At 70.5% G+C, this 57671-nt stretch carries 32 protein-coding genes and 11 pseudogenes (2 of these 43 cut by a window edge); 38 read left to right on the top strand and 5 right to left on the bottom strand.

From position 1 onward, the window contains the following. The 4 genes from ACFJGX_RS18640 to ACFJGX_RS18625 form a co-directional block, all read left to right on the top strand. A protein-coding gene (locus tag ACFJGX_RS18640; protein ID WP_382324541.1) for a class I SAM-dependent methyltransferase crosses the window boundary here: on the top strand, positions 1-261 show its final stretch. 276 nt of this gene lie to the left of the window's left edge; the window shows 261 of its 537 coding nt (coding positions 277-537); its start codon lies off the left edge, out of view; the stop codon is at positions 259-261. 3 nt (positions 262-264) lie between these two features. After that, positions 265-756, top strand: a complete 492-nt coding sequence (locus tag ACFJGX_RS18635; protein ID WP_382324543.1) for a VOC family protein — start codon at positions 265-267, stop codon at positions 754-756. Between the two features lie 149 nt (positions 757-905). Further along, a complete protein-coding gene (locus tag ACFJGX_RS18630; RefSeq protein WP_382324545.1) occupies positions 906-1193 on the top strand; it encodes a hypothetical protein in 288 nt (95 codons plus the stop codon). A gap of 78 nt (positions 1194-1271) precedes the next feature. Continuing rightward, on the top strand, positions 1272-2792 hold the full coding sequence (locus ACFJGX_RS18625) for a methyl-accepting chemotaxis protein (protein ID WP_382324547.1): 1521 nt from the start codon (positions 1272-1274) through the stop codon (positions 2790-2792). A 9-nt stretch (positions 2793-2801) separates the two neighbouring features. Here ACFJGX_RS18625 and rsxB read toward each other — a convergent pair whose 3' ends face one another. Next, a complete protein-coding gene (rsxB, locus tag ACFJGX_RS18620) occupies positions 2802-3464 on the bottom strand; it encodes an electron transport complex subunit RsxB (RefSeq protein ID WP_382324549.1) in 663 nt (220 codons plus the stop codon). A gap of 46 nt (positions 3465-3510) precedes the next feature. Then, positions 3511-4906 (bottom strand): annotated as a pseudogene (locus ACFJGX_RS18615) (polyhydroxyalkanoate depolymerase). A gap of 232 nt (positions 4907-5138) precedes the next feature. Between ACFJGX_RS18615 and ygiD the strand changes: the two are divergent. After that, positions 5139-6020 (top strand): 4,5-DOPA dioxygenase extradiol, encoded by an 882-nt coding sequence (gene ygiD / locus ACFJGX_RS18610; protein ID WP_382324553.1) that lies wholly within the window; start codon positions 5139-5141, stop codon positions 6018-6020. Between the two features lie 60 nt (positions 6021-6080). Here ygiD and ACFJGX_RS18605 read toward each other — a convergent pair whose 3' ends face one another. Beyond that, positions 6081-7277 carry an amino acid aminotransferase gene (locus tag ACFJGX_RS18605; protein WP_382326769.1) on the bottom strand — a complete coding sequence of 399 codons (1197 nt, stop codon included), beginning with the start codon at positions 7275-7277 and terminating at the stop codon, positions 6081-6083. A gap of 255 nt (positions 7278-7532) precedes the next feature. Between ACFJGX_RS18605 and ACFJGX_RS18600 the strand changes: the two are divergent. The 17 genes and pseudogenes from ACFJGX_RS18600 to ACFJGX_RS18520 all read left to right on the top strand — a co-directional run bounded on the left by ACFJGX_RS18600 (position 7533) and on the right by ACFJGX_RS18520 (position 27278). After that, positions 7533-8169: pseudogene (locus tag ACFJGX_RS18600) on the top strand (XrtA/PEP-CTERM system exopolysaccharide export protein). 81 nt (positions 8170-8250) lie between these two features. After that, a complete protein-coding gene (locus ACFJGX_RS18595) occupies positions 8251-9807 on the top strand; it encodes an XrtA system polysaccharide chain length determinant (protein ID WP_382326767.1) in 1557 nt (518 codons plus the stop codon). A gap of 15 nt (positions 9808-9822) precedes the next feature. Further along, positions 9823-10770 carry an XrtA-associated tyrosine autokinase gene (locus ACFJGX_RS18590; RefSeq protein WP_382326765.1) on the top strand — a complete coding sequence of 316 codons (948 nt, stop codon included), beginning with the start codon at positions 9823-9825 and terminating at the stop codon, positions 10768-10770. A 74-nt stretch (positions 10771-10844) separates the two neighbouring features. Continuing rightward, the gene (locus ACFJGX_RS18585; protein WP_382324563.1) at positions 10845-12374 is read left to right on the top strand and encodes a TIGR03016 family PEP-CTERM system-associated outer membrane protein; all 1530 of its coding nucleotides are present in this window, start codon (positions 10845-10847) and stop codon (positions 12372-12374) included. Between the two features lie 3 nt (positions 12375-12377). Further along, positions 12378-13496: an XrtA/PEP-CTERM system-associated ATPase gene (locus ACFJGX_RS18580; RefSeq protein ID WP_382158260.1), complete on the top strand. Its 1119-nt coding sequence runs from the start codon at positions 12378-12380 to the stop codon at positions 13494-13496. 16 nt (positions 13497-13512) lie between these two features. After that, positions 13513-14382: an XrtA system polysaccharide deacetylase gene (locus ACFJGX_RS18575; protein ID WP_382158258.1), complete on the top strand. Its 870-nt coding sequence runs from the start codon at positions 13513-13515 to the stop codon at positions 14380-14382. Next, entirely contained in the window at positions 14375-15427 is a 1053-nt protein-coding gene (locus ACFJGX_RS18570) for a FemAB family XrtA/PEP-CTERM system-associated protein (RefSeq protein WP_382326763.1), read from the top strand. Before ACFJGX_RS18575 ends, ACFJGX_RS18570 begins: the two co-directional genes overlap by 8 nt. Before the next feature lie 21 nt (positions 15428-15448). Then, complete coding sequence (locus ACFJGX_RS18565) at positions 15449-16684, top strand: TIGR03087 family PEP-CTERM/XrtA system glycosyltransferase (RefSeq protein WP_382326761.1); 1236 nt, start codon at positions 15449-15451, stop codon at positions 16682-16684. Position 16685: 1 nt separating this feature from the next. Continuing rightward, on the top strand, positions 16686-18593 hold the full coding sequence (locus ACFJGX_RS18560; protein WP_382326759.1) for an XrtA/PEP-CTERM system amidotransferase: 1908 nt from the start codon (positions 16686-16688) through the stop codon (positions 18591-18593). Between the two features lie 32 nt (positions 18594-18625). Continuing rightward, a complete protein-coding gene (locus tag ACFJGX_RS18555) occupies positions 18626-20737 on the top strand; it encodes an NAD-dependent epimerase/dehydratase family protein (RefSeq protein WP_382326757.1) in 2112 nt (703 codons plus the stop codon). 478 nt (positions 20738-21215) lie between these two features. Then, a complete protein-coding gene (locus tag ACFJGX_RS18550; protein ID WP_382326756.1) occupies positions 21216-21875 on the top strand; it encodes a glycosyltransferase in 660 nt (219 codons plus the stop codon). Next, a complete protein-coding gene (locus tag ACFJGX_RS18545; RefSeq protein ID WP_382324573.1) occupies positions 21872-23071 on the top strand; it encodes a glycosyltransferase family 4 protein in 1200 nt (399 codons plus the stop codon). Before ACFJGX_RS18550 ends, ACFJGX_RS18545 begins: the two co-directional genes overlap by 4 nt. 3 nt (positions 23072-23074) lie before the next feature. After that, the gene (locus ACFJGX_RS18540) at positions 23075-24622 is read left to right on the top strand and encodes a hypothetical protein (RefSeq protein WP_382324575.1); all 1548 of its coding nucleotides are present in this window, start codon (positions 23075-23077) and stop codon (positions 24620-24622) included. Then, positions 24607-25797 carry a glycosyltransferase family 4 protein gene (locus ACFJGX_RS18535; protein WP_382324576.1) on the top strand — a complete coding sequence of 397 codons (1191 nt, stop codon included), beginning with the start codon at positions 24607-24609 and terminating at the stop codon, positions 25795-25797. Before ACFJGX_RS18540 ends, ACFJGX_RS18535 begins: the two co-directional genes overlap by 16 nt. Then, the gene (locus ACFJGX_RS18530; RefSeq protein ID WP_382158240.1) at positions 25794-25955 is read left to right on the top strand and encodes a hypothetical protein; all 162 of its coding nucleotides are present in this window, start codon (positions 25794-25796) and stop codon (positions 25953-25955) included. Before ACFJGX_RS18535 ends, ACFJGX_RS18530 begins: the two co-directional genes overlap by 4 nt. An 8-nt stretch (positions 25956-25963) precedes the next feature. Beyond that, positions 25964-26467, top strand: a pseudogene (locus ACFJGX_RS18525) (DUF5935 domain-containing protein); the annotation flags it as partial. 187 nt (positions 26468-26654) lie between these two features. After that, the gene (locus ACFJGX_RS18520) at positions 26655-27278 is read left to right on the top strand and encodes an O-antigen ligase family protein (protein ID WP_382326755.1); all 624 of its coding nucleotides are present in this window, start codon (positions 26655-26657) and stop codon (positions 27276-27278) included. Positions 27279-27301: 23 nt separating this feature from the next. Here the strand turns inward: ACFJGX_RS18520 and ACFJGX_RS18515 are convergent, their stop codons facing one another. Beyond that, a complete protein-coding gene (locus ACFJGX_RS18515; protein WP_382326754.1) occupies positions 27302-28723 on the bottom strand; it encodes an oligosaccharide flippase family protein in 1422 nt (473 codons plus the stop codon). 341 nt (positions 28724-29064) lie between these two features. On the opposite strand from ACFJGX_RS18515, the gene ACFJGX_RS18510 reads away from it, so the two are divergent. Continuing rightward, complete coding sequence (locus ACFJGX_RS18510) at positions 29065-30222, top strand: acyltransferase family protein (RefSeq protein ID WP_382324579.1); 1158 nt, start codon at positions 29065-29067, stop codon at positions 30220-30222. An 8-nt stretch (positions 30223-30230) separates the two neighbouring features. Here ACFJGX_RS18510 and ACFJGX_RS18505 read toward each other — a convergent pair whose 3' ends face one another. Next, positions 30231-30932, bottom strand: coding sequence for a 4'-phosphopantetheinyl transferase family protein (locus tag ACFJGX_RS18505; protein ID WP_382324581.1), 702 nt, complete (start codon positions 30930-30932; stop codon positions 30231-30233). A 353-nt stretch (positions 30933-31285) separates the two neighbouring features. Between ACFJGX_RS18505 and ACFJGX_RS18500 the strand changes: the two are divergent. The 15 genes and pseudogenes from ACFJGX_RS18500 to ACFJGX_RS18430 form a co-directional block, all read left to right on the top strand. After that, positions 31286-31486 (top strand): annotated as a pseudogene (locus ACFJGX_RS18500) (thioesterase II family protein); the annotation flags it as partial. A 71-nt stretch (positions 31487-31557) separates the two neighbouring features. Next, positions 31558-32067: a thioesterase II family protein gene (locus ACFJGX_RS18495; protein WP_382326752.1), complete on the top strand. Its 510-nt coding sequence runs from the start codon at positions 31558-31560 to the stop codon at positions 32065-32067. After that, positions 32064-36581: an SDR family NAD(P)-dependent oxidoreductase gene (locus tag ACFJGX_RS18490; RefSeq protein WP_382324585.1), complete on the top strand. Its 4518-nt coding sequence runs from the start codon at positions 32064-32066 to the stop codon at positions 36579-36581. Before ACFJGX_RS18495 ends, ACFJGX_RS18490 begins: the two co-directional genes overlap by 4 nt. Further along, positions 36581-37996, top strand: a pseudogene (locus ACFJGX_RS18485) (type I polyketide synthase); the annotation flags it as partial. The gene ACFJGX_RS18490 and the pseudogene ACFJGX_RS18485, both read left to right, overlap by 1 nt. A 304-nt stretch (positions 37997-38300) precedes the next feature. Next, positions 38301-39602: pseudogene (locus tag ACFJGX_RS18480) on the top strand (acyltransferase domain-containing protein); the annotation flags it as partial. A gap of 272 nt (positions 39603-39874) precedes the next feature. Beyond that, positions 39875-43015 (top strand): SDR family NAD(P)-dependent oxidoreductase, encoded by a 3141-nt coding sequence (locus ACFJGX_RS18475; RefSeq protein WP_382324591.1) that lies wholly within the window; start codon positions 39875-39877, stop codon positions 43013-43015. Continuing rightward, on the top strand, positions 43012-43488 hold the full coding sequence (locus tag ACFJGX_RS18470; RefSeq protein WP_382326750.1) for a polyketide synthase: 477 nt from the start codon (positions 43012-43014) through the stop codon (positions 43486-43488). The genes ACFJGX_RS18475 and ACFJGX_RS18470 overlap by 4 nt, the downstream gene beginning before the upstream one ends. Next, a pseudogene (locus tag ACFJGX_RS18465) lies at positions 43485-45572 on the top strand (type I polyketide synthase); the annotation flags it as partial. The gene ACFJGX_RS18470 and the pseudogene ACFJGX_RS18465, both read left to right, overlap by 4 nt. Positions 45573-45903: 331 nt before the next feature. After that, positions 45904-46746, top strand: a pseudogene (locus ACFJGX_RS18460) (class I SAM-dependent methyltransferase); the annotation flags it as partial. Between the two features lie 291 nt (positions 46747-47037). Continuing rightward, positions 47038-47397 (top strand): acyl carrier protein, encoded by a 360-nt coding sequence (locus ACFJGX_RS18455; RefSeq protein WP_382328739.1) that lies wholly within the window; start codon positions 47038-47040, stop codon positions 47395-47397. Next, positions 47394-50435 (top strand): annotated as a pseudogene (locus ACFJGX_RS18450) (type I polyketide synthase); the annotation flags it as partial. The gene ACFJGX_RS18455 and the pseudogene ACFJGX_RS18450, both read left to right, overlap by 4 nt. Positions 50436-50541: 106 nt before the next feature. Then, positions 50542-50988, top strand: a pseudogene (locus tag ACFJGX_RS18445) (polyketide synthase dehydratase domain-containing protein); the annotation flags it as partial. Between the two features lie 406 nt (positions 50989-51394). Further along, positions 51395-55123, top strand: a complete 3729-nt coding sequence (locus tag ACFJGX_RS18440) for an SDR family NAD(P)-dependent oxidoreductase (RefSeq protein ID WP_382326748.1) — start codon at positions 51395-51397, stop codon at positions 55121-55123. 7 nt (positions 55124-55130) lie between these two features. Further along, a pseudogene (locus ACFJGX_RS18435) lies at positions 55131-57176 on the top strand (type I polyketide synthase); the annotation flags it as partial. A 133-nt stretch (positions 57177-57309) separates the two neighbouring features. Beyond that, positions 57310-57671: the beginning of a polyketide synthase dehydratase domain-containing protein gene (locus ACFJGX_RS18430; protein ID WP_382326746.1), read on the top strand. 2719 nt of this gene lie beyond the right edge of the window; only the first 362 of its 3081 coding nucleotides appear in the window; the start codon lies at positions 57310-57312; its stop codon lies beyond the right edge, outside the window.

Below are 57671 nucleotides of genomic sequence, written 5' to 3'. Positions count from 1 at the left end.
ACGCTGGTGTCGTCCCTGCCGCTGCTGTCCATGCCGCGTGACGAAGCCCGCGAGTGCGTGAACGCCATGCTGAGCTTGATCGGCCGCCAGCCGGGCTCGCGCCTGATCCAGTACACCTACGCGGCGCCGCACCTGCGGCCCTTCAACGGCATTCCCCCGGGCTGGCACTGGCGGCGCTCGGCCTCGGTCTGGGCCAACCTGCCACCGGCCACGGTCTGGGCGCTGGAGCGCGCGCCCGTTTCCCTCAACGGAGTTCATTGAGACATGCCTTCCTCCTCACGTCCTTTCAAGGTGCTGGGCATCCAGCAGATCGCCATCGGCGGGCCCGACAAGCAGCGCCTGCAGAAGCTCTGGGTCGACATGCTGGGCCTGGAGGTCACGGGCACCTTCCGCAGCGAACGCGAGAACGTGGACGAGGACATCTGCGCCATCGGCGCCGGCCCGTTCAAGGTCGAGGTCGACCTGATGCAGCCGCTGGACCCCGAGAAGAAGCCGGCGGTGCACACCACGCCGCTCAACCACATCGGCCTGTGGATCGACGACCTGCCCACCGCCGTGCAGTGGCTCGGCGCCCAGGGCGTGCGCTTTGCGCCGGGCGGCATCCGCCAGGGCGCGGCGGGCTTCGACATCACCTTCCTGCACCCCAAGGCGAATGAGGAATTCCCCATCGCGGGCGAGGGCGTGCTGATCGAACTGGTGCAGGCGCCCCCCGAAGTGGTGGACGCGTTCGCGCGCCTGGCCGCCCAGCCGGCCTGATTCCCGGGACGAGCGGCCGAGCGCCCGGAGCAGGGCGGCTTTTCGGGCGCTGTTCGGCGCACCGCGGCCCGGGCCGCGAACTTAATCTTGTGACCTGTGAAGGCTGTGCCAAGGGTGGCGCGGCCCACCCCTTGTCGCAGGAGTTCCGCATGAACCCGTCACCCGGCCAAGATTCGAACGACCTTGCCAGCGCGTCCAGCTGGCTGGGGCGGGGCATGGCGCCCGCCTGGCCCGCCGAACTGCTGGAGCACTTCTGCCTGCGCATGTCGTCCCAGGGCATGTGCGTGAGCCGGGCGCTGATGATCTGCGACCGCCGCTACGCGCTGGAACAACTTGCGCATGCCCACAACATGGCCGACGACACGCTGCGGATGATGGCCGTGCAGCTGTTCCGGCATTTCGAAGCCCGCCAGTCCGCCATCGCCGGTCTGCACTGAGCCCACGGGGTTTCCCCGGCTCAAGGCGGATGGCGCGGCACCGATAAGAACCCATTCACACCGAGGAGCGGTACACCCATGTCCGGATTCCATCCGCTGTTGCCCGGCATCGCCCTGATGCGCCGGTTCCGCCTGCGCGGCAAGCTTCTGCTGCTCGCGGCCTCGTCGGTCCTGCCCCTGCTGCTCGCCTGGGGCCTGCAAGGCCCTGACGGGCTGCACGGCGGCGCCCTGATGGTCGCGATCGCAGGCCTGGCCCTGCTGGCCTACCTCATGGTCTCGTTCTACGTCAGCTTCACCGCGGACTTCCAGCAGGTGCTCGGCGCCATGGGGCAGACGGTGTCGGGCAACCTGCGGTCCACCATTCGCGTGCAGGGCAGCGACGAACTGGCCGAGCTGGCGCGCCTGCTGGACCGCACGATCGGCAACCTCTCGGCCATGGTGGCCGAGGTGCGCAGCAATTCCGCGCTCGTCGCCCACGCCGGCAAGAGCCTGGCGATGGGCAACCGCGACCTCGCCGACCGCACGGAGCAGCAGGCCGCGAACCTGGAGCAGACGGCGGCCAGCGTGCACGAGCTCTCGGGCACGGTGCAGCAGAACGCCCGCACCGCGGGCGAGTCCGACCAGCAGGCCGCGCAGGTGCGCGACGTGGCCGAGTCGGGTGCGAAGTACATGGGCCATGCGGTCGAGTCGGTCGAAGGCATCCAGAAGAGCGCGCAGCAGATGAACGAGATCATCGGCGTGATCGACAGCATCGCGTTCCAGACCAACATCCTCGCGCTGAACGCGGCGGTGGAAGCCGCTCGGGCCGGTGAACAGGGCCGGGGTTTCGCGGTGGTGGCCGCCGAGGTGCGCACGCTGGCCCAGCGCTCGTCCGCCTCGGCCAAGGAAATCCGCGAGCTGATCGAAGCCTCGCGCAGCCAGGTGGAGGCGGGCGTGGCCCAGATCCGCACGGCCGGCAACAGCATCGGTCAGATCGTCACCGGCGTGCGCGGCGTGGCGGCCAACATGTCGCTGATCTCCGCGTCGAGCGCCGAGCAGAGCACCGGCCTGAGCGAGATCTCGGCGGCCGTGACCCAGCTCGATCAGATCACCCAGCACAACGCCCAGATGGTGGAACGCGCGGTGCAGCAGGCCAACCAGCTGGAGCAGCGCGCGGCCCACCTGTCGAAAGCGGTGTCCTCCTTCATGCTGCAGCAAGGCACGGCCGATGAGGCCATGCAACTGGTGAGCCGTGCCTTGGCGCAGCGCAAACAAGGTGGGCGCGAGGCGTTTTCGCGCTCGATCACCGAGCCCTCCAGTGGCTTTCACGACCGCGACATGTACGTGTTCGCGCTCGACAGCACGGGCGTCTACCGCGCCTTCGGCGGCAAGCCGGAGAAGGTGGGCAGCCGGGTGCAGGACATCGCGGGTGTCGACGGGCAGGCCTTGCTCAACGCCATCGTCGCGCAGGGTGAGGCGGGTGAGGGCTGGGTGGAGTACGACATCGCCAACCCGGTCACCGGCGCCATCCAGGCCAAGATGTCCTACGTGATGAAGATCGACGATCTCTACGTGGGCTGCGGCGTCTACAAGACCGTGGCCGCGCGCCAGGGCGCCTGAAGGGGCGGGTCAGCCGCCGGTCTGCCCGCGCCTGGCTCGGGAACGGGCCAGCGCGGCTTCGATCACGGCGCGCTTCTTGTCCAGCACGGCCTCGTCGCTGATCTTCGAGTGCGCGGCCAGATCGGCCAGTTTCTCGCGCGCCTTCGTTTCCAGCCGCACTTCGTGTTCCCGCTTCTCGCGCGCCAGGCGCTGTTGCCGCAGGCTGTAGCGCTCGCGCCCCTGCGCGGCCTGTTCGGACGACCAGGCCTGCCAGCCGGTGCGTTCACCGCTCACGATTTCCAGCGAGATGCAGTCCACGGGGCAGACCGGCAGGCACAGCTCGCAGCCGGTGCAATAGGGCTCCACCACGGTGTGCATGCGCTTGTGGATGCCGAGGATGGCGTCGGTGGGGCAGGCCTGGATGCACAGCGTGCAGCCGATGCACCAGGCCTCGTCGATCACCGCCACGGTGACCGGGCCTTCGATGCCGAAGCGGTGGTCCAGCGCCTGCACGGGCTGGCCGGTGAGGGCGGAGAGCCGCTCGATGCCTTCGGCCCCGCCGGGGGGACACTGGTTGATGCCCGCTTCGCCGTCCGCGATGGCCTGCGCATAGCTCGCGCAGTCGGGGTAACCGCAACGCGTGCACTGGGTCTGCGGCAGGGCGGCGTCGATGCGCCGGGCGAGGTCGTTCATGCCCGCGAATATACCGGCGCCGCCAGGGCGCCGTGGGCTTCGCCGCTCAGGCCTTGGTGGTCTTGCGGCTGGCCGTCTTGCGGGCCGCTGCCGGTGCCTTGGCGGCCGGTTTGCGCGCCACGGCCTTGGGGGCCGCTTTCACGGCCGGCTTCGCTGCGGCAGGCGCGGCATCCGCGGCGGGCTGGTGCGCGCGGATGAAGGTCTTGACCACCGGGTGCACCATGTCGCGCCAGCGCCGGCCGCTGAAAATGCCGTAGTGCGCCAGCGCCCTGCGCCTCGTAGTGCATCTGGTGCGTCTTCGGGATGCCGGTGCACAGGTCGTGCGCGGCGGCCGTCTGCCCGGAGCCGGAAATGTCGTCGAGCTCGCCTTCCACCGTGAGCAGGGCGGTGCGCTTGATGTCCTGCGGACGCACGCGCTCCAGCTCACCCTGTTCGTTCTTCACGTCCCAGGTGCCGTTGACCAGCTTGAATTCCTGGAACACCGTCTCGATCGTTTCGAGGTAGTAGTCGGCGTCCATGTCGAGCACGGCGTTGTACTCGTCGTAGAACTTGCGGTGGCTCTCGGCGCTGGAGTTGTCGCCCTTGATCAGGTCCTTGAAGTAGTCGTAGTGGCTCGACGCGTGGCGGTCGGGGTTCATGGCCACGAAACCGGTGTGCTGCAGGAAGCCCGGGTACACGCGGCGGCCGGCGCCAGGGAAGTTGTCGGGCACGCGGTAGATCACGTTGTTCTCGAACCACTCGTAGCTGCGCTGGGTGGCCAGGTTGTTCACCGCCGTGGGCGACTTGCGCGCGTCGATGGGGCCGCCCATCATGGTCATGGACAGCGGCGTGGTCTCGCCCCGGCTGGCCATCAGCGAGACCGCCGCGAGCACCGGCACGGTGGGCTGGCAGACGCTCATCACGTGGCAGTTGCCGTAGCCCTGCTGCAGGTAACGGATGAACTCCTGGATGTAGTTCACGTAGTCGTCCAGATGGAACTCGCCATCGGCCATCGGCACGAGGCGGGCGTTCTTCCAGTCGGTGATGTAGACCTTGTGGTCCTTGAGCATGGTGCGCACGGTGTCGCGCAGCAGCGTGGCGTAGTGGCCCGAGAGCGGGGCGACGATGAGCACCACCGGCTGCCCCTTGAGCTTGGCCAGCGTCTCGGTGTCGTCGGAGAAACGCTTGAAGCGGCGCAGCTCGCAGAATGGCTTGTCGATCTCGATGCGCTCGTGGATCGCGATGTCCACACCGTCCACATCCACCGTGTGGATGCCGAACACCGGCTTCTCGTAGTCCTTGCCCAGCCGGTGCATCAGGTCGTAACCGGCGGAGATGCGCTGGGCACCCGGCAGTTGGGCCAGCGGCAGCATGGGGTTGGTGAAGAGCTTGGACGCGACCTCGGCCAGGTCAGCGAACGGCTCCATGATCGAGCGCTGGGTTTCGTAAATCTGGTACAGCATGGGCGTCGAATCTGGTTATGTTGCAGTGCAATATAGCAGCATGTGCAAGTCCCTATAAGGGTGAAAACACTATACCCCCGGGTGTTGTTGTCACCTTCGTGAAAGAATCCTGCCGGAACTTCGTGCGCGGCGGCGGGCTCCATGGCTTTTCCGCCGATCGCCACCCCCCATGCAACGTCGCCCCCTATTGATCGCCGGCGGGGCCCTCGCGGCCACCGCCCTCGGAACCTACATGAGCACTTCGGCCTCCGTCCCTTCACCCACGTCCGCCGCCGCCGGTCTGGCCGACCTGGCCGCCGCGCTGCCTGCCACCGAGCGCCTGCCGGTGCTGTTCCTGGGGCATGGCAGCCCCATGAATGCGATCGAGGACAACGCCTGGCGCCGCAGCTGGCAGGCCCTGGGCCAGGAACTGCGCGCGCGGGGCACGCAGCCCAGCCTGATCCTGTGCGTTTCGGCGCATTGGCTGACCCCGGGCTGGCAGCTCACGGCCATGAGCCAGCCCCCCACCATCCACGACTTCGGCGGCTTTCCGCAGGCCCTGTTCGACCAGCAGTACCCCGCGCCGGGCTCGCCAGCCATGGCCCGTGCCATCAGTGGGGTGGTCAGGCAGCCCGGCTCTGGCCGCGCGCTGGACCTGGACGAGCGCGAGTGGGGCCTGGACCACGGCACCTGGTCGGTGCTCAAGCCCATGTTCCCGGCCGCGGAGATCCCGGTCATCCAGCTCAGCATGGACTACCGCCGGCCCGCGGCCGAGCATTTCGCTGTCGGCCGCCAGCTCGCCCAGTTGCGCGAGCGCGGTGTGCTGATCGTGGGCAGCGGCAACATCGTGCACAACCTGCGCACCATGCGCCGGGACGCGGCCGACAACCAGGCCTACGAATGGGCGATCGAGTTCGACCGCATCACGGCCGAGCACCTCGCTCAGGGGCGGCTGGAGGCGCTCAACGACTTCCAGCAGCTGGGCACCGTGGCGCAGATGGCGCACCCCAGCTGGGAGCACTACCTGCCGCTGCTGTACACGGCGGGTGCGGTCACCGACAAGGAGGAGCCGCGCTTTTTCAACGACGGTTTCCAGGGCGCCTCCATCTCCATGCGCTCGGTCATCTGGAGCTGAACCCGGGACGGCCCATGAAAAAAGCCGCTCATCGAGCGGCTTTTTTGCGTCAGACCCGACTCAGACCACCTTGGCGATGGCCTGGCAGACGTAGTCGATGTTCTTGCTGTTGAGCGCGGCCACGCACATGCGGCCGGTGTCGGTGCCATAGACGCCGAACTCGCTGCGCAGGCGCACCATCTGGTCCTTGTTCAGGCCGGAGTAGCTGAACATGCCGATCTGGCTGGTGATGAAGCCCATGTCCTGCTTCACGCCGGCGGCCTTGAGGCCGTCCACCAGCTTCTGGCGCATGGCCTTGATGCGCACGCGCATCTCGCCGAGTTCCTTTTCCCACAGGGCGCGCAGCTCCGGGTTGTTCAGGACGGCGGCCACCACCGCGCCGCCGTGGATGGGCGGGTTGGAGTAGTTGGTGCGGATCACGATCTTGAGCTGCGACAGCACGCGCGAGGCTTCCTCGGCGTTTTCGCACAGCACCGACAGGGCCCCCACGCGCTCGCCGTACAGGCTGAAGCTCTTGGAGAACGAGGTCGAGACGAAGAAGGTCAGGCCGGCGGCGACAAACTTGCCGATGACCGCGCCGTCTTCGGCAATGCCGTCGCCAAAGCCCTGGTAGGCCATGTCCAGGAAAGGCGTGAGGCCGCGGGCCTTGACGGCGGCGATCACCTGGTCCCATTGGGCCGGGGTGATGTCGTAGCCGGTCGGGTTGTGGCAGCAGGCGTGCAGCACGGCGATGGTGCCGGGCTGCGCGGCGTTCAGGCTGGCCAGCATGCCGTCGAAGTTGACGCCGCGCTTGTCGGCGTCGTAGTAGGCGTAGCTGTCGACCGTGAAGCCCGCGTTGGTGAAGAGGGCGCGGTGGTTTTCCCAGCTCGGGTCGCTGATCAGGACCTTGGCGTTCGGATTGAGGCGCTTGAGGAAGTCAGCGCCGATCTTGAGGCCGCCGGTGCCGCCGATGGCTTGCACCGTGCGCACGCGGCCGGACTTCACCGGCTCCGAATCGCTGCCGAACACCAGGCTCTTGACGGCGGCGTCGTAGGCCGCGATGCCGTCGATGGGCAGGTAGCCGCGCGCGGCAGGCTTGTCCATCATGGTCTTCTCGGCCGCCTGCACGCATTGCAGCAGGGGCAGCTTGCCGTTGTCGTCGAAGTAGACACCGACGCCGAGGTTGACTTTGTTGGGGTTGGTGTCGGCGGCAAACTGTTCGTTCAGACCCAGAATCGGGTCGCGCGGCGCCATTTCGACGGCGGAGAAGAGGGACATGCTGGGTTTCCTGGGTTGAGGTCGGGAGCAACCGGCATTTTAGCGGCCGGGCGTGTTGCGTTCCTGATGCCAAATGGTGTGCCCGTTGTGGCCTTCGCATGCATGTTTTCGCCACAAGCGTGCGCTTCCTCATGACAGAGGAGGGTTTGGGTATTCGTTACCGTTTACAAGCGTTCCATTGCCGCATGTCTGCGGTATATTCAAAAGGGCGTTAACTTTTATTAACATTTCACCGTTCCATGGAGGAAATGGGTCATGCGAAAACATACTTCCGGTCTCGTTCGTGTTCTCGCCATTGGCGCCGCTGCAACCGCGTTGTTGGTGGGTGTCAGTGGCTGCGCGAGCAACAGCAACCTGCCGGCCGCGCCGGTGGTTGCGCAGCACCGCCAACTACAACTACCTGGTGGGACCGGGCGACACGCTGAACATCACCGTGTGGCGCAACCCCGAGCTTTCGCTGACGGTGCCCGTGCGCCCCGATGGCAAGGTGTCCGCGCCGCTGGTCGACGAACTCGTCGCGCAGGGCAAGACGTCCTCCGAAATCGCCCGCGACGTCGAGAAGGCGCTGGGCAAGTTCGTGCGCGATCCCGTCGTGACGGTGATCGTCACCAACTTCGTCGGCCCCTACAGCGAGCAGATCCGTGTGGTGGGTGAAGCCACCAAGCCGCAGTTCCTGCCCTACAAGCAGAAGATGACGGTCATGGACGTGATGATCGCGGTGGGCGGGCTGACCGACTTCGCCGACGGCAACAAGGCCACCATCGTGCGCGCCGCTGAGAGCAACAAGCGCTACAGCGTGCGGCTGCAGGACCTGGTCAAGCGCGGCGACATTTCCGCCAACGTGGAAATGCTGCCCGGCGACATTCTCATCATCCCGCAGGGCTGGTTCTAAGGCCGCCGTCCGGTCGGCCTCGGGGTTGGTCGGGCGACCAGCCAGTCCCTCGCTGTTCTGCTGTCACACACAGATTTCTGCATGCACGATCTCCTGAACCAAATCTCCACCACCCTGCGGGGCATGTGGAAATACCGCCGACTCGGGGTGCTGATCGCCTGGATCGTGGCCGCCGTGGGCGCCGCCGGCGTGTTGATGATCCCCGATCGCTACGAGGCGACGTCGCGGGTGTACGTCGACACCCAGTCGATCCTGCGCCCGCTCATGACCGGTCTGGCAATCCAGCCCGATGTGGAGCAGCAGGTTGGCATGCTCAGCCGCACGCTGATCAACCGGCCGACGGTGGAAAAGCTCATGCAGATGGCCCAGCTGGAAACCGCGGGCCAAACCAAGGCGCAGCGCGATGCCCTGGTGGACAACCTGTTCAAGTCGCTCGCCATCCGCTCGACGGGGCGCGACAACCTCTACACCCTGTCGTACCGCGACGAGAACCCGGAGCGTTCGCTGCAGGTGGTCAAGTCGCTGCTGACGATCTTTGTCGAGTCGGGCAAGGGCGCCGCCGGCACCGATTCCGACAACGCCCGCAAGTTCATCGAAGAGCAGATCAAGAACTACGAGAACAAGCTGTCCGAAGCCGAGTCCCGCCTGAAGGATTTCCGCCTGCGCAACCTGGACATGCAAGGGCAGGGGGGTCTCGATGTGGCCGGCCGCATGGCCGAGATGCTGAGCACGCTCAGCCAGGCCCGCCTGGAGCTGCGCGAAGCCGAGAGCGCCCGCGAGGCCGCGCGCAAGCAGCTGGAGCAGGCGCGCAGCATGGCGCGGACCGCGCCCGACACCTCGTCGCTGAACTTGCGCACGCCCGACCTGGATTCCCGCATCGATGCGCTCAAGCGCAGCCTGGACGCCCTGCTGCAACGCTTCACGGACCAGCACCCGGACGTGCTCAACACGCGCCGCCTGATCAAGGAACTGGAAGACCAGAAGCGCCGCGAGATCGCTGAAATGCGCCGCGCCGCCGCGGCCTCGCCCGCCTCGCCGGTGGTGGAGAACAACCCGGCCATCGTGGAAATCACGCGCACGCTGGCCTCGGCCGAAGTGCAGGTGGCGTCCTTGCGCGCCCGCGTCGGCGAATACGAAGGCCGCTCGGCCCGCCTGCGCGAGCAGCTCAAGGTGGCGCCGCAGATGGAAGCCGAGCTGGCCCAGCTCAACCGCGACTACGAAATCCACCGCAAGAACTACCAGGACCTGGTGTCGCGCCGCGAGACCGTGTTGATGAGCGGCGAGCTGGAAAGCACCTCCAACCTGGCCGACTTCCGCGTGGTCGAACCGCCGCAGGTCTCGCGCCGCCCGGTGGCCCCCAACCGCGCACTGCTGTTGCCCGTGGCCCTGCTGGCCGCGCTGGCCGCGGGTGTTGGCGTGACCTTCCTGGTCAGTCAGCTGCGCCCGGTGTTCTTCGATGCCTCGGCCTTGCGTGGTGCCACCGAGCTGCCCCTGCTGGGCGTGGTGACCCTGGTCAAGAACGACGCCATGCGCCGGCGCGAATCCCGAAGCCTGCGGCGTTTCCTGCTGGCCATCATGGCCTTGGTCGTGTTGTTCCTCATCGGTATGGTGACCTTGTCGTACCGATCGAGCCTTTGAAGGTGATCTGAAAACATGTCCAGCTTGATTGAAAAAGCAGCCCAACGGCTTGAGCAACTGCGACAGGCCGGCGCCGACATGCCGGCGGTGCCCGATGCCGCCGCGGCGCCCACCAGCGCACCCGAAACCACGGCGCCTGTGGCCGCTGCCGCCAAGCCTGCGCCCGTGATGAAAGAGGCCGCCAAGACCGTCTCCAAGAGCGTGCGCCTCGATCTGGCCGGGCTCACCGAGGCGGGCTTCGTCACGCCGAACGCGCCGCGCGCCGCCATCGCCGACCAGTACCGTGTCATCAAACGCCCCCTGATCGCCAATGCAACCGGCAAGGGGGCCTCGGTCGTGCAGCATGGCAACCGCATCATGGTGACCAGCGCCATGCCCGGCGAAGGCAAGAGCTTCACCGCCATCAACCTGGCGATGAGCATCGCCATGGAGCTGGACTACACGGTCCTGCTGGTCGATGCCGACGTGTCCCGCCCTTCGATCATGAAAACGCTGGGCCTGCCGCCCGGCCCCGGCCTGCTGGACCTGCTGACGAACAAGCAGATGGAGATGTCGGACACGCTGCTGCGCACCAACATCGACAAGCTCAGCCTGCTGCCCAGCGGCACGCCGCATCCGCGCGCCACGGAGCTGCTGGCCAGCGACGCGATGACCGATCTGATTGAAGAGATGGGCCACCGTTACCCCGACCGCATCATCATCTTTGATTCGCCACCCCTGCTGCTGACCACCGAATCCCGCGTGCTGCGCACGCACATGGGCCAGATCGTGGTGGTGGTGCAGGCCGAGAAGACCCTGCAGTCCCAGGTCCGGCACGCGCTGACGACGATCGAGTCGTGCCCGATCAAGCTCATGGTGCTCAACCAGGTGCATGGTGGCGATCAGGATGCCTATGGGTACGGCTACGGCTACGGGCACGGGGCGTCGAGCGACGCCCAGGTCTCAGAGACCACGCCGGCTTGAATCGGTTCACGGAGGTTTCCCAGTGACACATCGATCATCCCGCCGGCCCACATCGTTCCCGGTGGCGCACGCTGGTGCAGGCCTTGTCGGGCCTGCTCGTGCTGTCGCTGCATGCCCAGGTGAGGGCGCAGGAAGTCGCTCCCGCAGGGGATCTGGTGGAGGTGGAGACGCCGGTGGCCCCGCCCCCTGCCATCTGGGTGACGCCCCGCATCTCCGTGAGCCAGGGCTTTTCCAACAACGGCGATCTCTCCACGCAGAACCGCCAGAGCGAGCAGATCACCGAAATCAGCCCGGGCATTGGCGTGGTGGTCAACAAGCCGCGCCTCAAGGGCTTCTTCGACTACTCGCTGCGCGGCATCTACGACGCGCGCAACACGGTGCAGGACAACATCCAGCAGTCCCTGAACACCAATGGCACCTTCGAGGCCTGGGACAACCGCGCCTTCATCGATTTCTCCGGGATCATCGGCCAGCAGGCCATCTCGGCATTCGAGTCGCCGAGCATCGACGCCCTGGGCAACGACAACCTGTCGGAGACCTCGAGTTTCCGGTTCTCGCCCTACCTGCGCGGCAGCCTGATGGGTTCGGTGGACTACGAGCTGCGCTACGCCTACCAGACCACCCGCACCGACACGCGGCTGCGTTCCGACATCAGCTCCGAAGAGGGCCTGGCGCGGCTGTCGCGCCAGGTGACCGGGCAATCGCTGGGCTGGACGCTCGAAGCGGGTCGCACGCAGCTCGACTACAGCTTCGGACAGCGGCAGACCCTGGACGCGGTGAATGGCCGCCTGTTCTACGCGCTGAACCCGACGCTGACCCTGTCGGCGCTGGTCGGCGTGGAGTCCAACGACCTGCTGACCCCCGACATGAAGTCGTACCGCTCCACCGGGCTGGGTGTCGAATGGCGGCCCTCCGATCGCACGCGCGTCTTCGCCGAGCGGTCCAACCGCTATTTCGGCAACGGCCACAACGTCGAGGTCGAGTACCGCAGCCGGCGCGCGATCTGGCGCTATGTGGACACCCGCGACGTGGTCACCAGCCAGCTGGATGCCGCGGGCGCGTCCCAGGGTTCGCTCTATGGCCTGATCGACGCGCTGTCCAACGAGTCCGACCCGGTGCGGCGGGCGCAGCAGGTGAATGCCGAGTTGCAGCGCCTGGGCCTGCCGGCCGATTTCCAGCTCAACCCGGGCTTCCTCACCTCGTCGGCGTCGGTGCAACGCCTGCAGGAGCTTTCGCTGGGCCTGTTCGGTCCCCGCGATGCCTTTGTGGTGGCCGTGGCCCGCAACACGGGGCGCCGCCTCAATCCGGTGATCACGCTCAGCGACGACTTCAACATCGCCTCCGACATTGTCGAGAAGGCCTGGCGGGTCACCTACGCCCACCGCCTGACGCGGCTGACCTCGGCCAACGTGTCCTTCACGCGGCAGACGAACGAAGGCATCAACACCTCGTTCAGCAACACCCTCAAGACCTTGACGTTCGGCGTCAGCACGCGCCTGGCCGCTCGCACCAGCGGCAGCGTGCAGCTCCGGCGTTCGCTCTACAGCGGCACCTTCCCCTACAAGGAAACCGCCATCCTGGGCGTGGTCACCCACCGGTTCTGATACATGTACGAAGCCTATTACGGGTTGACCAGCAAACCCTTCCAACTCAACCCCGACCCGCGTTTCTATTACAGCAGCAAGCCGCACCGGCGCGCGCGCTCGTACCTGGTGTACGGCGTCATGCGCGGCGAGGGCTTCATCGTCATCACCGGTGAGGTGGGCGCCGGCAAGACCACCATCGTGCGCGACCTGCTCGACAGCCTGGAAAACGGCTCGGTGGTGGCGGCCCATCTTGTGAGCACCCAGCTGGGCGCCGAAGACGCGCTGAAACTGGTCTGCGCGGCCTTCGGCGTGCCCGTGCGCGGGACCGGCAAGGCCGACATGCTGATGGCGCTGGAAGCCTTCTTCATCACCCAGACGACCCAGGGCAAGCGCTGCCTGCTGATCGTGGACGAAGCGCAGAACCTGCAACCGCTGGCGGTGGAAGAGCTGCGCATGCTGTCGAACTTCCAGTTCGGCGAACAGGCCCTGCTGCAGACCTTCCTGGTCGGGCAGCCCGAGTTCCGCACCATCCTGCAGGGCCCGGGCATGCTGCAACTGCGCCAGCGCGTCACCGCGCGCTGCCACCTCGGCCCGCTGGACGAGGAGGACACCCGCGCCTACATCGAGCACCGGCTCAAGTGCGCCGGCGCGGTGGACAAGCCGGTCTTCGAGCCGGCGGTGTTCGCCGGCATCTTCCAGCACAGCGGCGGCATTCCGCGCCGCATCAACACCCTGTGCGACCGCCTGCTGCTGCAGGGCTACCTGTCCGAATCGCCGACCCTGACGCTGGATGCGCTCAACGAGGTGGTCGCGGAGATGCACGCCGAGAGCGCGGTGCCCGCGCCGGACCACCAGGGCAGCGACGACCGCTGGGCCCACCTGCCCAAGGCGGGCGAGGGCGCCGAGGCCCGCCCTTCGCTGGTCGATGGCATCGGCCCCGAAGACCTCGACCTGGACCCGGGCGTGGTGGACGGCATCGGCGAAGAGCTCACCCGCGTGACGGCCGAGCAGCTCAGCACCCGCCTGCTGCGCATGGAGCGCAGCGTGCTGCGCCAGGAGCGGGTGAGCCTGGAGATCCTCGGTGCCTTGAGGAAGATCGTCGCGGCCACCCGCAAGTCGCGCAACAACGGCAGCAACTGATCCCAAGGGGGTTCCCATGCCATCCAACGCACCCATCGAAAACGCGCTGACCATCGACGTCGAAGACTACTTCCAGGTCTCGGCCATGGCGCCCTACATCGACCGCGCCGATTGGGACCGCTGCGAGTGCCGGGTCGAACACAACATCGACCGCATCCTGCAGCTGCTCGCGGCGAAGAACACCCACGCCACCTTCTTCACCCTGGGCTGGATCGCCGAGCGCTACCCCGACATGGTGCGCCGCATCGTGCGCGAAGGCCATGAACTCGCCAGCCATGGTTATGGGCACCAGCGGGTGAGCGACCTCACCGAGGCCGAGTTCTTCGACGACATCACGCGCTCCAAGGGCCTGTTGGAAGACCTGGGCGGCCAGGCGGTCTGGGGCTATCGGGCGCCGAGCTTCTCCATCGGTGCGAAGAACCTGTGGGCGCTCGACACCCTGCAGCGCGCGGGCTACCGCTACAGCTCCAGCATCTACCCGGTCAAGCACGACCACTACGGCATGCCCGATGCGCCGCGCTTCGCCTACGAGACCTCGGGCGGCATGATGGAAGTGCCGCCGACCACGCTGCGCATGTTCAACCGCAACCTGCCGTCCAGCGGCGGTGGTTATTTCCGCCTCATGCCCTATGCGCTCTCGCGCTGGATGCTGCAGCAGGTGAACAGGCAGGACGAGCAATCCGCCATCTTCTACTTCCACCCCTGGGAGATCGACCCCGGGCAACCGCGCGTGGCCGGCATCGACCTCAAGACCCGCTTTCGCCACTACGTCAACATCGGCCGCACGGAACAGCGCCTCGCGCGCCTGCTGGACGATTTCCAATGGGACCGCATGGACAACATCTTCATCGGCAGCCGCGTGAAGAAAGAGGTGTCCGTTGTCTGAGCCTGCTCTTCTTCGCATCCACCGCCTCGACAGCGCCCAAGCCGACCAGATCGCCCGCTGGGACGCCTTCGTCCTGGCGCAACCGCAGGCCACGTTCTTCCACCGCGCGGGCTGGCAGACGGTCATCCGCGACGTCTTCCGCCACGACACCTACTTTCTCTACGCCGAGTCCGGCGGCGAGATCCAGGGCGTGCTGCCGTTGGCCCATGTCAACAGCCGCCTGTTCGGCAACGCGCTGACCGGCCTGCCGTTCGCGGTGTACGGCGGCGCGGCCGCCGCGACCCCCGAGGCCGCCACGGCGCTCGAAGCCGAGGCCCAGCGCCTGGCCGTCGAGCTCGGCACCGACCACCTGGAGCTGCGCCACATCGAGCGCCGCCACACCGACTGGCCGGTGCAGGAGCTCTACGTCACCTTCCGCAAGGCCATCCTGCCCAAGGAAGAGGACAACATGCTGGCGATCCCGCGCAAGCAGCGCGCGATGGTGCGCAAGGGCATCAAGAACGGCCTGACCTCGCACATCGACCCGACCGTCGACCGCTTCTTCGCCCTGTACGCCGACAACGTGCACCGCCACGGCACGCCGGCCATGCCCAAGCGCTACTTCCAGACCCTGCTCAAGACCTTCGGTGCCGACGCCGAGGTGCTGACCGTGTGTTCGGCCGAAGGCACGCCGCTGTCCAGCGTGCTCAGTTTCTACTTCCGCGACGAGGTGCTGCCGTACTACGCGGGCGACGACGAGGCCGCCCGCGACCTCGCTGCCAACGACTTCAAGTACTGGGAACTCATGCGCCTGGCCTGCGCGCGCGGACTCAAGGTGTTCGACTACGGGCGCAGCAAGGAGGGCACCGGCCCCTACGCGTTCAAGAAGAACTGGGGCTTCGAGCCCACGCCGCTGAACTACGAGTACCGCCTGTACAAGCGCGAGGGCATTCCGCAGAACAACCCGGCCAACGCCAAGTACAAGCTGCTGATCGCGACCTGGCGGCGCCTGCCCATTGGCGTCGCCAATTGGCTGGGCCCGTTCATCGTGCGCAATCTGGGCTGAGCGACGCCACCTTGACGCACCATGGCCAACCTGCTGTACCTCGTTCACCGCCTTCCGTATCCGCCCAACAAGGGCGACAAGGTGCGCTCGTACCACCTGTTGCGCCACCTGCTGCAGAAACACCGCGTGTTCCTGGGCACCTTCATCGACGACCCTGACGACGAGCAGCACCTGCCCACGCTGAAGGCCCTGTGTCCGGACCTGCACGTCGAGCGCATCGCGCCGCGCCGGGCCAAGCTGATGAGCGCCACCGGCCTGCTGCGCGGCGAGGCGCTGACGCTGGCCTACTACCGCAACGCCGGCATGCGGCGCTGGGTCGAGCAGGTGGCCCAGGCCCATGAGCTGCAGGCCAGCGTGGTGTTCTCGGGCGCCATGGCGCAGTACGCGCAGCCGCTGGCGCCGGCCGTGCCCATGCTGGTTGATTTTGTCGATGTGGATTCGGCCAAGTGGACGCAATACGCCCCCGCGCACCGCTGGCCGATGTCGGCTGTGTACCGGCGCGAAGGCGAACGCCTGCTGGCCTACGAACGCGAGGTGGCCTCGCAGGCGCGCCGCTCCTTCTTCGTCACGCCGAACGAGACCGCGCTGTTTCTCTCGCACGCGCCCGAGGCCCAAGGCCATGTGCAGTCCCTCAGCAATGGCGTGGACGCCGATTTCTTCACCCCCGATCCCGCGCGCGCCAACCCGTTCGCGGCGAACGAGCAGGCGATCGTGTTCACCGGTGCCATGGACTACTGGCCCAACATCGACGGCGTGAGCTGGTTCGTCTCGGACATGCTGCCGCGCCTGCGCGCGCACTGGCCGCGGGCGCGCTTCTACATCGTGGGCCGCAGCCCCTCGCCGCAGGTGCAGGCCCTGGCCGGCCAGCACGTGGTGGTCACCGGCACCGTGCCCGATGTGCGGCCCTACCTGCAGCACGCCGCCGCGGTCGTGGCGCCGCTGCGCGTGGCGCGCGGCATCCAGAACAAGATCCTCGAAGCCATGGCCATGGAGCAGGCGGTGATCACCGTGCCTTCCTGCGCCGAAGCCATCGGCGCCAGCAGCGCGCAGGGCCTGCTGCGAGCCGAGGATGCCGACGGTTTCCTGCAGGCGCTGCAGCAACTGCTCGATGCGCCGCCAGCCCAGGCCGCCGCGCTCGGCCGCGAGGCCCGCCGCTTCGTGCTGCAGGGTTTCAGCTGGCAGGCCCACCTGAGCGGCATCGACGCCTGCCTGGACGACCCCCACCAACTCAACGCCACCGTTCAGGAGGCCCACTGACATGTGCGGCATTTCCGGCCTGTTCGACACCCAGGGTCTGCGCAGCTACGACCGCGCGCTGGTGTCCCGCATCAACGACATCCAAGCCCACCGGGGGCCGGACGAAGACGACCTGCACCTCGAACCCGGCCTGGCGCTGGGCCACCGGCGCCTGTCGGTGATCGACCTGGCCACGGGCCAGCAGCCGCAGTTCAACGCCGACGCCAGCGTGGGCATCGTGTTCAACGGCGAGATCTACAACTTCCAGGAACTCGTGCCCGAGCTCAAGGCCCTGGGCTACGTGTTCCGCACGCGCAGCGACACCGAGGTGATCGTGCACGCCTGGTCGGCCTGGGGCACGGCCTGCGTGCACCGCCTGCGTGGCATGTTCGCCTTCGCCATCTGGGACCGCGCGCAGCAGTCCTTGTTCCTCGCGCGCGACCGCATGGGCGTCAAGCCCATGCACTACGCCTGGTTGCCCGACGGCAGTTTCATCTTCGGCTCCGAACTCAAGGTGATCACGGCCCACCCGGGCTTCGTGCGCGAGATCGATCCGAAGGCGGTGGAAGACTATTTCTCGTTCGGCTACGTGCCCGACCCGCGCTGCATCTACCGCAACGCCCACAAACTGCCGGCGGCGCACACGCTGCTGCTGCGCCGGGGCGAAGCCGACCAACCCGCGCCCGTGCCGTACTGGGACGTGCAGTTCACCAACGACAACCCGATCGAGCAGGCCGATGCCGAGGTCGAGTTGCGCGACCGCGTGCGCGAGTCCGTCAAGCTGCGTCTGATCGCCGACGTGCCGCTGGGTGCCTTCCTCTCGGGTGGGGTCGATTCCAGCGCCGTGGTCGCGACCATGGCCGGCCTGTCCGACACACCGGTGCAGACCTGCGCGATCGGTTTCGACGACCCGCGCTTCAACGAGTCCGAGTTCGCCCAGCAGGTCGCCGACCGCTACAAGACCGACCACCGGCTGGAGATCGTCAAGAGCGACGACTTCGACCTGATCGACACCCTGGCCTGGCTGTACGACGAACCCTACGCCGACAGCTCCGCCATCCCGACCTACCGCGTCTGCGAGATGGCGCGCAAGCACGTCACCGTGGCGCTCTCGGGCGATGGCGGCGACGAAAGCCTGGGCGGCTACCGGCGCTACCGCATGCACCTGGGCGAGGAGCGCGTGCGCAACCGACTGCCGCACGGCCTGCGCCAGTCGGTGTTCGGCACGCTGGGCCGGCTCTACCCCAAGGCCGACTGGGCGCCGCGCATGTTCCGCGCCAAGACCACCTTCCAGGCCATGGCCATGGACAGCGTGCAGGCCTACCACCACAGCATGTCGCACCTGCGCGCCGACCAGCGCGCGCGCCTGTTCTCGCCCGCGTTTCAGCGCGAGCTGGGCGGCTACAACGCCATCGAGGTGTTCCGCGAGCACGCCCAGCGCGCGCAGACCGACGACCCGCTCGCGCTGATCCAGTACCTGGACTACAAGACCTGGCTGGTCGGTGACATCAACACCAAGGTGGACCGCGCCGCCATGGCGCACTCGCTGGAGGTGCGCGAACCCCTGATGGACCACCAGCTCATCGAGTGGCTGGCCACGCTGCCCAGCGATCTGAAGATCCAGGGCGGGGAGGGCAAGGCGGTGTTCAAGAAGGCTTTCGAGCCGCTGCTGCCGCACGACGTGCTGTACCGGCCCAAGATGGGCTTCTCGGTGCCCCTGGCGAAGTGGCTGCGCGGGCCGCTGGCGCAGCGCATGCGCGAATCGGTGCTGAGCCCGCGCATGCTGGACTCGGGCTACTTCAATGCCACCGTGCTCGAGCGCATGGTGAAGGAACACCTGAGCGGCCAGTCCGACCATTCCACGCCCTTGTGGATGCTGATCATGTTCGATGCGTTCCTGCGGCAGAACGAGAAGAGCGCGCCCGTCTGACGGGCCAAGAATTCATTTCCAGGAGGATGTTTGTGAGCAACAAGAAGAAGGTGCTGCTGGTCGGCGCCGGCAATATCGCCAAGACCCACGCGGCCGCGCTGCGCGAGATCCCGGGTGTGGAGCTGTATGGCGTGTTCGACGTGAACGCCGCCACCGCCCAGGGCCTGGTCAAGGAATTCGGCGCGGGCCGCGTGTTCAACTCGATCGAGGAAGCCGCCGCCTCGGACGCCGACACCGTGCACGTGTTGACGCCACCGGACTTCCACCTGTCTTCCGCCATGCCCTTCGTGGCCGCGGGCAAGACCGTGCTGCTGGAAAAGCCGGTGGGCGTGAGCACCGCCGAGTGCGAGCAACTGCGCGAAGCCGCAGGTCAGTCCGGCGCCGTGATCGGCGTGAACCAGAACCTGGTGTTCAACCCCGCCTACGTGCAGCTCAAGGAAGCCATCGCGTCGGGCCGCCTGGGCAAGCCGCGTTACCTCGACTACGTGTACGAAGTGCCGCTGCGCCAGCTGGCCGCGCGCCAGTTCGGCCACTGGATGTTCCGCAAGCCGCTCAACATCCTGCTGGAGCAGGCGGTGCACCCGCTGTCGCAGGTGCTCGACCTCGCCGGTTCGGTGCGCGAGCTCTCGGTGCTGGCCGAGGACCCGGTGGAAATCTCGCCCGGCGTCGGTCTTCACAACGCCTGCCAGGTGTCGCTGCGCTGCGAGCGCATGCCCGCCCACATGCGCTTCCATGTGGGCGCCGAGTTCACGGTGTGCCGCATGACCGTGGTCTGCGACGACGGCGTGGCGGTGGCCGACATGTTCGCCAACCAGTTCCACACCCTGGAGCGCACCGCCTACATGGAGCCGGTGGATGCCTGGCTGTCGGCGCGCGCCACGGGCCAACAGGTGAAGTCGCAAGGCTTCTCGGTGCTGCGCGACTACGTCATCGCCACGGCCAAGCTCAAGCCGCGCTCCGACGCCTTCTACCTGGGCATGAAGGGCAGCCTGCAGGCCTTCTACCAGGAGCTGCAGAGCCAGGGCAAGCCCCGCATCGACCTCGACTTCGGCGCCGAGCTGGTCTCGGTCTGCGAGCAGATGGCCGCGGCCTTCAAGCCCTTGCCCGCGGGCGCCACGCCGGTGGCCGAGCCCGCGCCCACGGGTGACCTGGTCGTGGTGCTGGGCGGCACCGGTTTCATCGGCTCGCACACCGTGGCGGCCCTGCTGGGCCAGGGCCACCGCGTGCGCGTGATGGCGCGCGGCGTGAACAACCTGCAGCCGGTCTTCAGTCGGCCTGGCGTGGAGATCGTGCGCGGCGACGTGAAGAACAAGGCCGACCTGGAGCGCGCGATCGCCGGCGCCCCCTACGTGATCAACCTCGCGCACGGCGGCGGTGGCGCGAACTTCGAGGCCATCCGCGCCGCGATGGTGGATTCCGCCGTGATGGTGGCCGAGGTGTGCCGCGCGGCCGGTGTGCAGCGCATGGTGCACGTGGGCTCCATCGCCAGCCTGTTCCTGGGCGATGCGGGTGAGACCATCACCGGCGCCACGCCACCGGACCCCCGCCCCGAGACGCGCGCCGACTACGCCCGCGCCAAGGCCCTGGCCGACCAGGCCTTGATGGACATCCATCAGAAGACCGGCTTCCCCATCGTGCTGATGCGCCCCGGCCTCGTGGTGGGTTCGGGCACCTCGCCCTTCCACAGCGGCCTGGGCTTCTTCAATAACGACCAGTACTGCGTCGGCTGGAACGGTGGCCAGAACGCCTTGCCCTGGGTGCTGGTGGGCGACTGCGCCTCGGCCATCGTGGCCGCCGTCACGGCGCCCGCCGCGCCGGGCCGTGCCTACAACCTGGTGGGCGATGTGCGCCCGAGCGCGCGCGAATACCTGGCCGACCTCTCGCGCACCATCGGCCGTCCGCTGAAGTTCGTGCCGTCGTCCCCCACCGGCCTGTGGCTGGTGGAGATGGGCAAGTGGCTGATCAAGCGCGTGACCGGCCGCGCCGTGGCCCGACCGTTCAAGCGCGATCTGATGTCGCGCGGCCTGCTGGCGAAAATCGACTGCAGCAACGCCAAACAGGACCTGGGCTGGCAACCGGTGAGCGATGCCGCGACCTTCCACCGCCAGGCCATGGCCGTGCACGCCGGAGAAGGTTCTGCATGAGCGAGGGCGCACGCCCCCCGCGCGTGCTGCTGCACGCCTTCTCGACCTTCAAGCTGGGCGGGCCGCAGGCGCGCTTCGTGCAACTGGCGAATGCCCTCGGGCCGGGCTACCGCCACCTCATCGTGGCGATGGACAACTGTTTCGACGCCGGTGAGCGGCTCGCCCCGGCGGTGAACTGGGAGCCGATGCGGCTCGAGGTGGTCAAGGGCGGGGCGCTGGCCGAACCGGGGCGCCTTTCGCGCCTTGCTCCAGCGCCTGAAACCCGACCTGCTGCTGTCCTACAACTGGGGCGCCATCGAATGGGCGGCGGCCAACCTGCCGCGCGTGGTGCCGCACGTGCACGTGGAAGACGGCTTCGGCCCCGAAGAGGCCGCCCGGCAACTGCCGCGCCGCGTCTGGATGCGGCGCGTGCTGCTGGGCTGGAACCGCGTCTCGGTGGTAGTGGCCTCGCGCAACCTGGAGCGTTCTGCGCACGGGTGTGTGGAAGCTGCCGGCGCGCCGGGTCACCTTCATCCCCAACGGCGTGGACATTCCCGCGGCGGCGCGCGCGGTGTCGGTGGAAGAAGGCCGACCGGTGCGCATCGGCACGGTGGCCGGGCTTCGGCCGGAGAAAAACATCGCCCGCCTCATCCGCGCTTTCGCCAACGTGCGGGCCCGGCGTTCCGCCCGCCTCATCGTGGTCGGCGACGGCGCGCAGCGCGGCGAGCTGGAAGCGCTGGCGCAGCAGCTCGGCGTCGCCGCCGACGTGGAATTCACCGGCTACCTCAAGGACCCGTCCGCGCGCCTGACGGACTTCGACCTGTTCGCCCTGTCGTCGGACACCGAGCAACTGCCGATCGCGCTGCTCGAAGCCATGGCGGTGGGCATGCCGGTGGTGCGCAGCGCGCGTGGGCGACGTGGGCGACATCCTCTCGGACGTGTCGCCCGACAACCTCTGCGAGCCGCAGGACGGCCCGTTCGCCGCCACCCTCGCGCGCGCCCTGGACCAGCAGCCCCTGTGGCCGGCGTGGGCCCGGGCCGGCCGCGAGAAGGTGCAGGCCTCGTACGCCAAGGCCCTCATGACCGCCCAATGGAAGCGGGTGTTCGATGGCCAACTTCACCGATCCTCTGTGGCGGCCTGAGGCCGCTCGACCCATGAAAATCCTGTACCACCACCGCACGGCATCGAAAGACGGCCAGGCCGTGCACATCGAAGAGATGATCGAGGCCTTGCGCAGCGAGGGGCATGAGGTGCGCGTGGTCAGTCCGGGTGGCGACGAGCCCGAAAGCAGCGCGCCAGGGCAGGGCGGCAATGGCCAGATGGGCAGCGACATGGGCTGGGTGCACCGCCTCAAGGCCCTGATGCCCAAGGCCTTGTACGAACTCATGGAGCTGGCCTACAGCGTGGTGGCCTACCGCAAGCTGATGAAGGCCGCGAAAGACTTTCGGCCCGACGTCATCTACGAACGCTACAACCTCTTCCTGCTCAGCGGCCTGATGGCCAAGAAGCGGCTCGGCATTCCCTTGCTGCTGGAGGTGAACGCGCCGCTGGTGTTCGAACGCTCGCAGCACAGTGGCGGCCTGGCCCTGCAGGGGCTGGCCCGCTGGGCCGAGGGTGTGGCCTGGCGCGGCGCGGACTGCGTGCTGCCCGTGACCAATGTGCTGGCCGACCACGTGCGCGCCCGCGGCGTGCCCGACTCGCGCATCCAGGTCATCCCCAACGGCATCAACCGCGCGCACTTCGCCCAGGCCCCGACCCAGGAGACCGCCAAGGCCCACCTCGGCCTGCAGGGCCGCCTGGTGCTGGGCTTCACCGGCTTCGTGCGCGACTGGCACGGCGTGGACCGCATCGTCGACTGGATGGCGTCCCCGCAGGCGCCGTCCCACACCCACCTGCTGGTGGTGGGCGACGGCCCGGTGCGCGAAGCGCTCGAGCAGCAGGCCCGGCGCCTGGGCCTGGCCGACCGCGTGACCTTCACCGGCGTGATCCACCGCGACCGGGTGCCCGCGCACGTGGCCGCCTTCGACGTCGCCCTGCAGCCCGCCGTGACGCCCTATGCCTCGCCCCTGAAACTGATGGAATACCTGGTGCTGGGCAAGGCCGTCGTGGCGCCCGCCACCCCCAACCTGCTGGAGGTGCTGACCCACGAGGACAACGCCCTGCTGTTCGACGAGGCCGTGCCCACGGGCATGCAGGACGCGCTGACGCGCCTCTGCACCGACGACAGCCTGCGCGAGCGGCTGGCCGTCGCGGCGCACGACACCATCGACCGGCTCAGCCTCACCTGGACGGGCAACGCCCGGCGGGTGGTGGCGCTGTCGACCTCCCTGGCCCAGGCTTCCCCGACGAGGTGAACCATGACGCGCAGCACCGCTGACGGCACCGCCCTTTCCCGCGCCACAGCCCTGATGGGCCTGTTGCTGGTGCTGCTGGTCGCGTTCGGCTTGCGCTTCATGGCGATCCGGGCCGATGGGGGTCTCTGGTACGACGAGATCTTCGGCGCGAGCTACGTCAACCTGAATCCGCTGGACGTGGTGGTCGCGGTGATGCGCTTCGACATCCATCCGCCGCTGTACTACCTGCAGCTCAACGCTTGGGGCGTGTTCTCGAAACAGGACACCTGGCTGCTCCTGAACTCGGTGTTCTGGAGCCTGGGTTCCATCGTGGTGGTGTACCTGGGCGTGGCCGCGCGGGCCGGCCGCCGCGCCGCGCTGCTGGCGGCGGCCTTCACGGCGCTGCTGGGCAGCGAGATCTACTACGCCTCCGACCTGCGCATGTACGCCATGCTGGGCTGCAACGTGCTGCTGCTCTGGTACTGCGTCGACCAATGGCTGCTGCACGGCCGGCGCGGCCATTGGTGGGCCATGTGCCTGCTGGTGCTCTCGCTGTCCATGCTGCACAGCATCGCGTTCATCGCGGTGGGGTCGGTGCTGTGTTACACGCTGATCCGCTGCTGGGTGGCCGGCGAGCGCCGCCGCCTCAAGCCCCTGCTGGGGTTCATCGGGATTTCGGGTGTGTTGCTGCTGCCCTGGCTGGCGAACGCCAGCTTCCGTTCGGTGTCGCACACCCGCATGCCGAGTTTCGACAGCGTGGCGCAGACCCTCGGCGGCTGGCTGCTGGGTTACTTCCCCGGGGCCACGACCACGCAGTACGCGGTGGCCGCCGCCCTGGTGCTGGCGCTGGTGTTCTACCTGCTGGTGTTCGGCTCGGCCTACGTGAGGGCCTGCGTGGTCTCGTTCGTGGTGCTGCCGGTGCTGGTGGTGGGGGTCATCTCGCTGGTGCTGCGGCCCATCTGGCTGGACCGCACGCTGGCCTACACCGCGCCTTTCCTCGCCGTGGCGCTGGCCGTGCACCTGCACGAGCGCCTGCGGCCGGACGCGCGCCTGCGGGTGTGGGGCGCGGCGCTGGTGGTGGCCTTGCTGGTTTTCGTGGCGGCGTATGGCGCCGGCTGGGAGCGGCTGCAGACCCCGCGCAAGATGGACTTCCACCAGGTCGCCCGGCACATCGCGCAGCACAACACCGAGCGCCGCGACATCTACGTCCCTTCCAACGTGCGCTACTGGGCCATGGCCCGCTACCTCCAGGGGCCGGGCTGGGGCAGCCTGCTCGCCATCCAGGATCCGGCGAAGATCGACGACTCCGACACCTGGCGCCGGATCTACCAGAAGCTGGGCGACACCTGGCTGGAGCGCCTGCACCTCAAGGGCGCGGCGCGTTTCATCGACACGCCCCATGGACGCCTGTGGATCGGCTACAGCCCGCTGCCCAACGAGGTGGTGGCGCGCGGCTACTACCTGGTGGGCGACAACAACGACCGCGACAAGGCCCAGCCCTGCCCGCAGGGGCGCGAGACGTCCCGGAAAAGTTTTGAAGGTGTGATGGTGTTCGAATGCAAAAATCCCTGAAGCCCCTTCGCATCCTGCTGTTCTCCAGCCTGTACCCGAGCGAGGTGCGGCCCATCCACGGCATCTTCGTCGAGACCCGCCTGCGCGAGCTGCTGAAAACCGGGCAGGTCCAGGCCAAGGTGGTGGCGCCCGTGCCCTGGTTCCCGCTGAAGTCGCCCCGCTTCGGTGAATACGCCCAGTTCGCGGCCACGCCGCGCCTGGAGCAGCGCAACGGGCTGGAAGTGCACCACCCACGTTACCTGCTGCTGCCCAAGGTCGGCATGAACCTCGCGCCCTACACCATGGCCCTGGGGGCCCTGGCGACGGTGCGGCGCCTGCAGAAGCAGGGCTTCGATTTCGACCTGATCGACGCCCACTACTACTACCCCGACGGGGTGGCCGCCGGGCTGCTGGCGCGCTGGCTGAAAAAGCCCTTCGTCGTGACCGCGCGCGGCACCGACCTGAACCTCATTCCCGAGTACCCCTTTCCCCGCAAGCTCATCCTCCAGACCGCCGCACAGGCGCAGGCCTCCATCGGCGTGTGCCGTGCGCTCATGGATTCGCTCGCCGCCCTCGGCGCGGACCCGGGCAAGCTCAACACCTTGCGCAACGGCGTCGACCTCGAGCGCTTCACCCCCGAGCCGCGCGAGGCCGCGAGGCAGCGCCTGGGCCTGGATGTGCAGGGGCCGTACCTGCTGTCGGTGGGCCACCTGATCGAGCGCAAGGGCCACCACATCGCGATCGAGGCGCTGCCCGCCATGCCGGGCGTGACCTTGCTGGTGGCCGGGGGCGGGCCGGAGCAGGGCGCCTTGAAGGCGCTGGCGGCGCGCCTGGGCGTGAGCGAGCGCGTGCGCTGGGTGGGCGTGGTGCCGCAGACCGAACTCAAGTGGTGGTACAGCGCGGCCGATGCGCTGGCCCTGTGTTCCAGCCGCGAAGGCTGGGCCAATGTGCTGCTGGAGGCCATGGCCTGTGGCACGCCGGTGATCGCCACCAACATCTGGGGCACGCCCGAGGTGGTCAGCCAGCACGCCGCCGGCCTGCTGATGGCGCGCCGTGACGGGCCGGCCCTGGCCGAGGCCTGGGGCCGGCTGATGGGCGACCTGCCCCCGCGCGCGGCCACGCGCGCGCACGCCGAAACCTTTTCCTGGGATTCCACCACCCAGGGGCAACTCGACATCTTCAGGAGGTTCGCATGACCGAAGGCTTGCTGCTGTTGGCCGAACTGGTGCTGCTCGCGCTGCTCTTGCTGGCGGTGCGGCGCAAGGCCCGCGATCCGAAGACGCCCGACATGGGCTTCTTCTCCTACGAGGTGCTCACCGATGACGCACCGCCCGCGCCGAAGAAAAGGAACTAGGAACCGCCATGCGTGACCTGCTGGTCTTCGGGGCCGTGCTGCTCTTCGTGCCCCTGGGCTTTTCGAATGCCTTCATCGGCTACCTGCTGTGGGGCTGGGCCGGCCTGATCGCCATGAACAGCTACGTGCACGGCTTCATGGGCGCCGTGCCCTTCGTGCAGCTGTTCGCTCTGGTCACCATGGCCTCGCTGCTGATGCGCCGGGGCGACCGCTTCGAGCGCATCGAGATCAACCGCACCACGGTGCTGATGATGCTGTTCGCGGTGCACGGCTTCTTTGTCGCGCTGTTCGCCTACCCAGGCCTGGACCGCAACTGGGAGCTCTTCGGCAACCTGGTCAAGACCGTGCTGTTCTGCCTGTTGATGCCGGTGTTCGTGACCTCGCGTTACCGCATCCATGCCATGGTGGTGATGGTGGTGCTGGCGACGAGCTTTCACGGCGCCCTCGATGGGCTGAAATTCATCGCCAGCGGCGGCGGGCACAACGCGCGCGGCATCGCCAAGTTCGGGGACAACAATCACTTCGCGATGGTGCTGCTGATGGTGTTGCCGCTGCTGTACTACCTCTACCAGATCTCCTCGCGCAAGCTGGCCAAGATCGGCTTTGCCGTGCTGCTGCCGCTCACGGCCTTCGCCGTGGTGCGCCACGGCCTCGCGCGGCGCCCTGATCGGCCTGTGCGTGATCGTCTTCTTCATCCTCATGAAGAGCCGCAACCGCATGATCGGCATCGTGATCGTGGCCATCAGCGTGGCGGTGGTGGTGCAGCTGGCGCCCGATTCGTGGTCCGAGCGCATGGAGACCATCAAGACCGCGAAGGAAGACGATTCCCTGCTGGGCCGTTTCGGCGCCTGGCGGGTGAGCTCGTCCATTGCCCTGTCCAACCCGGTCTTCGGTGGCGGTTTCCGGGCCGTGCAGTCGTCCGCGCTCTGGGACTCGTTCAAGGATGGCCCCACCTTGCTGCCCTTCATCGAGGTCGCGCCAAGCAGCCCCTCGGGCCTGGCCGCGCACAGCATCTGGTTCGAGGTGATGGGCGACATGGGCTTCATCGGCTTCCTGCTGTTCGTCGCGCTGGTCGCGAATGCCTTCCTCACGCGCCGGGAAATCCTGAAGCTGACCAAGGCGCGAGGGCCCTCGCTGCGCTGGGCGTCCGACCTGGCCGACATGCTGGGCGCCGCCCTGCTGGCCTTCGTGGTGACGGGCTCGCTGCTCAGCGCCGCCTACTTCGAGCTGCCCTACATCTTCCTGATCCTGATGGAGGTGCTCAAGCAGCACGTCCGCAAGACCGTGGCGGCCGGCAAGGTGCCGCCGCCAGCCCCGGCCTGAGGCCGGTGGGCGCGGGGGGCCGTTCAGCCCGCCGCGTCCTTCTTGAAGATCAAGGCCACCGCGCTGTCCTGGAAGCGCCGCAGCTCGGCTTCGATCGGCGGCTTCATCAGCATGATGCAGGCGTACCAGGCGGCGACGAACATCACGCCGTTGAACAGCAGGCTGAAGAAGATCGGGAAGTTGGGGTGCACGTAGGTCTTGAGCGCGTAGCTGAAGGTCCCGGTGATCAGCGAGATCAGCACGATGGGCACATTGCCCCGCAGCCACTGGCGCACGCCCAGCCCGAAGTAGACCTTGTTGACCATGACGTAGAGCGGAATGCCCACGATCTGGCCGATGGCCATGGCGATGCCGAAGCTCACCAGGGTGCCGTCGAACAGCATGACGGCCAGCACCACCTTGATCAACAGCACCAGCAGCGAGGGCACGGCGGCCGCATACGGCTTGCCGATGCTGGTGAGCGCGGGTGTGACCAGGCGAAAGAGGATGCCGGCGGCCCCCGTGAGGCACAGCCAGGGGATCACGTCGATGCTGCGCACCCACTGCGGACCGAACAGGAACAGGATGATCTCCCGGTCCATCACCATCATCCACACCATGGCGGGGATGATGACCACGGAGATGTACGACGAAGCCTGCTGGATCGCCGCCGCCATGTCTTCGTTGGCGTGGTGCAGCTTGGAGAGGTAGGGCAGCGCGAAATAGTCGATGGTCGACTTGAGCACCGTGTAGGGCAGCGAGACCGCCGAGGCGGCCTTGCTGAAATAGCCCACGGCCGCGGGCGTGCTCATCTTGCCCAGCATCACGTCGGGCAGCGCCGCGTCCAGGGCGGCGACGGTGGAGGTGACGATGGTGCCGGTGCCGAAGTGGGTGATCTTCTTCCAGCCCTTGAGGCTGGGCAGCCACGGGATGGGCGTGGTGGAGTACCAGTGGTAGGCCGCGCCCGTGACGATGATGTTGACCAGGTTGGCCCAGGCCATGGTCATGTGGCGATGGCCGGTGTAGGCCAGGGCGATGGTGGTGATGAAGTAGGTCACCACCGAGATCGCCATGACCTTGGAGGTGCGCTTGACCTCCAGGTTGCGCGTGAGCAGGGCGTAGGGGATGGAGCCGAACGGAATGAAGACGAAGCCGATGGCCAGCACCTTGACCACGTCGCCGACCTCGGGTGTCTTGAAGAACACCGACCACACATCGGACGTGAAGAACAGGATGGCGGCGACGGTCCAGGACGTCACCAGCAGCACGCCCAGCGCGGTGCGGATGGTCTGCTGCGTGACCTCCTTCTCCTTGACGATGTAGGAGAACACACCGAAGTCGCGGAACACGTGCGCGAAGGTGATGAGGATGGCGCTCATCGAGAAGATGCCGATGTCCGTGGGGGTCAGCAGGCGCGCCAGGATGACCGACAGGGCGAAATTGGCGACCGTGGCGCCATTGCTCACCAAAAACTGCAGGCCGATTTTTTTTCTTATGTTCAACGGAGGTTCCCGGATTTTCGTTGGGGCAGGGGGGCACGCGGGTGCGGCGGCGCGGCGGTGGCGAGTGCCTCTGGGCGGTTCACGGGGGGCTCAGGTGTTGCGTGGCATTGTAGTGAGCCGACATGACTCGACGGCGTCTGGTTTCGAAGGTTTTCCAGTGGTACGGCAGTGTGTACGGGTTTCGTCGCGTTTGGGGCATTCGATTCCTCGCCAGATGTGAAGCAATGCGGAATCCCACCACTTTTGCGGGTCCACTTTGTCAACTATTTGTTACATTGAGCATCCCCCCCAGACGGAGTTCCCCCATGCCCGCGACCAGCGATGCCGCGCGCCCTGCCGCGACGATGACGCCCGCGCTCTCCGTGTGGCTGGACCTGTGCCGCGTGCTCGCGGCCCTGGCGGTCTACATCGGGCATTCGGTCTACCTCGAGGTGGCGCCGCCGGCGCTCACGCTCACCTGGCACCGGTCGGCCGATGATGCGGTGATCGCCTTCTTCGTGATCTCCGGCCTGGTGATCGCGCACACCACCCGCGATCGCCAGCTCAGCGGAGGGCGGTACGCGCTGGCGCGCCTCTCGCGCGTGTACTCCGTCGCGCTGCCCGCGGTGCTGCTGGCCCTGGCCATCGATCTGGTCGGGATGCGGCTCAACCCCAGCCTGTACACACCCGACTGGCAGTACCCCAGGCTCTGGTTCTACCTGCCGTTCCACTGGTTGTTTCTGGGCGAGACCTGGTTCGGCGCCATCCAGCCGTTCAGCATGGCACCGTACTGGTCGCTCGGTTACGAGGTCTGGTACTACGTGTTGTTCGGCGTGGCCCTGTTTCTGCGCGGGCCGCTGCGCTGGGTCGCCCTGATCGGGGTACTGGCCGTGATGGGGCCGCGCATCGTGCTGCTGCTGCCGGTCTGGCTGCTGGGCGTCTGGCTCCAGCGGCGCCTGCCCGGCCTGCGGATGGGGCCGCGCGCCGCACGGTTGCTCATGGGCCTTGCCGTGGCCGCCTACCTGGTGTTTTTCCTGTCGGGCCTGCGGGGCGTGACCGACGAGGCATCGCGCCGCCTGTACGCCGGTTTCAGCCAGGTCCTGCCCGTGCCTTTCGACCCGGGTTCCACAGTCCATGTGCTGTCGGACTACGTGGTGGCCCTGATCTTCGCGGGCTTCGTCATCGGCTGCGCGCGTTGTGAATGGGACTTCAAGGGGGCCGGAGCGCGCTGGATCCAGCGGCTCGCCGGCTTCACCTTCAGCTTCTACCTGATCCATTTCACCCTGCTGGTGTTCGCCAGCGCCCTGGGCCTGTCGCAGCCCGGCTGGGGCCTGTACGGCCTGCTCCTGCTGGCGGTGCTGGCCGCCACCTGGGCGCTGGCCCAGGTGGGCGAGCTGCGGCGCGACTGGTACCGCGCGCGCCTGCTGAGCCTGTGGAACGCCGGTGCCTGGTGGCGCCGCGACCGGCCCCGCGCGGGCGCCTGAAAGCCGTGCTACATCGCCAGGTGGCGGTCGGTGTCCGCCAGGCGCGCGCAGGCGGCCTGGCCGGGGAATGGCAGTGCCAGGCTGTGCACCGCCATGGCACAGGCCTGACCCTGGACGTCGATCGCGGTGAACCGAGGCTCGGTCTCGATCCCCGCCTCGAACACCCCGGGCTCGATGGACAGGCCGCTGCCCAGGGCTTTGAGGCAGGCTTCCTTGCGGGTCCAGCAGCGCAGGAAGGCCTCCAGGCGCTGGTCCGGATCGACCGCGCACAGGGCCAGGAACTCGGCCGGGGAAAAATTGCGCTGCGCCAGCGATTCGAGGTCGTTCATCTCCCGTGGCACCTCGATGTCCACGCCGATCGGCGCGTCGGCGCAAAGCCCGATCAGCGCCCAGTCGCCGCTGTGGCTCATGTTGAAGTGGGGCTGCCCCTCGCCCCGCAGGCGCGGTTTGCCGAACGGGCCTTCGACGAAGCTCAGGACGCGCGCGGGCTGGCCCGTGACCTGCGCCAGCAGCTGGCGCAGCGCCGTGTGGCTGGCGCGGTAACGGCGGGCATCGCGCTCGAAATGGAAGCGGCCGGCCTTGGCCCTTTCGGTCGCGCTGAGCAGCGCGACCTGGTCGGGATCGCCGGGGTCCGACGAGGGCAGGCTCAGGTCGACGAGCCAGAGGGTGATGCCGATGGCTTCGGGTGAGGTCAGGTGCGTGGCGGTCATGCGGAAAAGGCTGCTTGAATGGTCATATTTCCGGGCTGGGAGGAGAAGGGATTCGTCTATAGTGCACGAGCACTTTCCAGTGCAGTGCGACAACCTAGTACTACCTCACTGCTGCCCCGTCCCCAAGTGTGCGGAAATGCACTTAATGGCAGGTACTTTCGCGTTGTCACGATGCTACGTTTGGTAACATCATTCTTTCATGAAGGCAGAGACGTTCACGCCTCGCCGCGCGATGGTGGCGGGGGGTGAATCGCAAGGGACGACACGATGAAACGCTGGACCGCTTCACATCCTGACCGCGGAACAACCGTGACCATCGGGACGCCATCTTCAGCCTGGCTGTGGGGCGCGCGATGAACAGCCTGTGGTTGCAACGCTTCACGCCCAGGCCGCAGGCGCGGGCCCGCCTGTTCTGCTTTCCCCATGCCGGGGTGGGCGCGGCCGTGTACCGGCCCTGGTCGCTTGCGCTGCCCGCCGATCTGGAGCTCTGCGCGATCCAGCTGCCTGGCCGCGCCAACCGCCTGAACGAGCCCGCGATGACGCACCTGCCCGAGCTCGTCAGCGCCGTGGTGGCCGCGCTGCAACCCCATCTCGATCTGCCGTTCGCCTTTTTTCCCGCGACAGCATGGGTGCCGTGCTCTCGAGCGAAGTGGCGCGTGCGCTGCACGCGACCGGCGCGCCGATGCCGCGCCACCTGTTCGTCTCGGGCCGGCGGCCGCCGCACTGGCCCAACCCCGATCCCCTGCTGCACGTCCTGTCGGACGCCGATTTCGTGACCGAGATCAACCGCCGCTACGGTGGCATTCCGCCCGAGGTGGCCGAGCACGAGGAGCTGCTGGCGTTGCTGTTGCCCGCGCTGCGGGCCGACATCCACGCGCTGGAGACCCACCTGCCGCCGGCCTCCCGCGCGCCGCTGGCCTGCCCGGTCACGGTGTTCGGCGGCTCGGACGATCCGCTGACGCCGCGCGCGCACCTGGACGGCTGGCGCGGCGAAACCCAGGGCGCGTTCCGCGTGCGGGTGTTCCCGGGCGATCACTTCTACCTCCAGGCGCAGAAAGATCCGCTGCTGGCCGACCTGTCGGCCACGCTGGCGCCGCTGCTGGCCGAGGCCCGGCCGCGTGAGACCTCGGCATGAACCACCCCTCGAAGGAACCCGTCGCCATCGTGGGCATCGGGTGCCGCTTCCCGGGGGGCGTGATCGACTCCGCCAGCTTCTGGCGGCTTTTGAGCGAAGGGCAGGATGCGATTGGCGAGGTGCCGGCCGACCGCATCGACCTCCAGCGGTTTTTCGACGCCCGCCCCGCGACCCCGGGCCGCATGATGTCGCGGCGCGGGGGCTTCCTCGATCGCATGGACCTGTTCGATGCCGATTTCTTCGGCATTTCGCCGCGCGAGGCGCAGGTGATCGATCCCCAGCAGCGCGTGCTGCTGGAGACGGCCTGGGAGGCGCTGGAAGACGCCGGCCAGGACGTGCCGCAGCTCGAAGGCAGCGACACGGCGGTCTACATCGGCCAGTGGGTCAGTGATTTCGAGTCCCGGCTGTTCGCCCAACCCGAGGCGATCGACTTCCCGTCCACGCTGGGCAGCGGGCGCTACGCCTCGTCGGGGCGCATCTCCTATGTGTTCGGCTTTCGCGGGCCGAGCCTGACGATCGATTCGGCCTGCTCGTCGTCGCTGGCGGCGGTGCACCTGGCCGTGCGCAGCCTGCGCAGCGGCGAGACGCGCCTGGCCCTGGCCGGCGGCGTGAACATGATCCTGCAGCCGCACATCACCATCGGCTATTCGCAGAGTCGCATGATGGCCGCCGACGGCCACTGCAAGTTCGGCGACGCCTCGGGCGACGGCTACGTGCGCAGCGAAGGCGCCGGGCTGGTGGTGCTCAAGCGGCTGGCCGACGCGGTGCGCGACGGCGACCGCATCTACGCGGTGATTCGCGGCAGCGCGGTGAACAACGATGGCCGCAGCAGCGGCGTGATGGGCCGGCCCAGCCGCATCGGCCACGAAGAGATGCTGCGCGCCGCCTACCGCGACGCCGGCGTGGCCGCCTCGCAGGTGTCGTACGTGGAAGCGCATGGCACCGGCACGCGCGCCGGCGACCCGGTGGAGATCGCCGCCTTGGGCGCCGTGCTGGGTGATGCCCGCGAGGCGGGCAGCACCTGCCACATCGGGTCGGTCAAGACCAACATCGGCCACACCGAGGGCGCGGCCGGCGTGGCCGGGCTGATCAAGGCCGCGCTCGCGCTGCACCACGGTGCGGTGCCGGCCAGCCTGCATTTCGTGAATCCCAATCCCGGCGTGCCCTGGGGCGAGCTGCCGTTTCGCGTGCCGACCTCGCTCGCGGCCTGGCCGGCATCGGGCACCCCGCGCGTGGCGGGCGTCAACTCGTTCGGCATCGCGGGCACCAACGCCCACGTCGTGTTGCAGGAGGCGCCGGCGGTCGAGGCGAAGGCTTCGCCCGCCGCCCCCGGCCCGGCGGTGGTGCTTCCGCTGTCCGCCAGGAGCCCGGAGGCCTTGCGCGCGCTCGCTTCCCGGTATGCCGATCGGCTCGCGGACGCGGAGGCCCTGGCGCTGGAGGAACTCTGCCAGGCGGCCGCGCTGCGGCGCTCGGCGCTGGAAGTCCGGGCGGCTTTCGCCGCGCAGGACGCGGCTTCGCTGCGCGAGGCCCTGCAGCGCTTCGCTTCGGGCGAAGGCGAGGGCGTCCAGGCGCGCCCCGGTGAGCGTCCGCGGCTCGCTTTCGTCGTGCCCGGGCAGGGCGCGCAGTGGAGCGGCATGGCGCGGCAGCTGATCGCTCACGAGCCCGTGTTTCGCGACATCCTTTCGCAGTGCGATGCCGCCGCGCGGCCCTACCTGGACGTGTCCATCCTGGCCCTGTTGCAGGCCGAACCCGGCAGCGCCGACGCCCAGCTCGACCGCATCGACGTGGTGCAGCCGGTGCTGGTGTCCCTCGCGATCGCCTACGCGGCGCTGCTGCGCTCCTGGGGCGTGGAGCCCGACGCGGTGGTGGGCCACAGCATGGGCGAGGTGGGCGCGGCCTGCATCGCCGGCGTGCTCGACATCGGGCAGGCCATGCAGATCGTGTGCGCGCGCAGCCGGCTCATGCGGCGCGTCAGCGGCCTGGGCGCCATGGCCCTGGTGGAGCTGTCGATGGAGGATGCGCGCCAGCGCCTGCGAGGCCGGGAAGACCGGTTGTCGGTGGCGGTGAGCAACAGCCCGCGATCCAGCGTCATCTCGGGCGAGCCCGAGGCGGTGCAGGCCGTGATGGCCGAACTCGAGCGCGAGCAGATCTTCTGCCGGTTGGTGAAGGTGGATGTGGCCTCGCACAGCCCGCAGATGGAGCCGCTCGCGCAGGAACTGGCCCAGCAACTCGACGGCCTGTCGCCCTCGGCCGCCCGCTGCCCTCTGTATTCCACCGTGCGCGCGCGCCGCGTCGAGGGCCATGAAATGCCCGCCGCCTACTGGGCGGACAACCTGCGCCGCCCGGTGCTGTTCTCGCACGCCGTGGAGCAGATGCTGACCGAGGGCATCACCGTGTTCGTCGAACTCGGCCCACACCCGGTCCTGCTGCCGTCCCTGCAGCAGACCGCGCAGATCGCCGCGCGCGACATCGCCACCGTGGCCTGCGGCCACCGCGACGAGCCGGCCTGCCTGGGGGCCCGCGCCGCACTGGGCGCCCTGTGGACGCACGGTATTCCCGTGGACTGGCGCGCGAGCCAGCCGGCGCCGGGCCGCTGGGTGGACCTGCCTTCCTATCCCTGGCAGCGAGAACGGCACTGGGCCGACGCGGCCGAGGTGCCGAGCTTCAACGCCAGCGGCGCGCCGGGCCCGACCCGCAAGCCGGACGCCGCTTCGCTGGACTGGCTGTACCAGCTCCAATGGACCGCCAGCGACCCTTCCCACGACAGCGCGCCGCGCGCTTCGCGCTGGCTGGTGGTCGGTGCGGCCGACGAGGCCCTGGTGGCCGCGCTGCGCGCCTCGGGCATGCAGGCGCGCGGCGTGCCGCTGGCCGGGCTGCACGCCGCGCTTGCCGAGCCTTGCGACCATGTGGTGCTCTGGGCGAAAGAGGACGCCACGGCGCCGTTTCTCCCTTTGCAGGCGCTGCGCGCTCTGCGCAGCGCGGGCTCCGACGCCCGCCTCTGGTTCATCACCCAGGCTGCCCAGGCGGTGGTGCCGGGCGAGCGCGTGCAGCTGCAGCAAGGCGCGCTCTGGGGCAGCGCCCGCGTGCTCGCCGAAGAGCACCCCGAACACTGGGGCGGTCTGATCGACCTCGGCGCGGACTTCGACGCCGCCCGCGGCGCAGGCGCGTTGGCGGACCACCTGCTGTGCGCCGATGGCGAAGACCAGGTCGCCTGGCGCGGCCCCTATCGCCATGTCCTGTGCCTGGCGCGCGCCGAGCGCGACCGCCTGGCGCAGCCCTTTGCGTGGCGCGCCGACGCGGCCTACCTCATCACCGGAGGCCTGGGCGGCGTGGCCGGCCACGTGGCACGGGCCATGGTGGAAGGCGGGGCGCGCCGGCTGGTGCTGCTGGGCCGCACCCCCTTGCCCGAGCGCGCGGTCTGGGGCGCGCTCGACCCCGCCAGTGCCGAAGGCCGGCGCGTGGCCGCCGTGCGCGCGCTCGAAGCCCAGGGCGCCTCGGTGCACGTCGCCGCGGTGGACGTGGCCGACAAGGATCAGTTGCAAGCCTTCCTCGCGCGCTACGCCGCCGAGGCCTGGCCGGCGATCCGGGGCGTGGTGCACGCCGCCGGCACCTTCGACAACCGCCTGGCCAGCCAGATGGACGAGGCCGCCTTCGACGCGGTGCTGCGGCCCAAGCTGCAGGGCGCGCGCTGGCTGGACCAGTTGCTGCCCGACCTCGACCTGTTCGTCACCTTTTCCTCCACCGGCGCCGTGTTCGCGCAGGCGGGCCAGGCCAACTACGCGGCCGCCAACGCCGGGCTGGACGCGCTGGCGCAGGACCGGCGCGCGCGCGGCCTGCCCGCGCTCAGCATCGGCTGGGGCGTGTGGGCCGGCACGGGCCTCGTGCACGACGACGCCGGTGCCCGGAACGTCGCGCAGATGGAGCGCCAGGGCATCCGGGCGTTCGAGCCCGCGCAAGGCGCCGCGCTGTTCCCCTGGCTGTGCCAGCGCCGCGAGGCGCACCTGATCGTGGTGCCTCTGGACTGGGCGGCCTTCGCGATGGCACGGGCCGGCCGCTCCGCGCCGCTTTGCCGCGACCTGCTGGCCGCCTTGCCGGCGGCACCGGTCGCCACCACGGGCCTGGGTGAACAACTCGCCACGGCAGCGCCGGCCGAACGGCGCCGCCTGCTGGAGGGCCTGGTGAAGGAAGCCGTGGGGGCGGTGCTGCGCATCGCGCCCGCGCGCCTGGACCCGCGCAAGGCCTTGGGCTCGATGGGACTGAACTCCTTGATGGCGATGGAACTGCGCAACCGGCTCGAAGCCGCCACGGGCCGCTCGCTGTCGGCGACCCTGGCCTGGAACTACCCCACGGTGGAAGCGCTGGCCGCGCATCTGGCGGGCGCCGATGCCGCCGCGCCGGTGGCGCCACCGGCCCAGGATGCCCCCCCACCACCGGCCGCGCCCGTCGTGGCCGCCCTGTCCGATGAAGACGCCTTGCTGGCGCTGCGCGGCAACCGCCGCCGGGGAGGAGGCTGATGGCATCCGACGCGCTCAAAGGCCTGTCCGCCCTCAAGCTCGCGCTGATGGCGCGGCAATTGCGCGAATCGGCCGAGCCGGTGCTGCGCGCCGACCCCATCGCCGTGGTCGGCATGGGCTGCCGCACGCCCGGCGGCGTGGAGTCGCCGGCCGATCTGTGGGAACTGCTGCGCGATGGCCGCGAGGCGATCCGCGAAGTGCCCGCCGACCGCTGGGACGGTGATGCCTGGTACAGCACCGATGCCGCCGCACCCGCGAAGTCGCTCACCAAATGGGGTGGCTTCCTCGACCGCATCGACGGCTTCGACGCCGCGTACTTCGGCGTGCTGCCGCGCGAGGCCGAGCGCATGGATCCCCAGCAGCGCCTGTTGCTCGAAGTCGCCATCGAGGCGCTGGACGACGCCGGCCTGTCCGAGGCGCGCCTCCAAGGCAGCCGCACCGGCGTGTACATCGCGAGCTACCACAGCGACTACGCGCAGATGCAGCACAACGACCTGGCCGCCGTCGACGCGCGCACGCTCACCGGCACGCTGCACAGCGTGGTCGCCAACCGGCTGTCCTACCTGCTGGACCTGCGCGGCCCCAGCCTGTCGATCGACACCGCCTGCTCGTCCTCGCTGGTGGCGATCCACCTGGCCTGCCAGAGCCTGCGCAGCGGCGAAAGCGATCTCGCGGTGGCCGGTGGCGTGTCGCTGATGATCTCGCCCGAGTTGATGGTCTCGCTGTCCAAGGTCGGCTTCATGGCGCCCGACGGCCGCTGCAAGACCTTCGACGAATCGGCCGACGGCTTCGGCCGGGGCGAAGGCTGTGGCGTGGTGGTGCTCAAGCGCCTGGCCGACGCGGTGGCCGATGGCGACCGCGTGCTCGGCGTGCTGCGCGGCTCGGCCGTGAACTCCGACGGCCACTCCACGCTGCTGGCCGCCCCCAACGGCCTGGCCCAGCAGGCCATGGTGCGCGAGGCGCTGGACAACGCGCAGCTCGAACCCCACCGCATCGGCTTCGTGGAGGCCCATGGCACCGGCACCGCGCTGGGCGACCCGATCGAGGTGGAGGCCCTGGCCGCCACCGTGGGCCAGCCCGCGCCCGGCGCCGGCACCTGCTACATCGGCGCGGCCAAGGCCAACATCGGCCACCTCGAAGCGGGCGCCGGTGTGGTCGGCCTGATCAAGGCCGTGCTGGCGCTGCAGCACGAGGCGATCCCGCCGCAACCCAATTTCACCCGCCTGAGCCACCACATCTCGCTCGCCGGCACGCGCCTGGCCGTGGCCACCGCGCTCACGCCCTGGCCGCGTGGCGCACAGGCGCGCTGCGCCGCCGTGAGTTCCTTCGGCGTGGGCGGCACCAACGCCCACGTGATCGTGGAAGAGGCCCCGGCGCTGCCGGCCGAGCCGTCCCCGCCCGGCGACGGCACCGGGCACCTGCTGCCCCTGTCGGCCAAAAGCCCCGAGGCCCTGCGCGCCGTGGCGCAGCGTTCGGGCCGGTTTCCTCACCCAGGGCGTGGTGGCCCTGCCCGATGCCGTGTTCACCGCCGCCGAGCGCCGCACGCACCACGATGTGCGCCTGGCCGTGGTCGGCCAGTCGGCTCAAGACATCGCCGCGCGCCTGAACCAGTTCGCGCTCGGCGAAGACGCGCCGGCGCTGGCCAGCGGCCAGCGCTCGTCCATCGCGCTGCCGCGCGTGGCCTTCGTGTTCAGCGGGCAGGGGCCGCAGTGGCACGCCATGGGCCGCGAACTGCTGGCCAGCGAGCCCGTGTTCCGCGCGGTGATGACCGAGTGCGACGCGCTGCTGCGCCCGCTCTCGGGCTGGTCGCTGCTGGACGCCCTGGCGGCGGACGAAGCGCACTCGCGGCTCGGCGAAACCGAGGTGGCGCAGCCCGCGCTGTTCGCCTTGCAGGTGGCGCTGGTGGCGCTCTGGAAATCCTGGGGCATCCAGCCCGATGGCCTGGTGGGCCACAGCATCGGCGAGATGGCCGCGCTGCACGTGGCGGGTGTGCTCCCGTTGCCCGACGCGATCCGCGTCGTCTGGCATCGGGGCCGCACCATGCAGCAGGCCACCGGCCTGGGTCGCATGGCCTCGGTCGGCCTGAGCGCCGAAGCCGCCGACGAATTCGTGACGCCGTGGAACGGCCAACTCTCCGTGGCCGCGCTCAACGGGCCGCGCAGCGTGGTGCTCTCGGGCGACGCGAAGGCCCTGGACGAGGCGCTCGACCAGCTCACGGCGCGCGGCGTGGCCCACCGCATGCTGCCGGTGCAGTACGCCTTCCACAGCGCCCAGATGGCGCCGTTCCAGCAGCGGCTCACCGACGAACTCGCGGGCCTGCGCTGCGCGGCGCCGGGCGTGCCGGTCTACTCCACCGTCACGGGCGCCTTGCTCGACCCGCAGCCGCTCGACGTCGGCTACTTCGGCCGCAACGTGCGCCAGACGGTGCGCTTCGCCCCGGCCATCCAGGCCATGGCGGACGACGGCTTCGACGTGTTCCTCGAAATCGGCCCCCACCCGGTGCTCGGCGCCTCGATCGCCGAATGCCTGGCCGGTGCGGAGGTGGAGCCCCGTTTGCTGACCTCGCTGCGCCGCGGCAAGCCCGAGCGCGAAACCCTGCTGCAGGCCTGCGCCGGCCTGTACGCCGCCGGCCTCATGCCGGCCTGGGACGCGCTCCAGCCCGACGGCGGGCAGGTGGTGCCGCTGCCGGCCTACCCCTGGCAGCGCAAGCGCCACTGGATCCGCCCGCGCCCTGTTTCGACCCCGAGCGTTTCAACGGCACAGGGCGCGGCCGTGCACCCCTTGCTCGGCCGGCGCCTGCCCATGGCGAGCCAGAAGATGCGCATCCACGAGGGTGATGCCTCCGCCGCGCACGCCTGGCTGAACGACCACCGCATCTTCGGCCGCCTGCTGATGCCGGCCGCCGCCATGATGGACGTGCTGGGCGCGGCCGCGCGCGACCTGCTGCGGGCCGACGCCGTGCGGCTCACCGGCTTCACGCTCTCGCGCCCGCTGGTCATCGCCGAGGCGGACGAGCCGGCCACGCGCTGGCAGGTCTCGGCCACGCTGGACGAGGGTGGCGCCGTGGACCTCGAATTGCACCAGGCGCTCGATGGCGATGGGTGGCAGCCGGTGGCGAACGCCCGCGCCGTGGCCGCGAACGGTGCCGAGGTGGCCGATGCCGTGACCACCGACCAGGCCGTGGACGCCTCGGCGGTCCACCAGCGCTTCGCCGAACTCGGTGTGGCCTTCGGTCCCCGTTTCCGCGTGCTGCAGGACGTGGCGTCCGGCCCTGGCGTTGCGCCAGCGGCTGGGTGGAACTGCCTGACGAAGGCCTGGCGACGGGCCATGCCCTGCACCCCGTGTTGCTCGATGGCGCGCTGCAGCTCTGTTCCGTGGCCGCGGGCCACGCCGGTGGCGGCCTGCCGCCCAGCCTCTACCTGCCGCTGGGGGTGGACGAGCTGCTGCTGCGCCCGTCGCGGTCGCGGCGCCTCCAGGTGTCGGCGAGCGTGGTCGAGACCGGCAGCTCGCTCACCGCGCGCGTGACCCTCTGCGAACCCGACGGCACCGTGGTCGCCCGCCTGGACGGCATGCGTTTCGCCCCGGCCGACGCCAGCGCCTTCGCGGCCGCCGATGCCAGCGACGGTTTGCTGTACGACCTGGCCTGGCAGCCCCAGCCGCTGCTCGCCGCCACGGCCGATCTGCAAGGCCGCTGGCTGCTGCTGGCCGACCGCTCCGGTGTGGCCGACGAACTCGCGGACCGCCTGACGCAGGCCGGCGCGCAGTGCGTGCGTGTGCGACCGGGCGACGCCCTGGACACCGCCGGCCCGTGGCGCGGCGTGGTGCATCTCTGGAGCCTGGACACGGCGCCGCTCGACGGGCCCGCCGAGCACGACGACGACTGGCTCACCGTGGGCAGCGCGCTCGCGCTGGTGCAGGGCCTGGGCGCCGCGCCCGCGCCGCTGTGGCTGGTGAGCCGGGGCGCGCAGGCGGTCAGCGGCCAGGAAGCCGCCGACGCCCTGCGGCCGCGTGCGGCCGGCCTCTGGGGCCTGGCGGGCGTGGTGGCGGTCGAGCACCCGGAACTGCAGGTCCATGCGATCGACCTGGACCCCACGGACACCGCGAACGCGGCCCTGAACCTGTTGACCGAATTGCGGCAACCCCCCGCGTCCCCGCAGCGCATCGCCCTGCGTGGCGCGCAGCGCTGGGCGGCCCGGCTGGTGCGCCACCGCCGGGGCGAGGGTGCGCGCCGCAGCGAGCCCCGCCACTGGGTGGTGGCCCAGGCCGGCACGCTCGACGGTGCGCGGCTGCAGGCCTCCACGCCCCACCGCCTGCAGGCCGGCGAAGTGCGCCTGCGCGTGCGCGCGGCCGGCATCAATTTCCGCGACGTGCTGCTCACCCTGGGCATGTACAGCGCGCCCGGCGTGCCGCTGGGCGCCGAGTGCGCCGGGGAGGTCACCGACATCGGCGCGGGCGTCGAGGGGCTCGCGGTGGGCGACACCGTGTTCGGTTACGCGCCCGGCAGCCTGGGCACGGACGTGACCGTGCCGGCGGCCTTTCTCGCCAAGCTGCCGGCCGGCATGGCCGTGGAAGACGCCGCGGCCCTGCCGGTGGCGTTTCTCACCGCCCACCACGGCCTGCACCGCCTCGCCCAACTGCGGCCGGGCCAGCGCGTGCTGATCCACGCCGCCGCCGGTGGCGTGGGCCTGGCCGCGGTGCAGCTCGCGCTGCGCGCGGGCGCCCAGGTGTTCGCCACGGCGGGCTCGCCCGACAAGCGCGAGCTGCTGCGCCGGATGGGCGTGGCGCAAGTGATGGATTCGCGTTCGCTCGCCTTCGCCGACGAGCTGCGCGCCGCCACGAACGGGCAGGGCGTGCACGTGGTGCTCAACTCCCTGGCCGGCGATTTCATTCCCGCCACGCTGGGCGCGCTGGGCCAGGGCGGCACTTTCCTGGAACTGGGCAAGCGCGACATCCTGACCGTGGACAGCGCCGCCGCGCTGCGGCCCGATGTGCGCTACCACGCCTACGACCTGGGCTCCGAAGCCCAGGCCGACCACGGCCTGCTGCGGCCCATGTTCGACGACCTGCTCGAGGCCTTCGCCGATGGCAGTCTTGCGCCCCTGCCGGTGCGGATCTACCCACTGGAAGGCGCGCAGGAAGCCTTCCGCTTCATGGCGCAAGCGAAGCACGTGGGCAAGATCGTGCTGCGCGTGCCGCAGCCGGCGGCGATCGCCGCCGACGCCACCTACTGGATCACCGGCGGCCTGGGTGGCCTGGGCCTGGAAACGGCGCGCTGGCTGGTCGCCTCGGGCGCGCGCCACCTGGCGCTCAGCGGCCGCTCGGCGCCTGGCGACCACGCGCGGGCGGTGATCGCCGAACTGCGCGCGCAGGGCGCCACCGTGAACACCTTCGAGGCCGACGCCGCCGACCGCGAGCGCATGGCCTCGGTGCTCGAGAGCCTTTCACGCACCATGCCGCCGCTGCGCGGCGTGGTGCACGCCGCCGGCGCCTTGGACGACGCCGTGCTGCTGCGCCAGACCTGGCCGCGCTGCCAGGCCGTGCTGCGCGGCAAGGCCCACGGCGCCTGGGTGCTGCACGATCTCACGCGCCACCTGCCGCTCGATCTCTTCGTGCTCTATTCCGCCGCCGGCCTGTGGCTGGGCGCGGCGGGGCAGGGGGCCTACCCGGCCGCGAACGCCGAACTCGATGCCCTGGCCCACGCGCGCCATCGCCAGGGCCTGCCCGCCCTGAGCGTGGCCTGGGGCGCCTGGGCCGAGGTCGGCATGGCCGCCCAGTCGGCCAGCAGCGGCCACGGCGCGTGGGCCGCGCGCGGCCTGGGCCAGATCACGCCCGCCACCGGCTTCGCCGCGCTGGCGCAGCTGCTGCAGGAGGGCACCGCCCATGCGCTGGTGCTGCCGATCGACTGGACGCGCTTCCTGGCGCAGTTGCCGGCCGGGGCCGACGCGGGCTTCTTCCAGACCCTGGCCACCGCCATGCCCACCACGGCGCCCGCTGCCCCGCCCGCCGGGCCAGCGGTGCTGGAGCGGCTGCAGGCCATGCCCAGCGGCCAGCGCCGCGCGGCCCTCATCGCCTACCTGAGCGAGCGCACCTTGCAGGTGTTGGGCCTGGAATCGGCACAGCCGCTGCAGCCCCGCATCGCACTCAAGGAAGTCGGCCTCGACTCCCTGATGGCGGTGGAGCTGCGCAACGCCCTGGCCAAAGCCTTCGCGCACCCGCTGCCGGCCACGCTGCTGTTCGACTACCCCACGCTCGACGCCCTGGCCACCAGCCTGCTGCGCACGCTGGGCCTGGAGGTCGAGGCGGCGCCCGCGCAATCGTTCGCCGCGCCCGCCGCCGCGCCGCCCGCGCTCGATGAACTGGCCGACCTCAGCGATGAAGAAGCCGAAGCCCTCTTGTTGAAGGAACTCGAAAGCGGGTCCTCGGAGCACACATGACAGACACCCCGCCGGGCGCCGAAGCGCTCACCCCCGTCAAGCGCGCGCTGCTCGAGATCCGCGATCTCAAGGCCCAGTTGGCCCGCGCGCAGGCGGCGCTGCACGAACCCATCGCCATCGTCGGCATGGGCATGCGCCTGCCCGGCGGTGTGCACGACGCCGAGAGCTTCGCCGAGCTGCTGTGGTCGGGCACCGACGCGATCCAGGGCATCCCGGCGGACCGCTGGTCGCTCGACGCGCTCTACGCCGAAGACCCGGACGCGCCGGGCAAGATGACCACGCGCTTCGGCGGCTTCATCGACCAGGTGGACCGCTTCGACGCCGAGTTCTTCGGCATCTCGCCGCGCGAGGCCGCCAGCATGGACCCGCAGCAGCGCCTCATGCTGCAGGTCAGCTGGGAGGCGCTGGAAGACGCTGGCGCAGCGCCGGCCCCGAACTCGCGGGCTCGCGCACCGGCGTCTACCTGGGCGTGAGCAACAACGACTACGGCCGCGCGCTGTTCGCCCACCGCGAGCTGATCGACGCCTACTTCAGCACCGGCAACGCCTACAGCGTGGTGGCCGGCCGGCTGTCCTACTTCCTGGGCTTGCAGGGGCCGGCGGTGGTGGTGGACACCGCCTGCTCCTCCTCGCTGGTGGCGCTGCACCAGGCCTGCCAGGCGCTGCGCGCGGGCGAGTGCGACCGGGCGCTGACCGGGGCGGTGAACCTGATCCTCACGCCCGAGATGAACATCAACTTCTCGCGCGCCCGCATGATGGCCGCCGATGGCCGCTGCAAGACCTTCGACGCCGAGGCCGACGGCTACGTGCGCGGCGAAGGCTGCGCGGTGCTCGTGCTGCGCCGCCTCTCGGACGCGCTGGCGCAGGGCGACCGCGTGCTGGCCGTGGCGCGTGGCAGCGCGCTCAACCAGGACGGCCGCAGCGGCGGCCTGACCGCGCCCAACGGCCCGGCCCAGGAGGCCGTGCTGCGCGCGGCGCTGGCCTCGGCCCGGGTGCCGGCGAGCGCGATCGGTTATGTGGAAGCGCACGGCACCGGCACGCCGCTGGGCGACCCGATCGAGGTGGGCGCGCTCGGCGCGGTGCTGGGCGAGGGCCGCAGCGCGGCGCAGCCGCTGCCCATCGGCTCGGTCAAGACCAACATCGGCCACCTGGAAGCGGCCGCCGGCATGGCCGGCGTGATCAAGGTGGTGCTGGCGATGCAGCGGCGCGAGATCCCGCCGCACCTGCACTTCCGCACCGGCAGCCCGCACATCGCGTGGGACCGCCTGGCGCTGACCGTGCCCACGCAGGTCACGCCCTGGGCGCCGATCGAAGGCCGCCGCCTCGCGGGCGTGAGCTCGTTCGGCTTCAGCGGCACCAACGCCCACGTCATCCTCGAAGAAGCCCCGCAGAAGACACCCGCCCCAGCGGGCAAGGACCGCCCGCTGCACCTGCTGGCGCTCTCCGCGCGCGACGGCGCCACGCTGCAGGAACTGGTGCGCCGCCACGAGGCCGCGCTGGCCACGGCCACCGCGCCCCTGGCCGACCTCTGCTTCACCGCCAACGCCGGCCGGGCCCACTTCAGCCACCGCGTGGCCGTGGTCGGCGCCGACCTCGACGGGATCCGCCAGGGTCTGGCCCAGGCCGAGGCCAGCCAGGTGCAAGGCGCGCAGCGCCCGCAGGTGGCCTTCCTGTTCACCGGGCAGGGCGCCCAGTACGCCGGCATGGGCCGGGCCCTGTACGACAGCGCGCCGGTGTTCCGCCAGGCGCTGGACGACTGCGCCGCGCGCCTCGCGCCCCTGCTGCCGCGTGGCCTGCTGGAGGTGATCTTCGCCGCGCCCGGTGAGGCCTCGCCGATCAACGACACGCTCTACGCGCAGCCCACCACCTTCGCCATCGAGTACGCGCTGGCCGCGCTCTGGCGCTCCTGGGGCATCGAGCCGGTGGCCGTGATGGGCCACAGCCTGGGCGAGTACGCCGCCGCCTGCGTGGCCGGCATGCTCCCGCTCGACGACGCGCTGCGCCTGGTCACCGAGCGCGGCCGCCTCACGCACGCGCTGCCCGCCGACGGCGGCATGGCCGCGGTCTTCGCGCCCGAGGCGGTGGTGACGGCCGAGCTGGCCCGTGCCGGCGGCGCGCTGACCATCGCCGCCTACAACGGCCCCGAGCACTTCGTCGTCAGCGGCCTGCGCACCGAGGTGGACGCGCTGCTGGCCCACCTGGAGCGCGCCGGTGTGCGCGCGAAGGCGCTGCGCGTGCCGCACGCGGCGCATTCGCGCTGGATCGAGCCGGTGCTGCCCGAGTTCGGCCGCGCGCTCGAAGGCGTGCGCTTCTCGGCGCCGCAGATCGCGCTGGTGTCCAACCTCACGGGCCAGTTCGCGGGCGTGGAAGAGATCGGGCGCCCGGGCTACTGGCTGGACCACATGCGCCAGCCCGTGCGCTTCGAGCAGTCCCTGCAGGTGCTGCTGGCCCAGGGCATCACGCACTTCATCGAGATCGGCCCGCACCCCGTGCTGCTGGGCATGGGCGCCGAATGCGCCGCTGGCGCGCCGGTCGAATGGCTGCCCTCGCTGCACCGCGAGCGCGCCGACTGGACCGACCTGCTCGAAGGCCTGCAGCGCCTGTACCTCGTGGGCACGGACGTGAACTGGGCCGCGCTCGACGCCGGCCAGGCCCGCCAGCGCGTGGCCCTGCCCACGTACCCCTTCCGCGAGCGCCGCCACTGGATGGACGTGGTGGGCCAGCCGGCCGCCCCGGCCGATGGCGCCGCCCGCCGCTGGGACACGCTCACGCGCGCGCTCCAGCGCCAGGCCGAACGCGGCCCGCTCGACCTGAACGCCGCCTCCTACCCCGCCAAGTGGGCCTGCCTGGAGCGCATCACCTCGGCCCACGCCGTGCGCACCCTGCGCGATGGCGGGCTGTTCAAGGCGGCGGGCGAGCGCCACAGCCTGGCCCAGGTGCTGCAGCGCGCGGGCATCGCCGAGACCTACTGCGCACCTGGTGCAGCGCTGGCTGGACCGGCTGGTCGCCCAGGGCGATCTCGTGCAGGAGGGCGACAGCTTCGTGGCATCCGCGCCGCTGGCCGAGCCCGACCTGGCCGCGCTCTGGCGCGAGGCCGAGGCGCTGTTCGCCGACAACCAGCCCCTGCTGGCCTACGTGCGCCACTGCGGCGAACTCGTGAGCCCGGTGCTGCGCGGCGGCGAGAGCCCGCTGGAAACCCTGTTCCCCGGTGGCGGCTTCGAGCTGGCCGAGGGCCTGTACGAGCGCTCGGCCACCATGCGCTATATCAACGCGCTCGCGGCCTCGGGTTTCGAGGCCCTGGGCGCCTCGGTGGCACCGGGGCGCCAGCTGCGCGTGCTCGAGGTCGGTGCCGGCACCGGCGGCACCACCGCCTCGCTGCTGCCCGCCTTGCCGGCCGACCGCACGGCGTACCGCTTCACCGACGTGTCCGACTTCTTCATGGACCGGGCGCGCGAGCGCTTCGCGGCGTACCCCTTCGTGAGCTACGGCGTGCTGGACATGGACCGCGATCCGCTGGAGCAGGGCGTCGCGCCGCACAGTTTCGACGTCATCGTCTCGGCCAACGCGGTGCACGCCAGCAAGGACCTGCGCCTGACCCTCTCGCGCCTGCACCAGCTGCTGGCCCCGGGCGGCGTGCTGCTGCTGGTCGAGTCCACCGTGCACATGGCCTGGTTCGACATGACCACCGGCCTGATCGAAGGCTGGCAGCATTTCGCCGACGACCTGCGCACCGACAACCCGCTGCTGCCGCCCGCCACCTGGCTGCAGGCGCTGCGCGACGCCGGTTTCGACGCCGCGGGCGCCTGGCCCCAGGCCGGCTCCAGCGCCGAGTGGCTGGGCCAGCACGTCATCGTCGCGCGCGTGCCCGGCGATGCGTCGGCGGGCACGCCGGCGGCGCAGGCCGGCGAGGTGTCCGAGGCGATGGCGCCCAGCGCCACCCCGGCCCAGACCCCCGCCGGCGCCCTGCGCGAGCAGCTGGAAGCGGCCCTGCCGGGCGAACGTCTGGAGCTTTTGCGTGAATTCGTGCGCGATCGGGTCGTGCGTGTGCTGCGCCTGGACAAAAACGACACACCAGGGCGGCATGATCGCCTGATGGACCTGGGTTTCGACTCTCTGATGGCGGTGCAGCTGCGCAACCAGCTGGGCGCCAGCCTGGGCCTGGACAAGCCCTTGCCCGCCACCCTGATGTTCGACTACCCGACGATCGACGCCCTGGCCAGCCACCTGCTGGGCCGCCTGGCGCCGCCCGAGGCCCCGGTGCCGGGGGCCCCGACGGGCATGGAAGTTGCACCCGCCCCGGCGGTGCTGGGAGAGGCCGCGGTCGCGGCCATGAGCGATGCGGACATCGAGGCCCTGCTCCTCGACCGCCTGGGAAAACCATGAACGACGAGCGTCCGAACCCCGCTGCGGCGCCGCAGGAGCCTGCGGCCCTGTCGCCCCTCAAGCGCGCCTTCCTGGCCCTGGAGGACGCGCAGTCGCGCCTGGCGGCCATGGAGCGCGCCGCGCGCGAGCCGATCGCGGTGATCGGTCTGGGCTGCCGCGTGCCCGGCGGCGGGAACGACGCCGACAGCTTCTGGCGCCTCATGCGCGACGGTGTGGACGCCATCGGCCCCACGCCCGCCGACCGCTGGGACATGGACGCGCTCTACGACGCCGACCCCGAAGTCCCGGGCCGCATCGCCACGCGCCAGGGCGGCTTCCTCGGCCCGGTGGACCAGTTCGACGCCGGCTTCTTCGGCATCGCCCCGCGCGAGGCGCAAGGCATGGACCCGCAGCAGCGCCTGCTGCTCGAAGTGAGCTGGGAAGCGCTGGAGAACGCCGGCCAGGCGCCCGACCGGCTCGAAGGCTCGCGCACCGGCGTCTACGTGGGCGTGACCGCCAGCGACTACGCCTACATGCAGCTCATGAGCGGCGACCGCTCGCTGCTCGACGCGCACTTCACCTCCGGCATGGCGCACAGCATCGTCTCCGGCCGCCTCTCGTACCTGCTGGGCCTGCAGGGCCCCAGCCTGACGCTGGACACCGCCTGCTCCTCCTCGCTGGTGGCCGTGCACCTGGCCTGCCAGGCCCTGCGCAGCGGCGAGTGCCGCATGGCGCTGGCCGGCGGCGTCAACCTCATCCTCTCGCCCGACCTGTACATCGCGCTGTCGCACTCGCGCATGCTCGCGCCCGACGGCCGCTGCAAGACCTTCGACGCCTCGGCCGACGGCTTCGCGCGCGGCGAAGGCTGCGGCATGGTGGTGCTCAAGCGCCTGAGCGACGCCCAGGCCGATGGCGACCGCGTGCTGGCCGTCATTCGCGGCAGCGCGGTCAACCAGGACGGCCCCAGCAGCGGCCTGACCGCGCCCGACGGCCCGGCGCAGGAAGCCGTGATCCGCGAGGCGCTGGCCCGCGCGGGCGTGGCACCCCACGAAGTGGGCCTGGTCGAGGCGCACGGCACCGGCACCCAGCTCGGCGACCCGCTGGAGGTGCAGGCCCTGGGCGCGGTGTTCGGCAAGGACCGCGAGCAGCCGTTGTGGCTGGCCTCGGTCAAGACCAACATCGGCCACCTGGAAGCGGCCGCCGGCATCACCGGCCTCATCAAGCTGGTGCTCTCGCTGCAGCACCGCGAGATCCCGGCCCACCTGCATTTCAAGACGCCCAGCCCGCACATCCCCTGGGCCGACCACGCGCTGCGCGTGCCCACCGAGCACACGCCCTGGCAGCCCATCGACGGGCGCCGCATCGCTGGCGTGAGCTCCTTCGGCTTCAGCGGCACCAACGCCCACGTGGTGCTCGAAGAAGCGCCCGAGGCCCCCGCGCTGCCGGCCCGCCCGGCGCGCACCGCGCACCTGATGGCGCTGTCGGCGCGAGACGAGACCGCGCTCGCCGCCCTGGCCGCGAGTTACGCCAAGGCCCTGCGTGGCCGCGACGACGCCGAGCTGGCCGACATCTGCTTCACCGCCAACGTCGGTCGTTCGCACTTCGCGCAGCGTGCCACCGTGCTGGCCCACAGCGTGGCCGAACTCTGCGAGCGCCTCGACGCGCTCGCGCGCGGCGCCGAAACCGAGGGCGTGAAAACCGCCCGCGTGACGCGCCGCGACCCGCCACGCATCGCCTTCCTGTTCACCGGCCAGGGCGCGCAGTACGCCGGCATGGCCCGAGGCCTGTACGACAGCGAACCGGTGTTCCGCGCCGCGCTGGACCGTTGCGCCGCCTTGCTCGCGCCGCAGCTCGAACGGCCCTTGCTGTCCGTGCTGTTCCCGGCCGAGGGCGAGACCTCGCCGCTCAACGAGACCGCCTACACCCAGCCCGCGCTGTTCGCGGTCGAATACGCGCTCACCGAATGGTGGCGCACCTGGGGCGTCGCGCCGCAGGCGGTGATCGGCCATTCGGTGGGCGAACTCGTGGCGGCCTGCGTGGCCGGCGTGTTCAGCCTGGAAGACGCGCTGCGCCTGATCGCGGTGCGCGGCCGCCTGATGCAGGCGCTGCCCGCCGGCGGCGGCATGGCGGCGATCTTCACCACCGAGGAACAGGCGAAAAAAGCCATCGAACCCTACCGCGACAGCGTGTCGCTGGGCGCCGTCAACGGCGTGGACCAGGTCGTGATCTCCGGCGTGCAGGCCGACGTGGACGCGGTCTGCCGCGAACTGGCGGGGCAGGGCGTGCGCACCCAGGCCCTGACCGTCTCCCACGCCTTCCACTCGCCCCTGGTCGAGCCCATGCTCGACGCCTTCGAGCGCGAGGCGGCGCAGCTGCGCTTCTCGCGCCCCGGCCTGCGCGTGGTGTCCAACCTCAGCGGCGCGCTGGCGAGCGAGGCGTTCACCCGCGCCAGCTACTGGCGCCAGCACGTGCGCGAGGCGGTGCGTTTCGGCGACGGCCTGCAGGCGCTGGCCGCGTTGCGGCCGGACGTGTGCATCGAGATCGGCCCGCACCCCACCTTGCTGACCATGGCCAGCCGCGCCTGGGGCGATGCCGGCCCCACGCTGGTCGCGTCCCTGCGCAAGGGGCGCCACGACGGCGAACAGATGCTCGACGCCGTCGGCGCGCTGTACCTGGCCGGTGCCGACTTGAACTGGCGCGCCGGTGGCCCCGGCCGCACGGTGGACCTGCCGTCCTACCCCTTCCAGCGCGAGCGCTGCTGGTTCCAGGCCAAGCCACCCGCGCCGGTGCCCGCGGTGCGCGGCCGGGGCACGGGCCATCCCCTGCTCGGCACGCGGTTGCGTGGCGCGGGCAGCGAAACGGTTTTTGAATCCCGCCTGAGCGCGGACGAGCCCACTTTCATGCGCGAACACCGGGTGCAAGGCCACGTGGTCGTGCCGGCCACCGCCTACCTCGACACCTTGCTGACCGCCGCGCGCCAGCTGTTCGGCCAGGGGCCGGTGGCGGTCGAAGACATCACCGTGCAGGAAGCGATGCTGCTGGCCGACGACGGCGCCGCGCGCACGCTGCAGGTGGTCTGCGGCGCGGCGCGGCAGGGCGGCGCGGTGGCGGTCACGCTCAGCAGCCTGGGTGAAGACGCCGCCGACGCCGAACCCTGGGTGGCCCATGTGTCGGGCACCTTGCGCGCGGGCGCCGCGCCGGCTTCGACGGGTTCCCCTGGCGGCCCTGAAGGCCGCATGTTCGGAGCCGGTGGACATCGCCGGTTTCTACGAAGGTTTCGCGCGCCGTGGCCTGGACTTCGGCCCCGGCTTCCAGTCCATTCAAACCCTGTGGCGCGGGCCGTCGCAGGCGGTGGGCGAGATCGTCCTGACCGATGCGCTGGCCCGGGAAACCGGCGCCTACGGCATGCACCCCGTGCTGCTCGACGGCTGCCTGCAGGTGCTGGCCGCCGCGCTGCCCACCGACGGCGAGGAAGGCCTGTACCTGCCCATCGGCATCGGCCGCTTCGCGCTGCACGGCACGCCCGGCGCGCGCTGCTGGAGCCATGTGAACGTGCTCGCCAGCAGCGCCGAATCGAGCCGCGCCACCGTCACCGTCTGGCAGGCCGACGGCACGCTGCTGGCCGAGCTGGCCGACGTGCAACTCAAGCGCGTCTCGCGCGACGCGCTGGCGCGCCTGGGCGAGCGCTGGCTCGACGACTGCCTGTACGAGACCGTGTGGCGCGCCGCGCCGGCGCTGGTGCAGGACGCCGCGCCGCAGGCCCCGCTACCGCTGCTGAGCGCCCAGGCCATGCAGGCCTTGCCCGCGCTGCGCCAATCGGCGCGCCTGGACGCCTACGACGCCTTCATTCCCCAGCTCGAAGCCTTGTGCGCCGAGTACGTGGTGCGCACGCTCTCGCGCCTGGGCTGGGCGCCCGCCGTGGGCGAACACGCCACCGAAGCCACCCTGGCCGCGCGCCTGGGCGTGCAGGCGCGCCACCACCGCCTGTTCGGCCGCCTGCTGGCCGATCCTGGGCGAGGTGGGCCTGCTGGCCCGCGAGGCTTCCGGCTGGGTGGTGCGCCGTGCCCTGCACGAGGCGCAGCCCGAGACCGAACTGGCGCGCCTGAAGGCCGCCTACCCGGACGCCACCGCCGAGCTGGAGATGACCGGCCGCGTGGCCGCCGAGATGGCCGAGGCCCTGCGCGGCGAACGTGAGCCCATGCAATTGCTGTTCCCCGGCGGTTCGCTGGACACCGCCGAGCGCATGTACCGCGACGCGCCCACCGCCCAGGTCTTCAACGGCCTGATGACCGAGGTCATGCTGGCCGTGATGGCCCACCAGGCCGCGGGCAGCGGCCGGCCGCTGCGCATCCTGGAAATCGGCGGTGGCACCGGCGGCACCACCGCGCGCGTGGCGCCGCGCCTGCCCACGCAGGGCGTGGAATACACCTTCACCGACATCGGCCCGCTGTTCGTGGCGCGCGCCAGGGAACGTTTCGCCGCGCACGGCTTCATGCGCTTCGCGGTGCTCGACCTCGAACAGGACCCGAAGTCGCAGGGCTTCGATCCGCAGAGCTTCGACGTGGTCATCGCCGCCAACGTGATCCACGCCACCGCCGACCTGCGCCGCACGCTCGACCGCGTGCGCGGCCTGCTCGTGCCCGGCGGCCTGCTGGCCATGCTGGAGGTGACGGCACCGCAGCGCTGGTTCGACCTCACCGTGGGCCTCACCGAAGGCTGGTGGGCCTTCGACGACACCGACCTGCGGCCCGACTACGCCACCCTGCCGCGCGAGGCCTGGCTCTCGCTGCTGGCCGACCGGGGCTTCGAAGAACGCACGGCCCTGCCCGAAGGCGGCGGCCACCAGGGCACGCTGGCCCTGCAGTCGCTGCTGCTGGCGCGCGCCGCCGGCCCGGCCGCGCGCCGCTGGCTGCTGTGGGCCGACGAAGGCGGCGTGGCCGCAAAACTGGCCGATCGACTGCGCGCTCGCGGCGATCAGTGCGTGCTGGTGCGCGCGGGTGAACGCTTCATGTCGGGTGCCGACGGCACCCTCAGCATCAACCCGGCGTCCGCCGCCGACCACCGCCGCGTGTTCAGCGAGCTGCAGGCCGAGGGCCAGGCGGTGCACGGCGTGGTGCACGCCTGGTCGCTCGACGCCGAGCCCTGGGAAGGTCTCTCGGCCAGCCAGCTGAGCGCCGCGCAGACCGTGGGCGCCGTGAGCGGCACCCTGCTGGCGCAGGCGCTCATCGGCCTGGGCGCGCCGCCCCCCTTGTGGTTCGCCACGCGCGGTGCCCAGCGCATCGACGAGGGCGACCGCGCGCTCAACCCGGCGCAGGCGCCGGTGTGGGGCCTGGCCAAGGCGGTGGCGCTGGAACACCCCGAACTGCGTTGTGCCTGCGTGGACCTGGAAGAGGGCGCGGAGATCGAGGCCCTGCTGGCCGAACTCGACGCGCCGGCGGGCGGCCCGTCGGCGTCGAAGCAGATCGCCTGGCGCGCGGGCGAACGCCGCGCCGCGCAACTGGCGCACCTGCGGCGCTCACCCGTCACGGGCAGCACCGGCCGCCCGGCCGCCTACCGCCTCGCGCCCGCCGTCCGCGGCGCGCTCGACGAACTCGGCCTGCAGCCGCTGGAGCGCCGCGCGCCCGGTGCCGGCGAGGTCGAGATCGCGGTGGAGGCCACCGGCCTGAATTTCAAGGACGTGCTCAACGTGCTGGGAATGTACCCCGGCGACCCCGGCCCGCTGGGCGGCGAGTGCGCCGGCCGCGTGAGCGCGGTGGGCCCCGGTGTGACGCACCTGCGCGTGGGCGATGCCGTGCTGGCCGTGGCCGGCGGCAGCTTCGCCTCGCACGTCATCGCGCGCGCCGCCTTCGTGCAGCCCCGGCCGGCCGGCCTGAGCGCGGAAGAGGGCGCGTCCTTCCCGATTCCTTTCGTCACCGCCGAGTTCTGCCTGGGCCACCTGGCCGGCATGAAGGCCGGCGACCGCGTGCTGATCCACGCGGCGGCCGGCGGTGTCGGCATGGCGGCGGTGCGGCTGGCGCAGCGCGCCGGTGCCGAGGTGTTCGCCACCGCCGGCTCCGAAGCGAAACGCGAGCTGCTGCGCGCCATGGGCGTGCCGCACGTGATGGATTCGCGCAGCGCCGACTTCGCCGACGAGGTGCTCGCGCTCACGCAAGGCCGGGGCGTGGACACCGTGCTCAACGCGCTCTCGGGCGAGCTGATCGACGCGGGCTTTCGGGCGCTGGCCGATGGCGGCTGCTTCGTCGAGATCGGCAAGCGCGGCATCAAGACACCCGAGTGGGTGCAGGCGCTGAACCGGGGCCTGCGCTACCACATCGTGGACTGGGGCGAAACCGGCGAGCGCGACCCGGCGCTCATTGGCGGCATGCTGGCGCGCCTCGTGGCCGAGCTGGGCGAAGGCCGGCTGGCCCCGCTGCCGCGCCACGTGTTCGCGCTGGACGAGGCCGAGCGCGCCTTCCGTTTCATGGCCCAGGCCAAACACACCGGCAAGGTCGTGGTGCGCCACGGCGCGGCCGCGCCGGCCTCGGTGCGCCGCGACGGCACCTACCTCATCACCGGCGGCCTGGCCGGGCTGGGCCCGGTGGTGGCGCGCCGGCTCGCCGAGCAGGGCGCGGGCCGCGTGGTGCTGATCAGCCGCCGGGGCGTCACGCCCGAGGTGGCGCCCGTGCTTGATGAGATCCGCGCGCTGGGCACCACCGTGGTGGCCGAGGCGGTGGACGTGAGCGATGGCGAGGCCATGACCGCGCTGCTCGCGCGCATGCGCGCCGACGGCCCGCCGCTGCGCGGCGTGGTGCACAGCGCCGGGGTGCTGGACGACGCGGGCCTGCTGCAGCAGGACGCGGCGCGCTTCGAGCACGTCTTCGCGCCCAAGGTGCGCGGCGGCTGGCTGCTGGACCAGCTCACCCGCAGCGACGCGCTGGACTTCTTCGTGTTGTTCTCCTCCGTGGCGGCCGTGCTCGGCTCGCGCGGGCAGGCCAACCATTCGGCGGCCAACGCCTTCCTCGACCTGTTGGCCCACGAGCGCCAGGGCCGGGGCCTGCCGGGCCTGAGCATCAACTGGGGCGCCTGGACGGAAGTGGGTGCGGCGGCGGATCGCCAGCTCGCGCAGCGCCTGGCCGCGCAGGGCATCGGCGCGCTCACGCCGCCGCAGGGCCTGCTGGCTTTCGAGCGCCTGCTGGCCCAGGGCGAGGCCCAGGCCGCCGTGCTGCCGATCGAGTGGCCGCGCTACCTGCAGGCGATGGGCCTGTCCACGCCGCCGGCCTTCCTGGCCGGCGTGGCCGGGCAGGGCGCCGTGGCGGTGGCCGCCGCCAAGGCCGGCGCTAGCGCACCGGCCGCCGGCCTGCGCCAGCAGCTGCAGGACGCACCGCCCGGGCGCCGTCGCCCGCTGGTGGCGGCCTTCGTGCGCGAGCGCGCGCTCAAGGCGCTGGGCGTGGACCCGGCCCGCGCGGTCGATCCGCGCACGCCGCTGGGCGAGCTCGGCCTGGACTCGCTGCTCGCGGTGGAACTGAGGAACACGCTGGGCTCGGCGCTGGGGCAGACGCTCTCGGCCACCCTGCTGTTCGACTACCCGACCATCGACACGCTCACCGATTACCTGCTCAACGACGTGATCCAGCCGCCCGCGCCCGCAGCGCCCGAGGCGGTGGCGGTCGCGGTCGAAGAGCCGGCCAGCATGGTGGACGCGATCGAAGACCTTTCCGACGAAGAAGTGGACCGCTTGCTCGCGCAACGCGCGCAACGCAAGGGATGAAGACGACATGAGCGACTTTCTCGACCGCATCAGCAAACTCTCGCCCAAGCGCCTGGCGCTGCTGGCGCTGGAGCTGCACGAAAAGGCGGAAGCCGCGGGCACGCATTCCAACGAGCCCATCGCGGTGATCGGCATGGGCTGCCGCTTCCCCGGCGGCGCCACCAACCCCGAAGCGTTCTGGGACCTGCTCGAAGCCGGGCGCGACGCGATCCGCGACGTGCCCGCCGACCGCTGGGACAAGGACGCCTTCTTCGACGCCGATCCCGACGCCCCGGCCCGCATGTCGGTGCGCAACGGCGGCTTCCTGGACGACGTGGCCGGTTTCGACCCCGCCTTCTTCGGCATCTCGCCGCGCGAGGCCCTCACCATGGACCCGCAGCAGCGCCTGCTGATGGAGGTGTCGTGGGAAGCGCTGGAGCAGGCGGGCCTCTCGCCCGAAGGCCTGGCCGGTTCGCCCACCGGCGTCTTCTTCGGCCTGTGCAACAGCGACCACTTCCACCGCGTGCTGCAGCGCGGCAGCGACAGCATCGACGCCTACATCGCCTCGGGCAACGCGCACAGCGTGGCCTCGGGCCGTGTCTCGTATTTCCTCGGCCTGCAGGGCCCGGCGATGTCCATCGACACCGCCTGCTCGTCCTCGCTGGTGGCGCTGCACGTGGCCTGCCAGAGCCTGCGCAGCGGCGAATCGCGCACCGCGCTGGCCGGTGGCGTGAACCTGATGTGCTCGCCCGAGACCACCATCGCCCTGACCAAGGCGCACATGCTCGCGCCCGACGGCCGCTGCAAGACCTTCGACGCTTCGGCCGACGGTTTCGCGCGCGGCGAGGGCTGCGGCGTGCTGGTGCTCAAGCGCCTGAGCCACGCCCAGGCCGACGGCGACCGCGTGCTCGCCGTGATCCGGGGCAGTGCCGCCAACCAGGACGGCCGCAGCGGCGGCCTCACCGTGCCCAACGGCCCGGCGCAGGAAGCCGTGATCCGCGCCGCGCTGGCCGACGCCGGCGTGGCCCCGGCCGACATCGGCTACGTGGAGGCCCACGGCACCGGCACCTCGCTCGGCGACCCGATCGAGGTGCGCGCCCTGGCCGGCGCGCTCGGCCCGGGCCGCGACGCGGCGAACCCGCTGCTGATCGGCTCGGTCAAGACCAACATCGGCCACCTCGAATCGGCGGCCGGCGTGGCCGGCGTGATCAAGGTGATCCTCGCGCTGCAGCACGGCCGCATCCCCCGGCACCTGCATTTCAGCGAACCCAGCCCGCACATCGCCTGGTCGCAGTACCCGGTGAGCGTGACGCGCGACGGCCATGCCTGGCCGCGCGGCGAACGCCCGCGCCTGGCTGGCGTGAGTTCCTTCGGCTTCAGCGGCACCAACGCGCACGTCGTGATCGAAGAGGCCCCCGCGCCCGTGGCCGCCGCCTCGGGCGACCAGCGCCCGGTGCACTGCCTGCCGCTCTCGGCCCGTTCCGAGCCCGCGCTGCGCGCGCTCGCTGCCCGCTTCGCCGACGCGCTCGCGGCTGGCGCGCCGCTGGCGGACGTGGCCCACACCGCCGGCGTGGGCCGCTCGCATTTCGCCGAACGCCTGGCCGTGGTGGCCAGCGACGCGCAGGAAGCGCGCGCCGCCCTGCAGGCTTTCGCCCAGGGCCGCGAACACCCCGCGCTGCACCGGGGCACTGCCACGCCGGGCGTGGCCCCCGAGGTGGTCTTCCTCTACACCGGCCAGGGTTCGCAGTACCCCGGCATGAGCGAGGCGCTGTACGCCGCCTCGCCGCTGTACCGCGACATCATCGACCGCTGCGACAGCCTGCTGGGCGCCGACGCCCAGGGCCGCACGCTCAAGTCCGTGCTGCGCGCCGGGCCGGCCGAAGGCGCGGCCATCCACGAAACCGCCTGGACGCAGCCGGCGCTCTTCGCCGTCGAATACGCGCTCACGCAGCTCTGGCGCGCCTGGGGCATCGCGCCGGCGGCCGTGATCGGCCATTCGGTGGGCGAGTACGTGGCGGCCTGTGTGGCCGGCGTGTTCACGCTCGAAGAAGGCCTGAAACTCATCGCCGAGCGCGGCCGCCTGATGCAGGCGCTGCCGCCCGGCGGCGCCATGGCCGCCGTGTTCACCTCGGCCGACGAGGTGGGCCGGGCCATCGCGCCCATGGCCGACCGGCTGCGCCATTGCCGCCATCAACGCGCCCGACAGCGTGGTGGTCTCGGGCGATTCGAAGGCCGTCGACGCCTTGCTCGCCGACTTCGCCACGCGCAACGTGCAGGGCCAGAAACTGTTCGTCTCGCTCGCCGCGCACTCGCCCCTGGTGGCCCCCGCGCTGGACGCGATGGAAGCCTGCGCGCGCGCCGTGACCATGCGCGCGCCGCAGATTCCCGTGGCCTGGAACGTCACCGGCGGCGCCGCGCTGCCCGCGCCGGGCGCGCCCGATGCGCGCTACTGGCGCGACCACCTGCGCGAGCCGGTGCGCTTCGCCGAAGGCATCGCCTCGCTGGCGGCGCAGGGCTACCGCGTGTTCCTGGAAGTCGGCCCGCATCCGGTGCTGGTCGCCTTGGCCCA

It is taken from the genome of Hydrogenophaga sp. UC242_50 (assembly GCF_042697355.1).
Classification (GTDB): Bacteria; Pseudomonadota; Gammaproteobacteria; order Burkholderiales; family Burkholderiaceae_C; genus Hydrogenophaga.
This window is presented reverse-complemented; position numbering and strand designations above follow the sequence as displayed.

Bases quoted from the DNA above. Each gene is read 5' to 3' on its own strand.
- ACFJGX_RS18635 (WP_382324543.1), top strand. From the start codon at position 265: ATGCCTTCCTCCTCACGTCCTTTCAAGGTGCTGGGCATCCAGCAGATC.
- ACFJGX_RS18630 (WP_382324545.1), top strand. From the start codon at position 906: ATGAACCCGTCACCCGGCCAAGATTCGAACGACCTTGCCAGCGCGTCC.
- ACFJGX_RS18625 (WP_382324547.1), top strand. From the start codon at position 1,272: ATGTCCGGATTCCATCCGCTGTTGCCCGGCATCGCCCTGATGCGCCGG.
- rsxB (WP_382324549.1), bottom strand. From the start codon at position 3,464: ATGAACGACCTCGCCCGGCGCATCGACGCCGCCCTGCCGCAGACCCAG.
- ygiD (WP_382324553.1), top strand. From the start codon at position 5,139: ATGAGCACTTCGGCCTCCGTCCCTTCACCCACGTCCGCCGCCGCCGGT.
- ACFJGX_RS18605 (WP_382326769.1), bottom strand. From the start codon at position 7,277: ATGTCCCTCTTCTCCGCCGTCGAAATGGCGCCGCGCGACCCGATTCTG.
- ACFJGX_RS18595 (WP_382326767.1), top strand. From the start codon at position 8,251: ATGCACGATCTCCTGAACCAAATCTCCACCACCCTGCGGGGCATGTGG.
- ACFJGX_RS18590 (WP_382326765.1), top strand. From the start codon at position 9,823: ATGTCCAGCTTGATTGAAAAAGCAGCCCAACGGCTTGAGCAACTGCGA.
- ACFJGX_RS18580 (WP_382158260.1), top strand. From the start codon at position 12,378: ATGTACGAAGCCTATTACGGGTTGACCAGCAAACCCTTCCAACTCAAC.
- ACFJGX_RS18575 (WP_382158258.1), top strand. From the start codon at position 13,513: ATGCCATCCAACGCACCCATCGAAAACGCGCTGACCATCGACGTCGAA.
- ACFJGX_RS18565 (WP_382326761.1), top strand. From the start codon at position 15,449: ATGGCCAACCTGCTGTACCTCGTTCACCGCCTTCCGTATCCGCCCAAC.
- ACFJGX_RS18560 (WP_382326759.1), top strand. From the start codon at position 16,686: ATGTGCGGCATTTCCGGCCTGTTCGACACCCAGGGTCTGCGCAGCTAC.
- ACFJGX_RS18545 (WP_382324573.1), top strand. From the start codon at position 21,872: ATGAAAATCCTGTACCACCACCGCACGGCATCGAAAGACGGCCAGGCC.
- ACFJGX_RS18540 (WP_382324575.1), top strand. From the start codon at position 23,075: ATGACGCGCAGCACCGCTGACGGCACCGCCCTTTCCCGCGCCACAGCC.
- ACFJGX_RS18535 (WP_382324576.1), top strand. From the start codon at position 24,607: ATGCAAAAATCCCTGAAGCCCCTTCGCATCCTGCTGTTCTCCAGCCTG.
- ACFJGX_RS18530 (WP_382158240.1), top strand. From the start codon at position 25,794: ATGACCGAAGGCTTGCTGCTGTTGGCCGAACTGGTGCTGCTCGCGCTG.
- ACFJGX_RS18520 (WP_382326755.1), top strand. From the start codon at position 26,655: ATGAAGAGCCGCAACCGCATGATCGGCATCGTGATCGTGGCCATCAGC.
- ACFJGX_RS18510 (WP_382324579.1), top strand. From the start codon at position 29,065: ATGCCCGCGACCAGCGATGCCGCGCGCCCTGCCGCGACGATGACGCCC.
- ACFJGX_RS18505 (WP_382324581.1), bottom strand. From the start codon at position 30,932: ATGACCGCCACGCACCTGACCTCACCCGAAGCCATCGGCATCACCCTC.
- ACFJGX_RS18495 (WP_382326752.1), top strand. From the start codon at position 31,558: ATGGGTGCCGTGCTCTCGAGCGAAGTGGCGCGTGCGCTGCACGCGACC.
- ACFJGX_RS18490 (WP_382324585.1), top strand. From the start codon at position 32,064: ATGAACCACCCCTCGAAGGAACCCGTCGCCATCGTGGGCATCGGGTGC.
- ACFJGX_RS18470 (WP_382326750.1), top strand. From the start codon at position 43,012: ATGACAGACACCCCGCCGGGCGCCGAAGCGCTCACCCCCGTCAAGCGC.